We start from the raw sequence: 55,971 nt of genomic DNA on the forward strand, positions 1-55,971 counted from the left end.
ATGCGGGCGGCGTCCTCGTCGGGCCAGTTGAGCAGGACGAAGGAGAGGAGGACGGCGTCGGCGGTGCGGGGGAGCGGGGCGAAGAAGTCGCCCTCGACGACGTCGAACCGCTGCGTCAGGCCCCGTTCGGCGAGGTAGGTGCGGGCGGCCTCCGTGGCGCCGGGCATCTCCAGCAGGGTGCCGCTCGCGTGCGGGGCCCGCTTCGCGACGGCCGCGAGGAAGCCGCCCGTACCGCCGCCGACGTCCAGGACGTGCTGCACGCCGCTCCAGTCGTAGGCGTCCGCAGGGGCGTCGTAGGCGACGTCCTGGTCGCACACCAGCAGCGTGTCGAAGGAGTGGCGCAGCGCGGGGTCGTGGGCGAGGTCGGCGTAGAACGGCCGTCCGTAGAGCGCCTCGTAGGCGGGGCGTCCCGTGCGCACGCTCTGCAGCAGTCGGGTGAAGCCCACGTCGGCGCGGGCGACGATCTGGGTCAGGTCGTGCCAGGCGCGCTGGGCCGCCGGGTGGTCGTCGGCGAGCAGCGCCCCGACCTCGGTCGGGGCGAACTCGCCGGGAGCGGTCTGCTCCAGCAGGCCGATCGCCACCAGGTGCCGCATCAGCCGCAGCAGGGGCCCCGGCGCGGTGCCGGTCCGGCGGGCGAGCTCGTCGATGCCGCGGGCGCCCGCCTGCAGGTGGTCCACGAGCCGCAGCGTCGCGGCGACCCGTACGGCCATCGGCGTGTGCAGGCTGCCCAGGCGGATCAACGTGGTCAGCGCAGCCATGTCGCGGGGCCGGCTCAAGGCCGCCACCCGTCCTCCGAGGGCCACGGCTCGCCCAACTGCCGGTAGGTGCCCAGGTAGTCGGGCCAGTCGCGGTGGTCGCGGACCTTGCCGTCGACCACCTTGACCAGGTGGATCTGCTCGCCGGAGAAGCGCCGCCCGGTGGCCGGCATGCCCACCAGGTCGCCGACGTGCCGGCCGTACAGGGCCAGCCGCGCCCGCACCCAGGAACCGTGCTCCTCGTAGCCGATCTCCTCCAGGTACGCCTCCTCCGAGAAGGCGTACTTGAGCCATTTCACGGCGTTCGCGAACGCCTGCGGACCGCGCAGGTCCGGGTGGTGCTCCAGCGCCCCCGGATTCAGGTACTCGGGATGGATGAATTCCGTGACGTCGTCGGTCCGCCCGGTGTTGTACGCCCGCACCATGCGCCGTACGACGTCGATCTGCTCGCTCATTGCGTATTTCCCCTCGACGAGGTCCTGCAGGGAATTCTCGGCACGTTCGCGGGGCGGCGACAAGCGCCCGGAGCGCCAGGGCCGCAACGGTCCGCCGTTTCACGAGGCACCCTGTTACGGATCTCGAACGCGGCTCCAGCCGTGCTCGAGCCCCGGCCCCCTACGGTGGGAGTCCACCCGGCCCCGAGCACGGCAGGAGCGGCACGTGCAGGACGCGGACTACAAGCAGCAGGTCGCGGACGCCTTCCACCGGTCGGCGGCCTCCTACGACCGGTTGGGCGTGGACTTCTTCACGCCGATGGGGCAGCGGCTGGTGGAGCTGGCGCGCCCGGCCCCCGGCGAGCGGGTGCTCGACGTCGGCTGCGGCCGGGGCGCCTGCGTCTTCCCCGCTGCGGCGCGGGTGGGCCCGCGCGGACTGGTCACCGGCATCGACATCGCCCCCGGAATGATTGCCGAAGCGGCCGCGGAAGCGGCAGAACGGGGGCTGGGAAACGTCGATCTTAAGGTGATGGACGCGGAATCACCGGAATTCCCGCCCGGTTCCTTCGACGTCGTCACTGGAAGCTACAGCCTCATATTCCTGCCCGACGCCGTCGGCGCGCTGGAACGCTACACCGCACTCCTGGCCGCCGGCGGCCGGATCGCCTTCACCAGCCCGGAATTCCGTGCGGGGACCTTTCCCTTCCTGCCCCCGGAGTTCACCCCGCTCATTCCGCGCGAGCTGCTCGGCCACCTGCCCGCGCAGTGGCAGCCGGCCGAGCTGGTCGAGCGCTTCAACAGCTGGCTCGAGCGGGCCGAGGACCTCGTGAGCACCCTCGAGGGCTGCGGCTACCGCGACGTCGTCGTCACGGACGAGACGGTGCGCATGACCGCGCCGTCGGCCGCGACGTGGGTGAAGTGGTCCCACACCCAGGGCATGGCCCTGCTGTGGCGGCACCTGCCGGAGGAGGCCGCCGCCGGGCTGCGCTCCCGTCTGATCGAAGGACTGGAGCAACTCGCCGACGACAGCGGGCGGGTGGTGATCGACGTGCCGGTCCGGTTCGTCACCGCAGCAGTGCGCCGCTGAGCCCGGGGACGTACGCACCGAGCGCTGCGAACGCGGCGGCCAGCGCCTCGCGGTCCGCCTCCGGCGCCCCGGCCCGCGCCGGCAGCAGCGGTACCACCCGGCTCGTACCGCCCCGGACGGCCGGATGCTGCCGGGCGATCGTGCTCAGCCCCTGGCCCGGGCCCGCCTCCACGCACACCGCACCGGTGTGGCGGCGCAGGACCGCGTCGAGCGCGGGCCAGAAGCGCACCGGCTCCACCGGGTGCCCGGCCCAGTACGCGGGGTCGGCGGCCAGCTCGGCGGTGAGCGGCCCGGCCCGGTAGCCCGAGTACAGCCCGATGCGCGGCGCGGCGACGGCGGTTGCGGCGAAGCGTTCGACGGCGCCGGCGGTGGCCGCGGTCAGCGACGGGCTGTGGAAGGCGGTGAGCGAGGGCACCGGCCGGCAGGTCAGGCCCGCCTCCGCGAGCGCCCGCGCGACCTCGGCGAGCGGGCCCTCGGGCCCGGCCAGTATCGTCTGGCGCGGCGCGTTGACGGCCGCCACCACCACCTCGCCGGTCACGAACGGCTCCAGCGCCGCCGCCGTGGCTGCGACCGCCAGCATCCCGCCCGGCGGGGCCGCCGCGAGCCGGTGCACCCGGTCCAGCAGGAGCGCGGCCGCGTCCTCGAGCGTGAACACCCCCGCCAGCACGGCCGCGGCCATCTCCCCGACGCTGTGCCCGAGCAGGGCCGCAGGCTCGACGCCGCGCCGCAGCAGCATCCGCCCCAGCGCATGGCCGACCGCGAACAGCAGCGGCTGCGACCGGGTGACATGGTCCACCGGTACGGCAGGGGAGGCGGCCAGCCAGTCGGTACGCAGCGCCCTCCCGTCCGGGCCGAAGGCCGCGAACGCCTCGTCCATCGCGGCCGTGAACTCCGGCTCGTGCCCGTAGAGTCCCGCCGCCATCCGGGCGTACTGGGACCCCTGCCCCGGGAACAGCAGGACGATCGCACGGGTGTCCATCAGCGACTCCTCACCGGGCGGCCCCCTCGGCCGCCCACGACGGGCGGTGCAGCAGCTCCACCACCGCACACGACCAGCTGAATCCGGCCCCCACGCTCACCAGCAGGCACAGCTCGCCCCGGGCGAGCAGGCCGGAGGCGACCAGATGGTCGAAGCCCGCGATCGGGTCGCCGCCGCCCAGGTGCCCCACCCGCCGGCCCCACTCCCAGGTGGTGCGCTCCACCGCGAGGTCCAGCTTGTTGAAGAAGGCGGCCCGCAGCCGGCGCCACCCCATGTGGGGCAGCACCACACGGGCGATGTCGCCCAGTTCCACGCCGGCCGCGGCCAGCGCCGCCGTCAGCGCCTCGCGCTGGCCGGCACCGACCCGTACGACGGTGAAGGAGGAACCGGCTTCCGCGACGTAGGCGCGCTTGTGCGCGTCGAGGTCGACGACCGGCAGCTCGTCCAGGGACGGGGCGCCGAACGCGGGGCCGCCGCGGTGCATGCCCTCCAGGTCCGGATCGGTGACGGTGACCAGGCTGCGCAGCCGGGCGAAGCCGCCGGTGCGCGAGAGCACCAGCGCGGTGCCGCCGTCGGCGTAGACCGTGCCCGGGTCGCTGCGCCAGCGGTCGAAGCCCGGGGCGCTCATCCGGTCCCCGGTGGTGACCAGCGCGGCCTTGCGGCCGGGCCCGGCCGTGAGATAGGCGCGGGCCAGCTCGAGGGCGGCCATGCCGCCGTTGGAGACCTGGCGCACCTCCATCGCCGGGCACCTGTTGCCCACCGCCACGCGCTGCACGTACGACGCGGGCGCCCACAGGTGGTGGCCCTGGAAGTACAGGCTGGCGTGCAGCACCAGGTCGATGTCCCCCGGGCCCGCCCCGGCCCGGTCCAGGGCGGTGCGGGCGGCCAGCGCGGCCATCTCCGGGGCGGCCTCCTTGTCGGCGACGGTCACCGACAGCATCGCGGTCGACGCCGCCAGCCTCTCGTCGCAGTCCCCGGCCGCCAGGGCCTGCTCGACGGGGACCGCGGGCGGCAGCCAGGTGCCGCAGCCGGCGATGTACAGCTCGGGGGCACCGTCGTTCACCGCGTCCTCCGCACCACGAGCGCGCTGTTGAAACCGCCGTAGCCCCGGGCCACCACCAGCGCCGCACCGCCGCCGACGGGCCGGGGGCGCTCGCGCACCAGGTCCACGGGCAGGTCGTCGTCGAGGTCGGTGACATGGGCGGTCGGCGGAGCCACGCCCTCGCGCAGGGCGAGCAGCGCGGTGACCACGTCCAGCGGGCCTGCCCCCGAGTACAGCCGTCCGGTGAGCGTCTTGGGCGCCGTCACCGGCACCCCGCGCGGCCCGAACACCTCCGCCAGGGCCTCGGCCTCGGCCGCGTCCAGCTCCGGGATCGCCGCCGCGTCGGCGAGGACCACGTCGATGGCGTCCGCCTCCAGCCCGGCGTCGGCGAGCGCCGTGGTGATCGCCCGCGCGAGGGTGGAGCGGCGGCCGGAGCCGGGCGGCGGGTCGAAGCAGGCGCCGTGGCCCGCGATCTCCCCGTACACGGCGGCGCCCCGGGCGGCGGCCCGCCCCGCCTCCTCGACGACGAGGATCGCCCCGCCCTCGCCGGGCACGTGCCCGCCCGCCCGCCGGTCGAAGGGCAGGTACGCGGCGGCGGGGTCGGCCGAGGTGCTGAGCCGGCCCGAGGCGACCTGCGCGGCCATGCCGTACGGGCACAGCGCCGAGTCCACCGCGCCGGTGACCACCACCTCCGCGCCGCCGGCGACCTTGCGCCGGGCGTGCGCCAGGGCGTCCAGGCCGCCCGCCTGCTCGGCGACGACCACCCCCACCGGGCCCCGCAGGTCGTGCCGGATCGCGATCTGGCCGGTGTTGACCGCATAGAACCACGCGAAGGACATGTAGGCGCTGACGTGCCCGGGCCCCTTCGCCCACAGGTGCTGCAGCTCCCGCTGGCCGAAGTGGAAGCCGCCCGAGGCGCTGGCGGTGATCACCCCGCCCGTCAGCGGCGAGCCGGGGGCGGTCCCCGACTCGGCCAGCGCCCAGTCGGCGGCCGCCAGGGCGTACTGCGTCATCGGATCGGTCTGCACCAGCATCCGGCCGGGCAGGTGGTCGCCGGGGACGAAGCCGTCCACCTCCCCCGCGAGGCAGACGGGAAAGCCCGTGGCGTCGAAGCGCGTGAGCGGCCCGATGCCGTTGCTCCCCGCGAGGACGGCCTTCCAGTAGGCGTCGGTGCCCACCCCGTTGGGCGCCACGACCCCGATGCCCGTCACGACCGTACGGACCATCCCCCTCACCCCCCGTACCGGCGCAGCAGCATGGCGCTCTGGAACCCGCCGAACCCGCTGCCGACCGTCAGCGCCCGCTCGACCTTCTGCTCGCGCGCCGTCAGCGGCACGTAGTCCAGGTCGAGTTCGGGGTCGGGGTCGTGCAGATTCGCGGTGGGCGGGATCGCCCCGTGCGCGACGGCCAGCGCGGTCGCGGCGACCTCCAGGGAGCCGACCGCGCCGAGCGAGTGCCCGATCATGGACTTGATGGAGCTGATCGGCACCCGGTGCGCGTGCGGGCCCAGGGCCTTCTTGAACGCGGCCGTCTCGTGCCGGTCGTTCTGCTTGGTGGCGGTGCCGTGCGCGTTGACGTAGCCGACGTCCCCCGGGTCGCAGCGGGCCTCGTCCAGCGCGGCGGTGATCGCCGCAGCCATCTCCGCACCGTCGGCGCGCAGCCCGGTCATGTGGTAGGCGTTGCTGCGCGAGGCGTACCCGGCGATCTCCGCGTAGATGCGGGCGCCCCGGCGGGCCGCCGCCTGCGCCTCCTCCAGCACCACCACGGCACCGCCCTCGCCCAGCACGAAGCCGTTGCGGCTGCGGCTGAAGGGACGGGAGGCGGTGGCAGGGGTGTCGTTGTGGTCGGAGGTGGCCCTGATCGCGTCGAAGCAGGCCACCGTGATCGGGGCGATGGGGGCGTCCACGCCCCCGGTGACCATCGCGTCGGCCGAGCCCTCCCGGATCAGCTCACAGGCGTAGCCGATCGAGTCGATCCCCGAGGTGCACCCCGAGGAGACCATGCTCACCGGCCCCTCCGCGCCCGCCAGCCAGGCCAGTTCGGCGGCGATGGAGCTGGGCACGAAGTGGTCGTAGAGGTGCGCCGACGCCTTGGCGGGCGCGACGACCCAGTGCGCGCCGCCGTCGCTGACCGCCACGTACTCGGACTCGAGCTTCTGCGTGCAGCCCACCGCGGAGCCCACGCACACGCCCACCCGGTGCGCCCGCCCGTCACCGGCCGGCAGCCCGCTGTCGGCGAGCGCCTCCCGGCCCGCGGCCAGGGCGAACTGTGCCGCCCGGTCCAGGCGCTGGACGTCCTCCTCGGACAGCCCCGCCGCCAGCGGGTCGAAGTCGCACTCCGCGGCGATCCGGGACCGGAACGGCGAGGCGTCGAAGGTGCTGATGGGCCGGGTGGCGGTGGCCCCCGACAGCAGGAACTCCCAGAAGCGGCCGGTGCCCGTGGCACCGGGGGCGACCACGCCCAGCCCGGTGACCACCACCCGCCGGCTCACCGCGCTCCCCCCTGCGCGGTGGGCGCCACCCGCACCTGCCGGGGGCGGTAGAGCGCCGGCTCGCTGCTGCTCAGGGCGCGCAGGGCCGCGGCGTGCGCGCCGAAGCCGGGCCGGGCGAGGGCCGCACGGAAGGCGGCCTCGTCGTCCCAGACGGCGACGTTGACGTAGTGCGGCCCCCCGCCGTCCGGGGGACCGGCCGGCACCAGCAGGGTGTGGTGGCGGAAGCCGGGTTGCCGGCAGAGGAACTCCGCCGTCTCGGCGAAGACCTTCTCGAACTCCTCGGCACCACCCGCCGCGTCGTGCAGGGTGAACCGGTTGACGAAGGTGACCCCGGCGCCCTCGGCACCGGGTCCGGGAAGCGGCATTGCTGCTCCAAACCTCGCAGTTGCGCTGGACCTCCGGCATCGAGGCTGGGTGCGCCGCCTCGGGCACCGGTGGAGAGCGGATCGACCAGCGGCCCTCGAGGCGGCGGCGCGATGGTGGTGCTCCGTCGAAGGGAGAGCCATGTCCGAGGCAGCCGACCGCCGGGTCGCACTCGTCACCGGGGGAACCAGCGGCATAGGTCTTGCCGTGACGCGCTCGCTCGCCCGGGGCGGCGCACGGGTGTTCCTGTGCGCCCGGGACGAGGGCGCCGTCGCGCGGACCGTGAAGGAACTGCGGGAAGCGGGGCTGGACGTGGACGGCGCACGGTGCGACGTCCGCAGCACGGAGGACACCGCAAACCTGGTGCGCGCCGCCCGCGAGCGCTTCGGACCGATCGGCATCCTCGTCAACAACGCGGGCCGCGGCGGCGGCGGGGTGACCGCCGAGATTCCCGACGAGGTGTGGCTGGACGTCGTCGACACCAACCTCAACGGCGCCTTCCGCGTCACCCGGGCCGTCCTCGCCGACGGAGGCATGCAGCAGGCCGGCCGGGGACGCATCGTCAACATCGCCTCCACCGGGGGCAAGCAGGGCGTCGTCCTCGGCGCGCCGTACTCCGCCTCCAAACACGGCCTCGTCGGCCTGACCAAGGCCCTCGGCCTGGAACTGGCCAAGAGCGGCATCACCGTCAACGCCGTGTGCCCCGGCTACGTCGAGACCCCCATGGCCGTGGGGGTGCGCCAGCGCTACGCCGCCTTCTGGGGCGTCACCGAGGACGAGGTCCTCGAGAGGTTCCAGGCGAAGATCCCGCTGGGCCGCTACTCCACGCCCGAGGAGGTCGCCGCGATGGTCGACCACCTCGTCTCCGACGCCGCCGCCTCCGTCACCGCGCAGGCGATCAACGTCTGCGGCGGACTCGGCACCTACTGAGGAGAGCCCCATGCCGGAGTCAGCCCTCCAGGAAACCGCACACGAGATCGTCACCGCGGCCGCGCCGGACGCCGTCTTCGCCGCCCTCGCCGACGCCCCGGCCTGGCCGGCCGTCTTCCCGCCCACCGTGCACGTCGAGCGCATCGAACGGACCGGCAGCACCGAGCGCCTGCGCATCTGGGCCACCGCCAACGGCGCCCTGCGCGGCTGGACCTCCCGGCGCGAACTCGACGAGCGCGGCCGCCGGATCCGCTTCCGGCAGGAGGTCTCCGCCCACCCGGTCGCCGCCATGGGCGGGGAGTGGATCGTCGAGGAGGACGGGCCCGGCCGTACCCGGGTACGGCTCACCCACGACTTCCGGGCCGCCGACGACACCACGCAGACCCTCCAGTGGATCCACCGGGCCGTCGACCGCAACAGCCGCGCCGAGCTCGAAGCCCTGCGCACCGCCGTCGAACGGCCCGACGCCGGAGCACCCTTCACCTTCGAGGACACCGTCCGCATCGAGGGGAAGGCCGGGGACGTCTACGACTTCCTTTATCGCAGCAGCCTGTGGGCCGAGCGCCTCGCCCACGTCGCCCGCATCGAGGTCACCGAGGACGAACCCGGCCTGCAGCACATGGAGATGGACACCCGCACCCCGGACGGCTCGGTGCACACCACCGTCTCGGCGCGGGTCTGCTTCCCCGAGGAGCGCATCGTCTACAAGCAGCTGCGCACCCCGCCCCTGCTGTCGCTGCACCTGGGCACCTGGACGCTGCGGGACGAGGGCGGTGCGCTCGCCGTCACCTCGGCGCACACCATCGCCGTCGTGCGCTCCGTGATCCCCGCCGTCCTCGGCGAGGGGGCGGGCGAGCAGGAGGCCCTGGAGTTCGTGCGCGGTGCCCTCGGCCGCAACAGCCTGCTGACGCTGAACGCGGCCAAGGAGTACGCGCAGTCCCGCGTCTGACGCCTGCGCGAGGGCCACCGGCGGGGCACCCGCAGACCACGGGTACCCCGCCGGTGGCGTACGCCTACGTCAGTGACAGGCCGCCGTCGAGGGCCAGCACGGCCCCGCTGACGTAACCCGCCTGCGGCTCGGCCAGCCGCAGCACCCACCAGGCGACCTCCTCCGGCCGCCCCACGCGGCGCAGCGGCACGCGCGGACCGGTTGCGGACAGGAAGCCGGCGTAGTCCTCCTGCGACATCCCCGCCCGCACCCCGGCGCCGGTGTCGACGACGCCGGGCGCGAGGCCGACGACGCGGATGCCCAGCGGGCCCAGCTCCACCGCCCACGAGCGCGTCAGCAGGTCCAGGCCCGCCTTCGTCGCCCCGTACACGGCGTTGCCGGGCCAGGCGCGCCGGCCGAGGGCGCCGGCCGAGGAGACGTTGACCACCACGCCGGCGGCCTCCTCGAGCGGGCCGAGCAGGGCCTGGGTGAGCAGCAGCGGGGCGACGAGGTTGGTGGCGACCTGGTCGCGGACCCGGTCCGCGTCCAGCCGCCCCAGCTCCCCGAAGGCCGCGACGGCCGCGTTGTTCACCAGGACGTCCACCCGGCCGCCCAGGTCCTGCTTCACGGCCCCGGCCAGTACCGCGGGCGCGTCCGGTGCGGTGATGTCCAGGGTCAGCGTACGGATGGCGGGGCGGCCCTCGGCGGTGCCGGCCAGCGCCCCGGCCGTCCGCCCCACGACCAGGACCTCGTCGCCCGCGTCCGCGAAGGCGTGGGCGAGGGCACGGCCGATGCCCGAACCGCCTCCGGTGACGATCACGGATCGCTTGGTGTTCTCCATGGGCCGACGCTAGGAGCCCGCGGTGGAGCTCCGCTTGAGGTTCCCCGCGGCCGTCGGGCCGCAGCGGTGCAGGGCGGTGAGCCGCTCGAGCACGGGCACGATGTCGTTGGGAGCGGGCGTGGAGAGCATCTCCGCCCGCACCCGCCGGGCCCCGGCGGCGAAGGACTCGTCGTCCAGCAGCGCGGTGATCCGGCTGCGCAGCACCCGGGGCGACAGGCCGTCGGGGCCGGCGTGGAGGCCGGCGCCGCTGCGGGCGAGGGAGAGCGACTTCTCCATCGCGTCCCACATCATGTCCGGCACGATCAGCTGCGGCACCGCGTGCGCCAGGGCGGTCATGAAGGTGCCCGACCCGCCGTGGTGCACGATGCCGCTGCAGGTGGGCAGCAGTGCGTCCAGCGGGACGAAGTCCACCGCCCGCACGTTCTTCGGCAGCGTCCCCAGCTCCGCGCGCAGGGCGGGGGAGAGGGTGGCCACCACCTCGGCGTCCAGGCCGTCGACGGCCGCGAGCACGTCGCGGGCGGCGACCGTGCCCGCCCCCGCGGCCTCGCCCAGCGAGACCCCGAGCGTCAGGCACAGCCGCCGGCCCTGGCGCGGCGGCTCGTACAGCCAGTCCGGCAGCCGGGACGGGCCGTTGTACGGCACATACCGCACGGGGACGTACGTCAGGTCCAGCGGGGCCCGCATCGAGGTGGGGGTCGGGTCGATCGTCCACTGGCCGAGGACGAGTTCCTCGCTCACGTCCGCCGCGCTGCCGCCGCAGCGCTCCAGCGTCCAGCCGAGCCACTCGGCCAGCGGGTCGTCGCGCAGCTCCGGCGGCCGTTGCCCGAGCAGGGCCCGGAAGGCCGTGCGGTTGCGGGCCACCTGGTCGGGGCCGAACAGCAGCCGGGCGTGGGCGGCCCCGGTCAGGTGTGCCGCGACGGGCCCGGCCAGGGTGAGCGGGTCCCACACCACCAGGTCCGGGCGCCAGTCGGCGGCGAAGGCGACCAGGTCGTCGACCATGGGCTCGGGGCAGACGTTCTGGAACACCATGGCCGTCATGGCGGTGAACATCCCCAGGGCCTGCTCCCAGGGGTAGGGGTCGTGGCGGGTGTTGCTCATGGCCAGGCCGCCGAGGTTGCGGTCGCCCTCGAAGTCGTCGTTGGCGCGCTGGGTCTCGGGCTCGAGGTCGAGGGCCGGGCCGACCGCCACCGCGGTCAGGCCGGCGCCGGTGACGTCCGCGATCAGGTCGGGCTGGCTGGCGACGACGACGTCGTGGCCCGCGGTGCGCAGCGCCGAGGCCACGGTGACCTGGGCGAAGAAATGGCTGCGGGCGGCCATGGTGGTGAACAGGACGCGCATGAAAGGACTCACCTTCCGCCGGCGGGGAGGGCCGCCGGCACGGCCAGGCCGTGCAGGCAGGCGACGAGCGTGCGGGCCTGGACGTTGACGTAGTGGCTGTGCTGCAGCAGTCCGCCGAGCTGGTGGAGGGTCATCCATCGGTGGTGCTCGCCCTCCGTGACGCCGTCCTCGCCGTCCTCCGTCTCGACGACGAGGTAGCGGTTGACGGCGTGCAGGAAGCGTCCGCCCTCCTCCGACAGGTCGGCGGCGAAGCGCACCTGCCCGGGTGCGGCGTCGAGGACGGCGCTCAGCAGGCGCGGCCGGGCCCCGGGCGGCAGCGCGTCCAGGCTCTGTGGCGTGCACTGGACGGTGGGGGCGAGCTCCACGACGTCGACGTAGCCCGGCTCGACGCGGGCGTGGGCCAGGACGTGCAGCACGCCGTCGATGCGCCGCACCACGAACGCGGCGACGCCCCGCCCCCGCGGCTCGATCATGGGCTGGGTCCAGCCGGCCACCTCGCGGGAGCCGGCGGTCACGTCGACGCCCACGACGTCGAAGAACCGGCCGCTGTCGTGCGAGACGACGCCGTCCCGGCGGTGCCAGTGCGGCAGGCCGTCCAGGGGCGCGCGCCGGGTGTGCACCTCCGTGCGGGCGCGCAGCCCGGTGATCCAGCCGACGAGGTCCGTCGTGGAGTGCGCGCTGCCCTCGGCCGCGCTGAGCGAGCGTACGACCGCCGTGGGGAAGTCGCCGGGGCCGGCCGGGCCGAGCCGGGCGAGCGGGTGCGGCCCGTGCGCGGCGAACGGCAGGCAGGCGAGCACCGTGCGCGCATCCATGTTGACGAGGTTCTCCTGCTCCAGCAGCCGGTGCAGCTGGCCCAGGGTCAGCCAGTGGAAGTCGTCCGCGAGCGGCACCTCGCCGCGCACCTTGACGACCATGTTGCGGTTGCGCTTGCGGTAGAACCAGGCGCCCTGTTCGGACTGCAGGACGTCCGCGATCACCTGGTGCCCGGCGGTGTCGCGGAAGTACTCCACATACCGTACGGACCTGCCGCCGTGCACCCGGGTGTAGTTGCTGCGGGTCGCCTGCACGGTGGGCGACAGCTGCAGGCCGCCCGCGTTGCCGGGCTCGAACTTCGCCTGCATCAGGAAGTGCAGGACGCCGTCGAACTCCTTGGCCAGGATGCCGAGGATGCCCACCTCGGGCTGGCACAGGATCGGCTGGGACCAGCGCTCCACCGGGGCTCCGGGCACGTGCACGTCGAGGCCCTCGACGCTGAAGAAGCGGCCCGTGTCGTGGACGACGTTCCCGGTGCCCGGCTCGGTGTGCCACCCCGCGAGCGCCTCCAGCGGGATCCGCTCGGTGCGGTGGGCGACGTGCCGCAGGCGCTCGGCGAACCAGGACCGGAAGCGCTGCGCACCGCCGCCCGTGCCGTCCGGTGCCAGGGCCGAGCGGGCGAGTTCGGCGGCGACCGTGTCGCCGGCGGGCGGGCGCAGCCGCGGTGCCGGGGTGGCGGGCACCTCAGTCCAGCCCGTCGCGGGTGACGCGGCGGTGGCGCACCTGCCACCGCCCGCCGGTGCGCACGAGCGTGTCGGCGCACACCGTGCTGCGGCGCACCACCGGGTCGCCGCCGGCCGGTGTCTCCAGCACCACCGCGTAGCACCGCGCCGTCACCTCGTCCCCGCCGGCGGTGCCGGAGACGGTCAGCATGCCCGTCCAGTGCCGGCGCTGGATGCCGTCCGCGGCGAACTTGTCGGTCGTACGGCGGGCGGCGACGGCGATGTCCGCGGCGCCGCGCACCGCCTCCCCGCCGACCTCGAAGACCCCGTCGTCGGTGAAGGTGCGCGCCCATTCCTCGGCGTGCCCGTCGTCCAGCAGCTGCATCTGCTGCGCGTAGAAGTGCTGCACTTGCTGGTACAGGGCGGTGCCGGCGGTGTCGGCCACCGCACCGGTCCCCGCGAACGCGTCCGTCATGCCGGTGTCCTTTCGCACGTGTGAGCCCATCGGGTCTCCCACCGTGACCCGTGCGCCTCGAGAAGCAGCGGACCAGGCCACCACCAACGCGCCTCCAGCCCGGCTACAGACCCCCGGCGCACGGTGGTCCGGTGCGGCCGCCACGCCGGCCGCCGACCACTGGCAGGTACGGCACGAAGGGGCGCAGCAATGGCCGAGCTCAGCCTGACCGAACTGGAAGAGATCATGCGGCAGAGCACCGGTGAGGCGGAGGCGGCCGCACCGTCCGCGGACGACTGCGTCACCTTCGAGGAGCTGGGCTTCGACTCCCTGGCCCTGCTGGAGGTCGTCAACCGGATCGAGCGGACCTACGACATCAAGCTGCCCGAGGACGGGCTCGAGGAGATCCGCACGCCGCGCGCCCTGGTCGCGTTCGTCAACGACCGGCTCCGGGAGACCGTATGACGGCCGCCGCCGATCTTGAGGGCCGCACCGTGGTCGTGACCGGGGCCACCTCCGGCATCGGCCGCGCGGCGGCCCTCGCCATGGCGGACCTGGGCGCACGGCTGGTGCTCGTGGGCCGCGACCGGGCCCGCCTGGCGGAGACGGCCCACCGGGCCGCCCGGCCCGGCGGCCCGCAACCGGAGGCCCACGCCGCCGACTTCACCGAACTGCGCCGGGTGCGGGAGCTGGGCGAGGAGCTGCGGGCCCGCTACGGGCGCATCGACGTGCTGGCCGCCAACGCCGGCGCCATGTACGCCTCGCACACGGTGACCGCCGACGGGTTCGAGGCCACCATGCAGGTCAACCACCTGGCGGGCTTCCTGCTCGCCGGGCTGCTGCGCGACCGGCTGGCCGGCGGCCGGCTGATCCTCACCTCCTCCGACGCCCACCGCCAGGGCCGCATCGCCGCCGACGACCTCAGCGGCGACCGCCACCGCTACGGCGCCGGACGCGCCTACGCGACGAGCAAGCAGGCCAACATCCTCACCGCCCGCGAGGCCGCCCGCAGGTGGCCCGACGTCCTGGCGGTCAGCTACCACCCGGGCCAGGTCCGCACCCGCATCGGCCGCGGCACGGTCTCCTCCGCGTACTTCCGCTACAACCCCTTCCTGCGCTCCGCGGCCAAGGGCGCCGACACCCTCGTGTGGCTGGCGAGCGCACCGGCCGGCGACCTCGTGCCCGGCGGCTACTACGCCAACCGCCGGCTGCGCCCCGTCGGCGGCCCGGCCGGCGACGACGCGCTCGCCGCGAAGCTGTGGGACGCGAGCGCGGCAGCCACCGCATGACCCCCTCCCGCGAAAGGAACGACTCGTGACCAGGTATGCCCCCGGAACCCCCGCATGGTTCGACCTCGGCTCCCCGGACGTGGCCGCCTCCGCCGACTTCTACACCCGCCTGCTCGGCTGGAGCGCCGACGTCGTCAGCGATCCGGGTGCCGCCGGCTACACGACCTTCACCTCCGGCGGCGCGCTCGTCGCGGCGGTCGCCCACCACCAGATCGACACCCCCTACCACCGCCCCTACGGGCCCGACGGGCACAAGGGCATGCCCGCCATCTGGACCGTCTACTTCGCCACCGACGACGCCGACGCCCTGACCAAGCGCGTGGAGACGGCCGGTGGCGAGATCATCATGTCCCCGATGGACGTGCTGGGCATGGGCCGCATGGCCGTCTACGCCGACCCTGCAGGAGCCGCCTTCGCCGTCTGGCAGAAGGGCGCCATGGAGGGCGCCGAGGCCACGGGCGTCCCCGGCGCCATCGGCTGGGTCGAACTGGTCACCGACGGCGTGGCCGCCGCCCGCGACTTCTACGCCGCCACACTGGGCCTGACCCCCGTGGACGCCGGCCTGCCCGGCATCACCGACCCCGTCTGGCACCTGAACGGCACGCCCGTGGCCGGCACCCGCCGGCTGGGGGTCACCGGTGCCGTACGGCCGCACTGGGCCGTGGCCGTCGCCGTGCACGACTGCGACGCCACCGCACGGCGCGCCGCCGAACTGGGCGGCAGCATCGAGAACCCGCCCGCGGACACCCCGCGCGGGCGCCGGGCCGACCTGCTCGACCCGCACGGCGCGGGCCTCACCGTCATCGAGCTGGCCGAGGGCTTCCCCGCCGCTGCGGGGCGTACGTCATGAGCAACACCGGCGGCGCGCCCCGCGTGGCGGCCGACCCCTTCACCTGCCCGATGATGCCGATGCGCGAGAAGCCGCCGGTGCACGAGGACCTGCGCGCGGCCGGGCCCGTCGTCGCGGCCCGGGCCCCCGCCGGCGGCACGGCCTGGGTCGTCACCGACGACGAACTGGCCCGCGAGGTGCTCGCCGACCCCCGGTTCGTCAAGGATCCCGGCCTGGCCCCGCAGTCCTGGCACGGCGTGGACGACGGGCTCGACCTGCCGGTGCCGCAGCTGCGGCCGTACACCCTCATCGCCGTCGACGGCGAGGAACACCGGCGGCTGCGCCGCATCCACGCCCCCGCCTTCAACCCGCGCCGCCTCGCCGCCCGGGCCACCCGGATCGAGACGATCGCCCGCGCCCTGTTCACCGCACTCGCCGAGGAATCGGCACGCTCCGGGCGGCCCGCCGAGCTCGTCGGCGGCTTCGCCTTCCACTTCCCGCTGCTGGTCGTCTGCGACCTGCTCGGCGTTCCCGTCACCGACCCGGTCACCGCACGCGAGGCGATCGGCGCCCTCAAGACGGTCGCCCTGGGCACCGCCGACGAGCAGGAGGCCCTGACCGCCGACTCCAGCGCGCTGGAGAACCTGCTGCTGGACGCGGTGCGCGCGGCCCGCCGCGACGGTGCCGAGGACACCATGACCAGGGTCCTGTACGAGCGGTCCGTGGCCGAGTTCGGCTCGGTGACCGACGAGCAGCTCGTGCACATGGTCACGGGACTGATCTTCGCCGGGCACGACACCACCGGCTCCTTCCTCGGCTTCCTGCTCGCCGAAGTGCTCGCCGGACACCTGCCGGCGGACGCCGGCGACGAGGAGGTGGCCGCCTTCGTCGACGAGACCCTGCGCCACCACCCGCCCGTGCCCTACACCCTGTGGCGGTTCGCGGCCACCGACGTGACGCTCGGCGGGCTCGAACTGCCGCGCGGCGCACCGGTCCTCGTGGACATCGAGGGCATCAACACCGACGCCCGCCTGCACCCCGACCCGCACGCGCTGGACCCGCAGCGCCCCTCCCGCCGCCGGATGACCTTCGGCGACGGCCCGCACTACTGCATCGGCGAGCAGCTCGCCCTGCTGGAGTCGCGGACGATGATCGGCGTCCTGCGCCGCGACTTCCCCGCCGCCCGCCTGGCCGTCCCCTTCGACGAGCTGCGCTGGCACCGCGAGGGTTCCCAGACGGCCCGGCTCACGGAGCTGCCCGCCTGGCTGCGCTGAGGTGCCCGGGACCGCTCGCAGGCCACGCGCCGTGAGCGGTCCCCGGCATGCCCGCAGGACCGGTGACCAATGCACGGACCCGCGTGAGGAATTCATGCCGGGAAGTGCCGGACTCACTTTCGCTCCGGTAATTCCCCTGGAAAGATATAGGCGTTGGAGACGCCGTCGGAATATTAGCCTCCGGCGCGCCGGAAGACAATTACTCTCCAGCGGCTGCCCCACCGGGACGCCACAAAGGAGCACCGGCCATGCAGATCGACATGTTGGGCCCGCTCGTCGCCCACGAGAACGGCATACTCGTCACCCCGATCGCCCGGAAACCCCGCCAGGTCTTCTCACTGCTCGCCCTGCACGCAGGGGCCGTCGTCAAAGTGCCCGCCCTCATCGAGGAACTGTGGGGCACCCGCCCCCCGGCGAGCGCGCTGACCACCCTGCAGACCTACATCCTGCAGGTGCGCCGCGGCATCACCGTCGCGCTCGGCGCCAGCCACAACGGCCCCGCCAAGGATGTGCTGCGCACCTGCTACGGCGGCTACGTCCTGGACGTCGACCCGGCCAACACCGACGTCCACGCCTACGAACGGCTCGTCGAGGCCGGCAGGCAGGCCGCCGAGGAGGGCGACCTCGAGGCCGCCTCCGCCCTGCAGGCCCGGGCCCTGGGCCTGTGGCGCGGGGACGCCCTGGTCGACGTGCACGCCGGCATGCGCATCGAGATGGAGGTCGCCCGGCTCGAGGAGAGCCGGCTGGGCGTGCTGGAGGCCCATCTGGAGACCGAGCTGCGGCTCGGCCGGCACGCCGGCCTGCTGCCGGAGCTGTCGGCGCTGACCGCCCGCCATCCCATGCACGAGAACCTCTGGGCCCTGTTCATGGTCGCGCTGCACCGCTCCGGGCGCACCAGCCAGGCCCTGGAGGCGTTCATCAAACTGCGCCGGACCCTCGTGCGGGAGCTCGGCGTCGAGCCCTCCGCGCGGCTGCAGAACCTGCAGCACGCCATTCTGCGCGCGGATCCCGAAATCGATGCCGTCGGCGCCGGAATACCCACGGCCGCCGGCCTGGGCGTATAGGGGAGTCCCATGTCCACGTACGTCTGGCAATACCTCGACGAATATCGTGCGGAACGCGCCGACATCCTCGACGCGGTGGAAACCGTTTTCGACTCCGGCCGGCTCGTCCTCGGCGAGAGCGTCGCCGGATTCGAGCGCGAATTCGCCGCCTACCACGGCCTGCCGTACTGCACCGGCGTCGACAACGGCACCAACGCCCTCGTCCTGGGCCTGCGCGCACTCGGCGTCGGCCCCGGCGACGAGGTCGTCACCGTCTCCAACACGGCAGCTCCCACCGTGGTGGCCATCGACGCCGTCGGTGCCACCCCCGTCTTCGTGGACGTCCGCGAGGACGACCACCTCATGGACACCGCACAACTGCGCTCGGCCATCACCCCGCGCACCCGCTGCCTGCTGCCCGTGCACCTCTACGGGCAGAGCGTGGACATGGCGCCCGTCCTCGAACTCGCCGCCGAGCACGGCCTGAAGGTGCTCGAGGACTGCGCCCAGGCCCACGGCGCCCGCCGGCACGGCCGCCTGGTGGGCACCTTCGGCGGCGCGGCGGCCTTCTCCTTCTACCCCACCAAGGTCCTCGGCGCCTACGGCGACGGCGGCGCCGTCGTCACCGCCGACGAGGAGACCGACGCCCGGCTGCGGCGGCTGCGCTACTACGGCATGCAGGAGCGCTACTACGTCGTCGAGACCCCCGGCCACAACAGCAGGCTCGACGAGGTCCAGGCGGAGATCCTGCGCCGCAAGCTCCGCCGCCTGGACGCCTACATCGCCGGGCGCCGCGCCGTCGCCGAGCGCTACCGGCAGGGCCTGGGCGACGTGCCGGACCTCGTCCTGCCCCGGGTGGCCGAGGGCAACGACCACGTGTACTACGTCCACGTCGTCCGCCACCCCGACCGCGACCGGATCCTCAAGGCCCTGACCGCCTACGACATCCACCTCAACATCAGCTATCCCTGGCCCGTCCACACCATGACCGGCTTCGCCCACCTGGGCGTGGGCAAGGGCGCCCTGCCGGTCACCGAACGGCTGGCCGGCGAGATCTTCTCGCTGCCGATGTACCCCTCGCTGCGCCCCGACGAGCAGGACAGGGTCATCGGCGCGCTGCGCGAGGTGATCGCCGCGGGCTGACGCCCCGGCCCGCCGCGGCCCCCGCGGCGGGCCCGTCGGCCCCGTCAGATCCCGGCGCCGGCCCGCCACATGGCGTGCACCGAATCGCGCAGGTCCACCCGCGGCGCCCAGGACAGCAGCCGGCGGGCCCGGGTGATGTCCAGTCGCGTCCAGTCCCCGCCCTTGCTGTGCACCGGCGCATCACGGCGGTCGATGCGGTCGCGGGGGAACGCGGCGGCCTCGACGAGCCACTCGACCAGGCGGCCCACCGGCACGGCCTCCCCGCGCCCGACGTTGACCACCGTCCCGCCCACCGGCGCCCGCCCGGCCCGCACCACGGCGGCGGCGACGTCGCGGACGTCGACGAAGTCCCGCCGGGCGTCCGCGACGCTCAGCTCGATCCGCCCGCCGTCCGCCAGGGCCGTGCGCAGCCGGGCCGCCAGTGCCGCCAGGAAGCTCTCGGACGCCGGGTACGGGCCGGTCATGTTCGCCCCGCGCAACACCACCGCGTCCACCGCACCCTCCCGCGCCGCATCCAGCACCGCCCGCGACGTCGCCAGCTTCACCCGCGCGTACGCACTGACCGGGTGCGGCTCGGCGTCCTCGCGCAGCAGCGTGCCCGCAGGCACCGGGCCGTACTCGTGCACCGACCCCAGGTGCACCAGCCGTGGCCGGTGCGCCACCAGGGCCAGCGCCTCCAGCAGGCGGTGCACCAGGCGCAGATGGGAGTGGTGCATGGCCTCCTCGGTGTCCCCCCAGCCGCCCGCCGCGTTGACCACCACGTCGGCCGGCGGCCCGGCCAGCAGGGCGGCGATGCGCCAGGCCGGTGCGGTCGCGAGGTCCAGGGCGGTGAAGGACAGGTCCCGGGCGTGCGGGGCCGGGCGGCGGGCCACGCCGTGCACCTGCCAGCCCTGCGCGGCGTAGGCCGCGCACACCTGCCGCCCGACGCTGCCGGTCGCCCCCAGCACCACCACCCGGCCGGGCCCTGCGGCGCTCACGCCCGGCCGCCCTGCGCAGGCCACAGGGCCGCCTCGGCCTCGCAGCTCGCCGCGTACTGCGGCAGGGTGCCCGCGGCGCGGGCCTCCTCCAGGGTGGGCGCCACCCGGTCCCGGTCCGAGAACACCGGCCGGACGCCCGCGGGCAGGCGCAGCCCGAGTGCCGGATCCAGCGCCGAGACGGCGAGTTCGTGCGCCGGGACGTACTCGCCGGAGAGCATGTACGACATCACCGTGTCGTCCTCCAGCGCCAGGAAGGCGTGCCCGACGCCGACGGGGAAGTACATCGCCGGGAACTCCCGCGGATCCAGCACGACGCTGTCCCAGCGCCCGTAGGTGGGCGAGCCCACGCGGACGTCCACCACGAAGTCCAGCGACCTGCCGCGGGCACAGTAGACGTACTTGGCCGTCCCCGGCGGGGTGAGCGTGTAGTGCACGCCCCGCAGCACGCCCCTGCGCGAATGGCTGTGGTTGGTCTGCCGCACGGGGAAGAGCGGGTGGCCCACGGCCGCCTCGAACGCCGAGTGCTGGAACGGCGATACGAACAGGCCGCGGTCGTCGGGATAGGTCTCGGGGACGAACGTGAACGCCCCCGCCACGGCCAGTGCACGCGCCTTCATGCTGTCCCTCCAGGTCAGTGGGGTGTGCCCGGCGCACGGTGGCCTCAGGCCAGTGCGATGTCGCTCAGGTAGTCCACGCCGTCGACGAAGTTGTATGGGTGCATGAACCCGCCCGCCCGTACGTCCCGGTACATCCGCGCCAGCGGGTGGGAGTTGGCGTAGGCGATGCCGCCCACGAGCGTGAGGCAGTCGTCGACGATGCCCACGGCATCCCGGTTCACCAGCATCTTGGCGTACTGGAACGGCGTCATCATGGCCCGCCCGCGCGCCTGAAGGTCGCCGCCGAGGTCGTCGGCGAGCCGGTCCGCCTCCAGCAGCGCGGCCGCCACGGCGTGCCGCAGCCCGTACAGCCGGGCACCGGTCCCGGCCACCAGGGCGCGCACGGCCGCCGGCGCCGGGCCGTCGCGCCGGGCCGCCTGCGCCACGGCCACCTCGCGCGCGGCACCGGCGATGCCGACGTAGATGCCGAGCATGGCGATCGAGCTGACCGTCTGCCCGGCGAGCGCCGCGTCGTTGCGCCGGCCGGCCGGGCCGCGTTGCAGCACCGACTCCTGCGGCACCGGGCACCCGTCGAAGACGACGTCCACGGTGCCGGAGGAGCGCATGCCCATCCCGTCCCAGTCGTCCGTCACGGACAGCCCGGTGGCGGAGCGGGGGACCACGGGAGCGACCAGCCGCTCCGGCTCGCCCTCGGCGCGCCACCGGGCGGAGACCACGAAGTGCGTGGCGATCTGCGCCATGCTGACCAGGGTCTTGCGGCCGTCCAGCCGCAGGCCGCCGGCGTCGTCCGGGCGCAGGACGGTGGTGGTGCCCGTATCCTTGACCGCGCCGCAGATCACCGCCTCGCCCGTGCCCATCGCCCGCAGCAGGCCCTCGGCCAGCGGCCGGGCCCGCTCCGCGCCGTGCCGCCACTCGAAGTCCAGGGTCAGGCCCCGGCTGAACTGCATGTGCAGCGCCAGCGCCACCCCCGCGTCCGCCCGGGCCACCTCGGCCAGGGCCAGCGCGACGTCGTGCATGCTGCTCACCCCGAGCCCGCCCAGCCCGGCGGGCACGGTGGCGCCCAGCACCCCGTCCTTGCGCAGGCCCTCGAAGAGGTGCACGGGGAAGGTGGCCGTGCGGTCGTTGGCCGCGCACTCCGCCGCGATGACCGGGGTGTGGCGCTGCAGCACCTCGAGCAGGCGCCGGCCGGCTTCGGTCACCGGCTTGCTCAGTCCGCCGCCGGCAAAGGTCCTCGATTCCGCGGGGCTGGATTCCTCGGGCATGGGTGCCTCCGTCGCGACCGGTCCGTTCGAACGTCGCTGACCAGGCTGCGCGGGCGGCGTGGAGAGCCGCTGGAGACCGGGTACGACGGCCGTGGACCACCGCCCTTCCGGCCCCCTTCGAGCCGGAGCCGCTGAGCTGTGGGGAACCCTGACCACAGGGATCACGGGCGACCGGAGGGATCATGGAACCCCACGAATCGACGTGCCGCATCTGCGGCGGCCGGGTACGCGAGTTCTTCGACTTCGGCCGCCAGCCGCTGTCCGACTTCTTCCCCTCGCCCGATCAGGTGGACGAGGAGTTCTTCTTCCGGCTCGCGGTCGGCATGTGCGACGCGTGCACGATGGTGCAGCTGCTGGAGGAAGTGCCGCGCGACCGCATGTTCCGCCACGACTACCCGTACCACTCCTCGGGCTCCCAGCGGATGCGCGAGCACTTCGCGGACACCGCGCGCAGCCTGCTCGCCGGCGAGCTGAGCGGCGAGGACCCGTTCTGCGTGGAGATCGGCAGCAACGACGGCGTCATGCTCGACGTCGTCCGGCAGGCGGGCGTGCGGCACCTGGGCGTCGAGCCCTCCGGCGGTGTCGCGGAGCTCTCCCGGGCCAAGGGCATCCAGGTGCGCACCGCCTTCTTCGAGGAGGCCACGGCCCGCGAGATCGCCGGCGAGCACGGCCCCGCCGACGTGATCTACGCCGCCAACACCATCTGCCACATCCCCTACCTGGACTCGGTCTTCCGCGGCGTCGACGCGCTGCTCGCGAAGAACGGGGTGTTCGTCTTCGAGGACCCGTACCTGGGCGACATCGTGGCGCGCAACACCTTCGACCAGATCTACGACGAGCACTTCTACCTCTTCACCGCCCGCTCGGTGCAGGCCGCGGCCCGCCGCTTCGGCTTCGAGCTGGTGGACGTCGAGCGGCTGCCGGTGCACGGCGGCGAGGTCCGCTACACCATCGCCCGCTCCGGCGCCCGCCGCCCCACGGCGCGCGTCGGCGAACTCATCGCCGAGGAGGCCCTCGGCGGTCTGGGCGACCGCGGCACGCTGGAGAAGTTCGGCATCCGGATCCGGCGCGTGTGCGACGACTTGATCGCCCGCCTGCGCGAACTGCACGACCGCGGCTTCTACGTCGTCGGCTACGGGGCCACCGCCAAGAGCGCCACCGTGATCAACTACGCCCGCATCGGCCCGGAGCTGATGCCGTTCGTCCACGACACGACGCCCGCCAAGGTCGGGTGCCTGCTGCCCGGCTCGCACATCCCCATCCGCTCCGCCGACGAGCTCGGGCCCCCGTACCCCGACTACGCGGTGCTCTTCGCCTGGAACCACTTCGAGGAGATCCGGGTGCGGGAGAAGGAGTTCACCGACCGCGGCGGGCGCTGGATCCTGTACGTCCCGGAGTTCCGGGTCGTCTGAATCCGGGTCGTTTGAATCCGGGTCGTCCACAAGGCCGTACGAAGCGCCGACGCCACGGGGCGCGGACCGGGGGAGACCCGGTCCGCGCCCCGCAGGCGTTCAGCGCCCCGCAGCGCCGTCCGGCAGCCGCACCGACAGTGCGTGCCGGAAGACGTCCCGCGGATCCCAGCGGGCCTTCGCCCGCTGCAGCTCCGCGTAGTTGTCCCGGAAGTACAACCGGTGCCACGGCACGTCCGCGCACCCCAGCCGCGGATCGGCCAGGTCGGCGTCGGCGTAGTTGATGAACGCGCCCCCGTAGCCGCGGGCCGGGTCCGGCACACCGCCGGCGTCGGCGAACACCTCCCGGTAGGAACCGCGCACCCACTCCAGGTGAGTCGCGTCCTCGCGCCCGTCCCACCAGAACACCGACCAGTACGCCTTGAGTACCGCGTCCCGGTGCGCCGTCGCCGTCTCCCGTGGCCCGACGCGGTTGATCGCACCGCCGTGCGAGAGCAGGTACACCGCGGCAGCGGGGTTGTGGTAGCCGGAGGTGTCGGTCAGCCGCCGGTGCAGCAGCGCCGCCTGCTCGGCGGACGGACCGGCGCGCAGGAAGGCGGCCTTGGACTTGAACCGTCCCTTCACCCCGTCGTACTCGTCCGGGGTGAGCACCGCGGTCAGCCACGGCGTCGTGGTCGTCTCCACCTCCGGCCGGGCGGCCACGCCCCGGCCGACCTCGGCCAGGAAGGCCTCCGTCAGCTCCTGCGCACCCGGGCGGGTGGCGTCGGTGGCCGTCTCCAGGCTGATCGGCCCGCCCCCTGTGCGGGGCAGCGTCAGGCTGTTGTCGAGCAGGGCGCCCGGCCCGTCGGCACCCGCGTTGCGCTCGTGCCACGCACCGAAGTTCCGCACCAGCCGGATGAACGCCGCCTCGTCCACGTCCGCCCAGTCCCAGCGTGCCGTGCGGCGCAGGACGGCCGCCGGGGGCGCCGGCAGCAGGGTGCCCGGTGCCCCGTCCGCCCCCGGGGTACGGAACAGGTAGCGGGTGACGACCCCGAAGGCGCCGCCCCCGCCGCCGGTGTGCGCCCACCACAGGTCGCGGTGCGGGTCGGACTCCTCGCGCGTCGCCACCACCGACCGCACCCGGCCGAAGTCGTCGGCCACGACGGCCTCGATGCCGTACAGGTGGTCCACCGACAGGCCGTGGCGGCGCGAGAGCGCCCCGCCGCCACCGCCCGCCACGTGCCCGCCGACCCCGACGCCCGGGCAGCGCCCGGCCGGTACGGTCACGCCGTAGCCGAGGAAGAGGGTGCGGTACATCGCGCCGAGCGTCGTGCCGGCGCCGACGGAGAAGGCGCCGAACTCCTGGTCGTAGTACACGGAGTTCATCTCGGAGACGTCCAGTACGGTCTCGATCGCGGGATCGTCGACCAGGGACTCGAAGCAGTGGCCCCCGCTGCGCACGGCGATGCGCTCGCCGCCGTCGACGGCGTCCTGCACCGCCCGCAGGGTCTGCCCGGTCGTGGCCACCACCCGGATGCGCTCCGGGGAGGGGCTGAACCGGGCGTTGATGCCGCGGCCCGCCAGGTCCGCGTAGCGCGGATCGCCGCGGTCCACCACCACCGGGTCCGGCCAGGTCGTTCGCATCGTGCGTATGCTGCCGGTCAAGAGACGACGCCCCTTCCTAGTGCGCGTTCTTGTTGCGGTACAGGTGCATGGTCAGCGGGCCGAAGACGGCCACGATCAGGACGGCGCCGAGCAGGACCTTGCCCACGTCCCAGAACCCGGCGGTGCCGTGCATCAGTTCGCGGGAGGCGGTGGCGGCGTGGCTGATGGGGTTCGCCTTCACCACCGACTGCATCCAGCCCGGCATGGTGTGCGGGTCGACGAAGATGTTGCTGGTGAACAGCAGTGGGTACAGGGCGATCATGCTGGTGCCCGAGACCCGCTCCGGCTCGCTGGCGACCACGCCGAGCGCCGCGAAGATCCAGCTGACGGCGAAGGCGAAGACGATCAGCACGAGCATCGCCAGCAGCACGCCCGGCACGCCGCCCTCCGGCCGGAAGCCCATGGCCAGGCCCAGGGCGATGGTCGTCGTCAGCGCCAGGACGTAGCGCACCACGTCCCCCAGCAGGCTGCCGGCCAGGGTGGCCGGCTGCCAGAAGGGCAGGGTGCGGAAGCGGTCGAAGACCCCCTTGTGGATGTCGGTGTTGATCGAGGTCCCCGTGTAGACCGTCATCATCATCACGCTCTGCACGGCCACGCCCGGCAGGAAGAACTGCAGGTAGTCGCCGGTGGAGCTGGCGAAGGCGCCCCCGAAGAGGTAGGTGAACATCAGCAGGAAGATCAGCGGCATCAGCACGATGTCGATGAGCTGCACGGGGAAGTGCTTGAACGCCATGATCGCCCGCCACAGGTGGGTGACGGTCGCGGCCACCGCCGTGGTGTGGGCGGGACGTTCGCCCGCGGAGAGCACGGCGCGCAGCGCACCGCCGCCTGTGCCCTCCCGGGGGCCGGAGTACTGGGGGGACGTGGTCATGCTGCCTTCTCCTCACCGGGGTTGTGCTCGTCGGAACCGCCCTGACCGGCCGTGTGGCCGGTCAGGGACAGGAAGACCTCGTCGAGGCTGGACTGGCCCAGGGAGAAGTCGCGCACCTCGACCTTCGTGCGGGCCAGGGCGGCCAGCGCCTCCATGACCTGACGGCTGCCGGAGACCCTCGCGGTCAGGTCCAGCGGGTCGGAGCCGCGCAGGACGCCCACCCCCAGCTCCCGGGCGAGCACCTCCTCCGCCTCGGGGCGCCACTTCTCGTCCTCCAGCCGCAGGCGCAGTACGTCCGAGCCGACGGACGCCTTGAGCTCGGCGGTGGTGCCCTCGGCGATGACCCGGCCGTGGTCGACGACCGCGATGCGGTCGGCCAGGTGGTCGGCCTCGTCGAGGTACTGCGTGGTCAGCAGTACGGTCGTGCCCGCCTCCACCAGGGCCCTGACGATCTCCCAGACCTGATTGCGGCTGCGCGGGTCCAGGCCTGTGGTCGGCTCGTCCAGGAACAGCAGGTCCGGGGTGACGACGATGCTCGCGGCGATGTCCAGCCGCCGCCGCATGCCGCCGGAGTACGTGCGCAGCAGGCGGTCACCGGCGTCGCTCAGCCCGAACACCTCGACGAGCTCGGTGGCCCGCTGCCGGGCCCTGTCCCAGGAGTAGCCCTGCAGCCTGCCCATCATCACGAGGTTCTCCACACCCGTCAGGCCCTCGTCCACCGACGCGTACTGGCCGGTGACGCTGATCAGCCGGCGCACCGCGTCGGGCTCGCGCAGCGCGTCGTGACCGAAGATCCGCACGCTGCCGCCGTCGGGGCGCAGCAGGGTCGCCAGCATCCGGATCGTCGTGGACTTGCCGGCGCCGTTGGGCCCCAGCACCCCGTAGACGACTCCGGCCGGGACCCGCAGGTCGAGCCCGTCGACGGCCTTGGTGCCGCCGAACACCTTCTGCAGGCCCGAGGTTTCGATGGCCAATGCCGATCGCGTGTTCACAGCAGTCTCCCCAGGGGTTTCCGTCGGATCGGATCGCTACCGTAGACCCCATTGAGGACACTTCATGGCCGCGATTGCGGCGGCGGGCGGACCGATTCCAGCGGTTCTCGGCGCCTGCTCCAGCAGGGCCCCGGAGGCTGAGGGGCACCGGCCGAACGTCACAGGAGGTGCCCATGAGCGACCCCCGGGAACTGCCCGAGCATCCGGTGCTGGTGACCGGCGGCGGCCTCGGCGGGCTGTCGACCGCGATGTTCCTGGCCCGGCGCGGGGTGCCCGCGCTCGTGGTGGAGCGGCACCGCTCCACCTCCGTCCATCCCAAGGCGGCCGGGCAGAACCCGCGCACCATGGAACTGCTGCGCATCGGTGGCGTCGCCGACGAGGTCATGGCCGCGGCCGACATCCGCGGCGCACGCGGCGACTTCGCCATCAAGGTCGCCGAGACCGTTGGCGGCCGCGTCCTGCACACCTTCGCCGAGAGCTTCGAGGAACTGGTCGCCGCCACCGAGAGCTGCACCCCCATGCCCTGGGCGCTGGCCGCCCAGGACCGCCTCGAGCCGATCCTGCTCGCGCAGGCCCGCCGGCACGGCGCGAGCGTGCGTTTCGGCACCGAACTGACCGACTTCGCCCAGGACCGCGACGGCGTGACCGCCTGGCTGCGCGAGACGCAGACCGGCGCCGAGCACACCGTACGGGCCCGCTACCTGGTGGCCGCCGACGGGCCGCGCAGCCTGGTGCGCGAGAAGCTCGGCATCCCGCGGCAGGGGCTGGGCACCCTGGCCCGTTTCATCGGCGTCATCTTCGAGGCCGACCTGTCCGCCGTCCTGCCGCCCGGCTCCACCGGCTGGTACTACCTGCGGCACCCGGAGTTCACCGGCACCTTCGGTCCCACCGACCGCGAGGACCGGCACACCTTCTACGTCCAGTACGACCCGGACCGGGGCGAGTCGCCGCGGGACTTCACGCCCGAGCGGTGCACGGAACTGATCCGGCTGGCCGTCGGCTCGCCCGGGCTGCGGCCGCACCTGCTGGACGTGCAGTCCTGGGACATGGCCGCCTGGACCGCCGAACGCTGGCGCGAGGGCCGGGTGCTGCTGGTCGGCGACGCCGCCCGGGTCACCCCGCCCACCGGCGGGATGGGCGGCAACACGGCCGTCGGCGACGCCTTCGACGCGGCCTGGAAACTCGCCGCCGTGCTCGGCGGCGAGGCGGGTGAGGGACTCCTGGACAGCTACGGGCAGGAACGCGCCCAGGTGGCCCGGCTGGTGATCGACGAGTCGCTGAGCATCTACGCCCGGCGCATGGCACCCGAGCTCCTCGGCACGGTGCCCGAGGGACGCGGCACCGCCGAGGTGCTCATGGGCTTCCGCTACCGTTCCGGGGCCGTCGCCGCCGAGGACGACGACCCGGCCCCGGTCGAGGACCCGCTGCACCCCACCGGCCGACCCGGCTTCCGCGCGCCGCACGTCCGCATCGAACGGGACGGCGCCGCGCTGTCCACGGTGCACCTCTTCGGCGACGGCTGGGTGCTGCTCACCGGTCCCCGCGGTGCCGGCTGGGCGCGGGCAGGCCGCGCGGCCGCCGCCGGTACGGGCATCGCGCTGCAGGCCCTGACCGCCGGCCGCGAACTGTCCGTGGAGGACGGGGAGTTGTCCAGCGCGTACGGGATCGGGCCGGCCGGTGCGAGCCTCGTGCGCCCGGACGGCGTCGTCGCCTGGCGCACCCCGCACCCGCCCGGCCCCGATGCGGCCGACGCGCTGCAGGCCGTCCTCACCCGGGTGCTGTTCCGGTGACCACGGCCGGTCGGCCCGGTGGGCTCCCGGCCGGCCACGGCCCGTCAGTCCGGCACGGGTGCCTCGGCCGCCGGGTGGGCCGCCACGGAGCGGCCGAGCCGCTCGGACAGCCCGCGGACGTAGGCGATGAGCTCCGGCGGTTCATGGACCTCGAACTCGACGTCGAACAGGCCGATGGTCAGGGCCAGCCACTGCAGCGAGTCGGCGGCCGTGAGCAGCCGGCAGGAGTGCTCGTCCAGCGCCGTCAGCACGCCGTCGCGCGGGCGCACCCGCTCGGCGACGACCTCGAGCGGCGCATGGAAGGTGACCAGGGCGCGGTAGCGGGCGAGGGAGGAGGTGATGGAACGGGCCACATAGGCCGCCGCGTCCTCGGCGGGCAGCTCCCGTGGCCGGAAGCGCACCCCGGTGATCAGCGGCGTGTCCATCCGGTCGACGCGGAAGGTGCGCCAGTCCTCCCGCTCCATGTCCCATGCCAGCAGGTACCACTTGCGGCTGACGTGGACCAGGCGGTACGGCTCGGTCAGCCGGCTGCTGCGGTCCCCGTCGCGCTTGCTGTAGGAGAACCGCAGCCGCTGCCGGTCGCGGCAGGCCTGCGCGACCACGGCCAGGTGCCCGGGATCGGCCATAGGCCCGGCCCCGAACATGGGAACGGTGTAGGTCTGCAGAGCGTTCACCCGGCTGCGCAGCCGCTTGGGCAGCACCTGCTCGAGCTTGGCCAGGGCGCGCACCGACGTCTCCTCGATGCCGGCCACCGAGCCGCCGGCCGCGGTGCGCAGGCCCACCGCGATGGCCACGGCCTCGTCGTCGTCCAGCAGCAGCGGCGGCAGGTCGGCGCCCGCCTCCAGGCGGTAGCCGCCGCCCACGCCCGGGACGGCGTGCACCGGGTATCCCAGCTCGCGCAGCCGCTCGATGTCGCGGCGCAGCGTGCGCGGGCTGACGTCGAGGCGTTCCGCCAGCTTCCGGCCCGGCCAGTCGCGGCTGTTCTGCAACAGCGACAGCAGACGGAGCATGCGCGAGGGGGTCTCGGCCATGAGGCCCAGACTGCCATGAATCGCGGCCAGTTCACGGCCGCATTGAGGCCGGCGGCCGACAGTCGCCCGGTCCGCAAACGGACGTAGCCCTAGGTGGCCGATGCATCTTATAGTCGGGGAAAAAGAAAAAAGGAAAAGAAGTCTCGATCATTGCAATGCCGATTGTTGACAAGGCAACGGGGGAGCGCATGACGAGCACACCGACCGACGACTCTCCGGCCCCGTGGGGGAACGCACAGTGATCAGAGTCGTCATCGCCGAACACCTCGACATGGTCCGCGCCGGGCTCGTGCTGCTGCTGGATCGGGAACCGGACATCAAAGTCGTCGGATCGACGGCGACCGGCAGCGAATTGATTCCGACGGTTCTCGAATACAGCCCCGACGTGGCGCTCATCGACGTGGACGCGCACGAACGCGAAAGCCTGAACGCGGCGGTGGAGATCCAGGAGTACCTCCCGGACTGCCGCACCCTGCTCATGGCCCGGTTCGCGCGCCTGGCCACCGTCCGCCAGTCACTGGCGGCCGGCCTGGGCGGGCTGGTACTGAAGAAGTCCCCGCCGCACAGCCTGGGCGACGCGGTGCGGCGCGTGCACACCGGGCAGCGGGTCTTCGACACCGACATGACGCTGGCCGCGTGGGGCAACACCGCCTACCCGCTCACCGAGAGGGAGATGGAGATCCTGCAACTGGCCGCCGCCGGCGACGGAATCAGCGAGATCGCCCACAAGCTCTCCTTATCCGCCGGCACGGTGCGCAACTACCTGACCACCATCGTGCGCAAGATGGACGCCCGCAACCGGCTGGACGCCGTGCGCATCGCGAGCAGCTCCGGATGGATCTGATGAGACGGATCTGATGAGGACGTGATCAGGACAGCTGCCGGCGCTGCTGGAGCGGCTGCCACCAGGAACGATTCTGCGCGTACCACCGCACCGTCTCCGCGAGCCCGTCGGCGAAGGCCCGGCGCGGCCGCCAGCCGAGCTCCGCGGCGATCCTGCGGTCGTCGACGGAGTACCGGCGGTCGTGCCCCTTGCGGTCGGGGACGAACTCCACGGCGTCCCAGTCGGCCCCGAGGGCGTCCAGCAGCAGGGCGGTCAGCTCCTTGTTGGACAGCTCGGTGCCGCCGCCGACGTTGTAGACCCGGCCCGGCCGGCCCCCGGTGCGCACCGCCTCGATCGCCCGCACGTGGTCGTCCACGTGCAGCCAGGTGCGCACGTTGCCGCCGTCGCCGTACAGCGGCACCCTGCCGCCGTCCAGCAGCGTGGTGACGAACAGCGGGATCACCTTCTCGGGGAACTGGTACGGCCCGTAGGTGTTGGAGCCGCGGGTGATGCGCACGTCCAGCCCGTGCGTGCGGTGGTGGGCGAGCGCGATCAGGTCGGCGGCGGCCTTGCTGGCCGCGTACGGGGAGCTGGGCCGCAGCGGCTCGTCCTCGTCCCAGGACCCCGCGTCGACCGACCCGTACACCTCGTCGGTCGAGACGTGCACGAAGGGCGCCGTGCCGCTGCGCAGGGCGGCGTCCAGCAGGGTCTGGGTGCCCAGCACGTTGGTGCGCACGAAATCCGCCGCGCCGGCGATCGAGCGGTCCACGTGCGACTCCGCGGCGAAGTGCACGACCTGGTCGTGCGCGGCGACGAGCTCACCGGCCAGGGCGGCATCGCAGATGTCGCCGTGGACGAAGGCGTAGCGGTCGCTGCCGGCCACCGGTGCGAGGTTGGCGGGGTTGCCGGCGTAGGTGAGGCTGTCGAGCACCGTGATCCGCACGCGGGGGTCGCCGTGCGGGCCCAGGAGTGTACGCACGTAGTGGGAGCCGATGAATCCGGCGCCGCCCGTCACCAGGAGGGAGGTCATAGCGGGATCTCCACCTTGCTGTCGTCGCCGAGGATGAGGCAGGTGCCGGCCGGGACCCGGGGCGCCGGGGTGACCCGCACGTTGCGGCCGATCAGCGAGCGCTGCACGCGCCGGATCCAGCTCAGGCGGGAGTCGCGCAGCACGATGGAGAACTCGATCTCGCTGGCCTCGATGCGGCAGTTCTCCGCGATGGAGGTGTACGGGCCCACGTACGAGCCGGTGATCACGGTGCCGGAGCCGATGACGGCGGGTCCGACGATCCGCGAGCCGCGCACCCGGGCGCCGGCGTCGATGCGCACCCGGCCGACGATCTCGCTCGCGTCGTCCACCTCGCCCTCGACGCGCGGCTCCAGGCCCTCGAGCACCGAGCGATTGACCTCCAGCATGTCCTGGGGGTTGCCGGTGTCCTTCCAGTATCCGGAGATCGTGGAGAACCGCACGTCGTACGGGTGGTCGATGAGCCACTGGATGGCGTGCGTGATCTCCAGCTCGCCGCGCCACGAGGGGGTCACCGCGCGGACGGCCTCGTGCACGACCGGGGTGAAGAGGTAGATGCCGACCAGCGCCATGTCGCTCCTGGGCTGCTGCGGCTTCTCCTCCAGTCCCGTGATCCGCCCGTCCGGGCCGATCTCGGCGACGCCGAAGCCGCGCGGATCGGCAACCCGGGTGAGCAGCAGGTGCGCGTCGGGCCGCCGGGCGCGGAACTCCTCGACGAGGCCGGAGATGCCGCCCAGGACGAAGTTGTCGCCCAGGTACATCACGAAGTCGTCGTCGCCGAGGTAGTCCCGCGCGATCAGCACCGCGTGGGCCAGGCCCAGCGGGGCCTCCTGCGGCAGGTAGGTGACGTCGAGGCCGAACTTGCCCCCGTCGCCGACCGCTTGCTGGATCTCGTAGGCGGTTTCCCCCACCACGATGCCCACGTCGGTGATGCCGGCGCGGGCGATGTCCTCGAGGACGTAGTAGAGGACCGGCTTGTTGGCCACCGGGACCAGTTGCTTGGGAGAGGTGTGGGTGATGGGTCGCAGACGGGTGCCGGAGCCCCCGGACAGGACGAGAGCCTTCATGTCCGGGAGCCTAGGCGGGCACGCTGGAGACCGACTGGTGAACGAATCTCGCCCGGTCGGGCTCCTTGTGCCGTGACCTCTTGCCGCGTTCTCGTGCGGCGTCAGCCGCGCAGCGGGCCCTCGCAGACGTAGTCCGCCGTGCCCGCGGCGCGGCCGGACCACTGCTCGACCTTGCCGAAGGAGCAGTTCATGTCGGCGAAGTTGTTGCTGCGGGCCTTGGTGCGGTCGAGGATGAAGTAGTCGACCGTCTCGGACATGTCCTTGAAGACCGCATCGGCGTTGCCCGGACTGCTCAGGTTCGCGGTGACCTTGCCGGTGCACACGAACCGGGGGCGGTCGGGGGAGCCGGCGGCGCGGCAGTCCTCGGGCGCCTGGCCCGTGGCGGCCGTGAAGGACGAGCGGACCTGGGAGGCCGAGGCGTCCTGCAGCCGGCTCACCGGAGTGAAGGCGGTGGCCGGCACGTACAGGTCCTTGACCTGGCCGATCTGCTTGTCCAGGAACGCGTTGTAGTCCCGCTGCACGTACCAGTCGCGGCCCATGCGGCTGCGCCAGGAGTCGAAGCCCGCGACGTCGTTCGCCCGCAGGTAGCCGTACATCTCCCGCAGCTGCGAGGGCCGCTCGTTCCACAGGAACTCGAAGAAGGTGCCCGCGTAGTTGTAGAAGCGGAAGCCGTCGCGCTCGTACTCGGCGTGCAGCAGCTGGTCGACGCTCATGCGCGGCCCGCCGTTCGCCGTGTCGTTGATGATGCCCTGCACCAGCGACTTGCGGACCTTGACGCCGTCGTCGCGCGTGGAGCCGGCGAAGAACTCGGCGGTGCCCTCGTCCATCGCCGTCGTCCGGTCACCCTGGTACCACGGGCCCTCGCCGAAGCTGCCGGGCACCGCCCAGCGGCCGTTGAGGTAGTGCGTGTACTCGTGGCGGAAGAGCTCCTCCAGCGTGAGCGTGGAGTCCTGCGGCACGCGGCGCTCGTAGGTGTAGAACGTCGCGCCGTTCTCGATGTAGATGCCGCCGTTCTTGGTGTCCATGCCCGTCAGCAGCGGGTGGTAGATCTCGTAGTCCTGGCGGGAGGCGTACAGCACGATGTTCAGCGTGGAGTTGGTGTCGCCCGCCAGCGGCTGGTCGGTGCCGAGCACTCGGTGGTACTGCGCCTTGACCTGCTTGCTCGCGTAGTACAGCCGGTCCACCGTCTCCCGGGGGAGCGCGGTGCGGACCTTGATGCCGCCGTTGTCGTACGTGTACGTGTACGGGAAGAGCCGGCGCTCGATGTCGGTCTTGCACACGCCGTACTGCTTGCACTGGCCCAGTTCGTTGAGCCAGGTGACGACCTTGCCCCAGGCCTCGCTGCCCTGGCCGAAGGTGCGCACCACGGTGTCGAGCACGCCGCCGAGCGAGGAGCCGATCTCGCTCTTGAGCCCGTCGATCTGGCTGAGCCGGCCGTACTCGTTGACCGCGTCGCGCGCCACCCAGTCGTTGGGCGAGCCCTTGAGGTGGCCGTAGCCGGCGAACGCCTTGAGCGCGGAGCGGTAGCCGGGGTCGGCGGTCGCGGCCGCGACGAAACCGGGGTCGCCGTTGTTGACGCCCAGGTAGCCCACGGACAGCGCACCGAGGGCGGCGTTGCCCCAGGCCGGGTCCTTGGCGGTCTGCTGGTGCGAGGCGTCCAGCATGCCGAGGATCCGCTTCATCAGCGGCAGCTGGTGCTGGCGCAGCTCGGGGGTGCTGGCGGCGTAGAGGGCCTCGCGCAGGGTCGTGCCGTTGGTGGCCGTGGCGTCGAAGGTGTGCTGCCCGATGCCGAAGTAGTAGACGGCGCGGCGCACGGCCTCCACGGTCGTGGCGTCGGAGAGGTCTATCTCGTCGTGCGAGAAGTCGTGGTAGGCCGCGGCGTGGAGATAGGTGAACATCTCCAGCAGGTGGTCGGTGTTCTTCCCGTCGTGCCAGTAGCCGTAGCGCTCGGCGCGCAGGGCGACGGCCCGTACGTTCTCCCGGGAGAAGACGCGGGTCATCCGCGAGTCCCACGTCCACAGGACGTTGCGCAGACAGCCGTCGGCGGTGACGGCCGGGTCCATGAGGAAGTCCGCGAACTGTTCCGGCGTGAGGCCGGCGATGCCGTCGACCGTGCAGGCCACGGTGACGCCGCGCACGGTGATGCGCGGCGCCGCCGCCACGCCCTTGGATGTGCCCTGCTTGGCCTTGTCCGTGGCGGGGCCGGGGATGGCGGCCTTGGTCAGGCCGCGGGGGGCGGTGGGCGTCTCGATCGCCGGGCGCGGCGCATTGGCGAGGCGCTTGACCTCGTCGAACGGGTTGGGTGCGGCCTTGGTGGCGGCGGCCGCGGGCGCCGGGGATGCGGCGGGGGAGGGGGCCGCCCAGCTGGTCTGGCCGGCGGTGGCGCACAGCGTCACGGCGATGGCCGCGGTGAGCAGGGGTCTGCGAACGGTTCTGCGCAGGGTGGAGAGGTGGGACACCGATGACTCCTGGTGGGAGGTGTGCGTGGGAGGTGGAACGGCGCGAGCGCGTCGGGTCCGTGGGGGGTTCGAGGCGGCGCCGTGTGACACGTAACGTAGTAATGTGAAATGGCACTGACAAGCCCTCAGATCATTTCCGTTCACTTCAGCGCTATGACAAGTTGACGAATATTCAGACATTCCACCCCGGAGGAGCCCCTCATGAGCCGACCGTCGACCAATGCCCCCCGTACGGTCAGTCACGATCTGCCCGTCGGCCCCGAGTTGGAGAAGTTCATGGCGGGCGGCTGGGCGGCCACACCGCTCCCGGGCGACATCCGGCTGCCGGTGGCCGGTCTCACCGCGGCCCGCCGGGCGAAGCTCTCCGCCCGCTTCCCCGGCGAGCGGCTGATCGTCCCCGCGGGCGAGCTCAAGGTGCGGTCCAACGACTGCGACTACCGCTTCCGCCCGCACAGCGCGTACGCCTGGCTGACCGGCCTCACCGGGGAGGAGCAGGCCGGCCATGTGCTGGTGCTGGAGCCCGACGGGCCGCACGGGCACGAGGCCGTGCTCCACATACGCCCGCGCTCCCCGCGCGGCGCCGGGTCCGCGGAGTTCTACCGCGACCGCCGCTACGGCGAGTTCTGGGTGGGCCGCCGCCCCGACCTCGCCGAGGCCGAGCGCATGACGGGCATCCGCTGCGTACACCTCGACGCGCAGGACCGGCTGCCGCAGGGCCGCGACGCGGCCACCGACGCCGAACTCGCCGCCGCCCTGAGCGAACTGCGCCTGGTCAAGGACGCCTGGGAGGTCGAGCAGCTCCAACTGGCCGTCGACCACACCACCGCCGGCTTCGAGGACGTCGTACGGGCCCTGCCGCGCGCCCTGGCCCACCCGCGCGGCGAGCGGTGGATCGAGGGCGTCTTCGCCCTGCGCGCCCGCGCCGAGGGCAACGGCACCGGATACGAGACGATCGCCGCCGCCGGGGCGCACGCGTGCGTCCTGCACTGGATCCGCAACGACGGCCGCCTGAACCCCGACGACCTGCTGCTGCTGGACGCGGGCGTGGAGACCGACACCCTCTACACCGCCGACATCACCCGCACCCTGCCGCTGTCCGGGCGCTTCAGCCCCGTCCAGCGCCAGGTCTACGAACTCGTCCTCGCCGCCCAGGAGGCGGGCATCGCCGCCCTGAAGCCCGGCGCGAGCTTCCGCGACTTCCACCGGGCCGGCATGCGCGTCATCGCCGAGGGCCTCGCCGAGTGGGGCGTGCTCAAGAGCGCGGAGGGCGACCTCCACCGCCGCTACACCCTGTGCAGCAGCGGCCACATGCTCGGCCTCGACGTCCACGACTGCGCCCGCGCCCGGGCGGAGACCTACCTGGACGGCGTCCTGGAGGAGGGCCAGGTGCTCACCGTCGAGCCCGGCCTGTACCTGCAGCCCGACGACGAGACCCTGCCGGCGGAACTGCGCGGCATCGGTGTGCGCATCGAGGACGACCTCGTCATCACCGCCGACGGTGCCCGGCTGCTGTCGGGCGCGCTGCCGCGCACGCCGGACGCGATCGAGGCGTGGATGGGCGAACTGACGGAGCGGTAGAAAAATCACCGCCCGGCCGGGTACGGTCCGGCAGACCCTTGGCAGGAGTAGTGCAATGTGAAATATTACTGCCGTGTCCCAGAGCAACTCACCTGACGTCATCGTCGTCGGAGCCGGGGTGGTCGGCGCCGCCTGCGCCTACTACGCCGCCCGCAACGGCCTTTCCGTCACCGTGATCGACCGTGGTCCCGTCGCCGGCGGGACCACGGGCGCCGGCGAGGGCAACCTCCTGGTCTCCGACAAGGAGCCCGGCCCCGAGCTCGAACTCGCCCTGCTCTCCACCCGGCTGTGGCGCGACCTGGCCGACGCACTGCCGCCCGGCACCGAGTACGAGCCCAAGGGCGGCCTCGTCGTCGCCGCGCACGAGGACGGCATGGCCGCCCTGCGCACCTTCGCCGCCGCACAGCGCACCACCGGGGTGAGCGCCGAGGAGATACCCGCCGACCGGCTGCACGACCTCGAACCCCACCTCGCCGCCGGCCTCGCCGGCGGCTTCCACTACCCCCAGGACGCGCAGGTGCAGCCCGCCCTCGCCGCCGCCCACCTGCTGCGCGCCTCCGGCGCCCGGGTGCGCACCGGCGAGCAGGTCACCGCCGTCCTGACCGGCGGCCACGGCGAGGTCCGCGGCGTGCGCACCCCGGCCGGCGACACCCACGCGCCGTACGTCGTCAACGCCACCGGCACCTGGGGCGGCGAACTGGCCCGCCTCGCCGGATCCCACCTGCCCGTCATGCCCCGCCGCGGCTTCGTCCTCGTCACCGAACCGCTGCCGCGCGTCGTGCGGCACAAGGTCTACGCCGCCGACTACGTCGCCGACGTCGCCAGCGGCTCCGCCGCCCTGCAGACCTCCGCCGTCGTCGAGGGCACGCCCTCGGGCCCCGTCCTCATCGGCGCCAGCCGCGAGCGCGTCGGCTTCGACCGCACCCTGTCGACCGAGGCGCTGCGCCGCCTCGCCGACGGCGCCACCGCCCTCTTCCCCGTCCTCGCCGGCGTGCGGGTCATGCGCACCTACGCGGGCTTCCGCCCCTACCTGCCCGACCACCTGCCCGCGCTCGGCGCCGATGCGCACGTGCCCGGACTGCTGCACGCCTGCGGCCACGAGGGCGCCGGCATCGGCCTGGCGCCGGCCACCGGGGCGATCGTCGCCGACCTGATCGCCGGCAAGGAACCCCCGCTGGACATCAGCCCCTTCGACCCCGGCCGTTTCGCCGCGACCACCTGAAGCCACCGCCTGAAGCCCTCACTGCCTGAAGCACCCACTGCCTGAAGCCCCGCCGCCGCCCCAAAGGAGAGCCCGCAGTGCCCCGTACCCCCGCCGGACTGGTCGAGGCGGAGCCCGGCCCGCCCTTCGAGATCACCTTCGACGGCCGTACGGTCACCGCCCTGCCCGGCCAGAGCCTTGCCGCCGCCCTGTGGTCCGCCGGCATCCTCGCCTGGCGCACCACCCGCGACGGCGGTCGCCCGCGCGGCGCGTTCTGCGGCATCGGCCAGTGCTTCGACTGCCTCGCCACCGTCAACGGCCGCCCCAACCGCCGCGCCTGCCTCGTGCCCGCCCGGCCCGGCGACAGCGTCACCACCCAGGAGGGACACGGCCGTGCCGACCTCGCCGTCTGACCCCTACGACTACGACCTCGCCGTCGTCGGCGCCGGGGCCGCCGGCCTCGCCGGAGCCGTCACCGCCGCCGAAGCAGGCCTGACCGTCGCCCTGCTGGACTCCGCCGCCCACACCGGCGGCCAGTACTTCCGCCACCCCGCCCCCGCCCTCGGCGCCGCCCGGCCACAGGCCCTGCACCACGACTGGCCCGCCTACGCCGCCCTGCGCGAACGCCTCGCCGCGAGCAGCGTGAAACACCTGCCCGGCCACCACGTGTGGACCCTCACCCGCCAGGCCGAGGACCGGTGGACCGTACTCGCCCTGACCGGCGACGACGGCGAGGCCGACGAACCGGTGACCCTACGGGCCCGCTCCGTCCTGCTCGCCACCGGCGCGTATGAACGCCAACTGCCCTTCCCCGGCTGGACACTGCCCGGCGTCGTCGGCGCCGGCGGCGTCCAGGCCATGCTCAAGTCCGGGCTCGTCCTGCCCGGCAGGCGCATCGTCGTCGCCGGCAGCGGACCCCTGCTGCTGGCCGTCGCCTCCTCGCTCGCCACCGCCGGCGCCACCGTGCCCGCCGTCGTCGAGGCCGCCGGCTACCTCGGCTACGCCCGCCACCCGCGCGCCCTGGCCGCCAACCCCGGCAAGCTCCGCGAAGCGGTGATCCACGGCTCCGCGCTGCTGCGCCACCGCGTACCGCTGCACACCCGCAGCGTCGTCACCCAGGTGCACGGCACCGACCGCGTGGAGGCCGTCACCGTCGCCCGCACCGACCGCAACTGGCGGCCCGTGCCCGGCACCGGCCGGCGCATCGCGTGCGACGCCCTGGCCACCGGGCACGGGCTCGTCCCCCAGGTCGAACTCGCCACCACCCTCGGCTGCGCCACCCGGCGCACCCCCGACGGCACCACGGCACTGGTCCTCGACGACCTCCAGCGCACCTCCCTGCCCGGCCTGTGGGCCGCCGGCGAACCCGGCGGCATCGGCGGCTGGGAACTCGCCCGCACCGAGGGCGAACTCGCCGGCCTCGCCGTCGCCGCCCGCCTCGGCGGCCGCCCGCTGCTCACCGGCGGCACCCGGCTGCGCACGCTGCGCCGCGACCGCGCCCGGCTGCGCGCCTTCGCCGAGGCCATGGCCACGGCCCACGCGCCCGGCACCGGCTGGACGCGGTGGCTCACCGACGACACCGACGTCTGCCGCTGCGAGGAGGTCACCGCGGGCCGCGTCCGCGAGGCCGCCCGCGACCTCGGCGCCCACGACGCCCGCACCGTCAAGCTCCTCACCCGCGCCGGCATGGGCTGGTGCCAGGGGCGGATGTGCGGGCAGGCGGTGGCCTGCCTGGCGGCGGAGGGCACGGCGGAGGGGACCGTGCCACCGTCCGCCGAGCGCAGGCCGCTCGCCGTACCCGTACCCCTCGGAGCCCTCGGCTCCGTACCCACCGAACCCGCCGATCCCACCCATCACGACGCACCGGCCGAACGGCCGACCACAGAAAGGCCCACCGCACCATGACCGTCAACTCCTGGAGCCCCGAGCGCCCCTGGCGCGGCATCATGGTCGCCACCGCACTGCCGCTGCGCGACGACCTGTCCGTCGACCACGACGCCTACGCCGAGCACGTGCGCTGGCTGCTCGACAACGGCTGCGACGGCGTCGTGCCCAACGGCTCCCTCGGCGAGTACCAGACCCTCACCCCCGACGAGCGCGCCCGCGTCGTGCGCACCGCCGTCGAGGCGGCCGGCGACGGCGCCCGCGTCATGCCCGGCGTCGCGTCCTACGGCGCCGCCGAGGCCCGCCGCTGGGCCGACCAGGCCGCCGAGGCCGGCTGCGGCTCCGTCCTGCTGCTGCCGCCCAACGCCTACCGCGCCGACCAGGAGGCCGTGCGCGCCCACTACGCCGAGGCCGCCCGCGCCGGCATACCCGTCGTCGCCTACAACAACCCCATCGACACCAAGGTCGACCTCACCCCCGCCCTGCTCGCCCGGCTGCACGCCGACGGCCACATCGTGGCGGTCAAGGAGTTCTCCGGCGACGTCCGGCGCGCCTACGAGCTCGCCGAGCTCGCCCCCGACCTCGACCTGCTCATCGGCGCCGACGACGTCCTGCTCGAACTCGCCGTCGCCGGCGCCGTCGGCTGGATCGCCGGCTACCCCAACGCCTTCCCCGCCACCTGCGCCGCCCTCTACCACGCCGCCGTCGCCGGCGACCTGACCACGGCCCTGCCGCTGTACCGGTCGCTGCACCCGCTGCTGCGCTGGGACTCCAAGACCGAGTTCGTCCAGGCCATCAAGCTGTCCATGGACCTCGCCGGCCGCCGCGGCGGACCCACCCGGCACCCGCGCCTGCCGCTGACCGGCGAGATCGAGGCCGCGGTGCGCGCCGCCACCGAGAAGGCGATCGCCGACGGACACCACTGAGCCGCCCGCTTCCGCCTCCCGAAAGGACGTCCGTGCGCACCCGCCACGTCTTCCACGCCGTCGACTCCCACACCGAGGGCATGCCCACCCGCGTCATCACCGGCGGCGTCGGCGTGATCCCCGGCGCCACCATGGCCGAACGCCGCCTGCACTTCATCGAGCACCTGGACCACCTGCGCACCCTGCTGATGTACGAGCCGCGCGGCCACGCCGCGATGAGCGGCGCGATCCTGCAGCCGCCCACCCGGCCCGACGCCGACTACGGCGTGCTCTACATCGAGGTCTCCGGCCTGCTGCCGATGTGCGGGCACGGCACCATCGGTGTGGCCACCGTCCTCGTCGAGACGGGCATGGTGCCGGTCAGCGAGCCCGTCACCACCGTACGGCTCGACACCCCGGCCGGCCTGATCGCCGTCGACGTCACGGTCGAGGACGGCGCGGCCACCTCGGCCACGCTCACCAACGTGCCCGCCTTCTGCGTCGGCCTCGACCGCAAGGTCGAGGTGCCCGGGTACGGCACGGTGACCTACGACCTCGCCTTCGGCGGCAACTTCTACGCCTTCGTCGAACTCGACGCCCTCGGCCTGCCCTTCGACCGGGCCCGCAAGGACGACCTGCTCGCCGCAGGCCTGGCGATCATGGAGGCCGTCAATGCCTCCGACGACCGGCCCGTCCACCCCGAACGCCCCGAGATCGGCGGCCTCAAGCACGTCTACCTCGCCGCGCCCGGCTCCGACGCCCACCACTCGCGGCACGCCATGGCCATCCACCCCGGCTGGTTCGACCGCTCGCCCTGCGGCACCGGCACCTCCGCCCGCATGGCCCAGCTCCACGCCCGCGGCGCACTGCCGCTGGAGCGCGACTTCGTCAACGAGTCCTTCATCGGCACCCGCTTCACCGGCCGCCTGGTCGGCGAGACCGAGGTCGGCGGGCTGCCGGCGGTCGTGCCCACCATCACCGGACGCGCCTGGATCACCGGCACCGCCCAGTACTTCCTCGACCCGGCCGACCCCTTCCCCGGAGGCTTCCTGCTGTGACGACCCTCGTCTCCCGCAACCCGGCCGACCCCTCCGACGTCGTCGCCGAGTTCGCGGCCCCCGGCGCGTTCGCCGTCGCCGACGCCGTCGAACGCGCCCGCACCGCCCAGCCCGGCTGGGCCGCGGCCGGCGCCGCCGCCCGCTCCGCGGCGCTGTCCGCCATCGCCTCGGCCGTCGAGGCCGCCGCCGGCGAGCTCGCCGACCTCGCCGTCCGGGAAGTGGGCAAGCCGCTGGCCGAGGCCCGCGCCGAAGTGGCCCGTACGGTGGCCATCTGGCGCTACTACGCCCAGGCCCCCTACGAGCCCACCGGCGCCGTCCACGAACCCGCCGCCGGCGCCGGGCTGCTGCTCACCCGCCGCCGCCCGCACGGCGTCGCCGGCCTGATCACCCCCTGGAACTTCCCCCTCGCCATCCCCACCTGGAAGGCCGCCCCGGCCCTCGCGACCGGCAACACCGTCGTCCTCAAGCCGGCCCCCGAGGCCACCGCGAGCGCCCTGCGCCTCGCCGAGATCGTGCGCGGGGCACTGCCGGACGACGTGTTCACGCTCGTCCCCGGCGGCAGCGTCGAAGGCAGCGCGCTGGTCTCCGCCGCCGACGTCGTCTCCTTCACCGGCTCCTCCACCGCCGGCCGGCAGGTGGTGCGCGCCGCCACCGACCGCGGCGTCCCCGTCCAGGCCGAGATGGGCGGCCTGAACGCCGCCGTCGTCCTGCCCGACGCCGACATGGAGCGGGCCGCCGCGCACATCGCCGCGGCGATCGCCGGGTACGCCGGCCAGAAGTGCACCGCCACCAGCAGGGTGATCGCCGTCGGCACCGCCCTCGACCCCCTGCGCGAGGCCCTCGCCGAGGCCCTGCGCGCCGTCCCCGTCGGCGACCCCGCCGACGCGGCCACCGTGTGCGGTCCGCTGATCTCGCCGGAGGCGCGTGAGCGCGTGACCGCCGCCCAGGAAGGCGCCACGGTCCTCGCCGAGGGCGCCCGCATCGACGGACCGGGCTGGTACGCCCCGCCGGTCCTGCTCGAAAAGGTCCAGCCGGGCCACCAACTGCTGTGCGAGGAGGTCTTCGGCCCCATCGCCGCCCTGCTGCCCGCCGAGGACCTCGACCAGGCGGTGCGCATCACCAACGCGGTGCCGTACGGGCTGGTGACGTCGGTGCACACGGCGGACCTGGACGCGGCACTGCACGGCCTGGACCGGCTGGACACCGGCATGATCCGCCTCAACGCGCCCTCCACCGGAGTGGACTTCCACCTCCCCTTCGGCGGCGCCAAGTCCTCCGCCCACGGCCCCCGCGAACAGGGCAGGGCAGCCCTGGACTTCTACACGGCGGGCCGCACCTACACCCTGACCCCGCACGGAGGCTGACCCACCCCTGCCCCCACCCGCTACACGCCGCTACGCGACAAGGAGCGACATGCCAACCCGGTTACGCCTGCTCGCCACCGTCCTCGCGCTCACCGCAACCCTCACCGCCCCCGCCCCCGCCGCCACCGCGGCCGGGCGGGCTGCGGCCCACCCGGCCGCGGCGGACTGCGCCCTTGCGGGCCGCACCGGCTGGACCGACGAGGGGCACGACACCGACCCCGTACAGTTCCAGCCCGCCACCGGCACCCGCCGCGTCCTGACGATCTTCGTCGACTTCCCCGACGCCCCCGCCACCGAGCCCACCGCACCGTACGCCGCCCACCTCGCCCCCGCGGCCGGCTGGCTGCGCACCGCCTCCTACGGAGGGCTGCGCCTGGACGTCACCGCCTCCCGCCGCTGGGCGCGCATGCCGCAGGCGTCCACGGCCTACGGCTTCCAGCGGGGGCTGAGCTTCGAGGCCCACGAGCGCTACCTGCGCGACGCGATCGCCGCCGCCGACCCGTACGAGGACTTCTCCTCCGCCGACATGGTGTACGTCGTCCCCGTCCGCACGGCCACCGCGATCCCCTTCTCACCGACCTACCTCTTCGACCCCGCCACGGCCGGCGTCACCGCCGACGGCCGCCGCATCAAGTGGGCCGTCACCTTCGGGCAGGACATGTGGCGCTGGGGCCACAAGGTCGCGGCCCACGAGACCGGCCACACCTTCGGCCTGCCCGACCTGTACGCCTTCACCGGCGAGACGCACGGCTTCGTCGGCGGCTGGGACGTCATGGGCCACATCGCCGGTGCCGCCCCGCAGTACCTGGGCTGGCACTCCTGGAAGCTCGGCTGGACCCGCGACGACCAGGTCGCCTGCCTCGCCGGGCCCCGCGCCGGCAGCCGCACCGTCCGCCTCACCCCCGTGGAACGCCCCGGCGGCACCAAGATCGCCGTGGTGCGCACCGGCCCCACGACCGCGTACGTCGCCGAGTCCCGCCGGGCCGCGGGCAACGACCCCGCCCCGTGCTCGACCGGAGTCCTGATCTACAAGGTCGACTCGGCCGTGGCCACCGGCGAGGGGCCGGTGCGGGTCATCGGCGGCCGGCCGCCCGGCGCCCCGCCCTGCGGCCCCCTGGACCTGGCCGCCCGGGCCCCGGGCGACACCTTCACCGACCCGGCCACCGGCACCCGCATCGAGATGCTCGCCGGCGGCCGCACCGGCGACGTCGTACGCGTCACGCGCCTTGCTACGCTGCCGCGGTGAGGCTCCCCACCGACGACCAGATCCGCGCCCTGCACGAGAAGCACGCCCCCACGCCACAGACGCTGGAGGTCGTGTACTCCCACTGCACCATCGTCGCCGCCCTCGCCGAACAGCTCGTCTCCCGCTCCCGGCACCCCGTCGACGCCGCTCTCGTACGGGCCGGCGCCCTGCTGCACGACATCGGTGTCTACCGGCTGTTCGACGGCGACGGCCGGCTCGACCACGCCTCCTACATCCGGCACGGGATCCTCGGCCACGACCTGCTGCGGGCCGAGGGCCTGCCCGAGGCGCTGTGCCGGTTCTGCTCCTGCCACACGGGCGTGGGCGTGACGCGCGCCGACATCCGTCGCCAGAACCTCGACCTGCCCGAGGCCGACTACGTGGCCACGACGCCGGAGGAGGAACTGGTGATGTACGCCGACAAGTTCCACACCAAGTCCACGCCTCCGTCGTTCGTCACCGCCGATGCCTACGCCGCGCACGTGGCCCGCTTCGGCGAGGAGAAGGTCACCGCCTTCCAGGCCCTGCGGGCCCGCTACGGCGAGCCGGACCTCGCCGCGCTGCAGAGCGCAGGATCCCCCTCAACGGCGCCGGCCGCCGCCCCGGGCGCGTAGCTCGCCGCCGAGAACCTCGGCGGCGCCCGGACGGCGCTGACGCGCAGGGCGTAGCCCTGGCCCCGCCGTACGCGCACGCCCTGGTCGAGCGCGTACGGCGGGGCGGAGGAAGCCGGCGACCTTGCCCGGCATGTCGAGGTGATCGGCAGCTCCGGAGCCGGGACCTCTTCCTTGGTGGCGGTGTGGTCGGGCAGGAGGTCGGCGATGGCCGTGCGGATCGCGCCGCGGCGCGCAGTCCGTCGTAGGGCTGGTTGCGATGGAGGACGTCGAGCACGTCGAGGATGTGCCCGGTGCCGCGTCGCCCGGCCGCGCGTGGGTCAGCAGTTCGCCGAACTACGCTCGTTCCAGAGAGCGGAGGCGGCTGGAGGCGCCGGCCTGCGTTTGACGACAGGCAGCCGACGCGTCGGGGTGATGCAGTCGGGACAGACTGCTGTCTGCCATCGGTGAACACCACCCCGAGTGGGCGCAACGGTCATTACCGTCCAGTCACATGACGACGGTCACAACCCGTACGGTCGCATACTCGGCCGACAACCTGACGATGATCGGACACCTCGCGCTCCCGGCCGGTGTCGAGCGCCGGCCCGCAGTCCTGATCGGACCCGAGGGGATGGGGCTCAGCGATGTCGAGCGCCGGCGGGCCGAGGCTCTGGCCGAGCTGGGGTACGTGGCGCTGGCCTTCGACCTCCACGGCGGACGCTATTTGGAAGACCCGCAGGAAATGTTGGCCCGTTGCATGCCGCTGCTCGCCGATCCCGACCGCATGCGAGGAATCGGTCACGCCGCGCTCAACGTGCTGCGTGCCGAACCACGGGCCGACCCCGACCGGACCGCCGCCATCGGCTACGGCACCGGGGGCGCAGTCGCACTGGAACTCGGTCGCGATGGCGTCGACCTGCGCGCGATCGGGACAGTCAACGCACTGACCACGGGCCGACCGGGCGAGGCGGCACGCATTCGCTGCCCGGTATGGGCCGGGGTCGGGTCGGAAGACCCGATCATGCCGCCCGCGCAACGGGAGGCGTTCACCGCGGAGATGCAGGCCGCGGGCGTCGACTGGCGCCTCGTGGTCTACGGAGGAGCCCTTCACGCCTTCCACCACCCAACGGTCGACCACGCCACGCCCCGCGGCGTCGGCTACCACCCACGGCACGCACAGCGAGCCTGGCGTGACATCGTCGCCCTGCTCGCCGAGTGCCTGCCCGTCACGGATTGATCCGATCGGCTCCTGATACCCACTCCTGCCCGTCGTCGTCGTCTTCGTCCAGCTCTCGGGCATCGGGGTCGCGCAGCGGGCGCAGGGCGCCGGCGGCCGGGCAGGGCGAGGGTGCAGTCGTACCACCACCTGCCGGACGGGTCCCCCCGGCGGCGCACGACCTCGGCTTCCATCACCTGCTGGTTACGGGGCACGGTGACCAGGACGACCGGGCGCTGGCCCTGACGTGGTGCTTCGTCGTCCATGCCCTGAGGGTGAGCGGCCTGGTCAGGCGCCGTTCTCCAGGTACCGGGCCATCTGGGCGGCGACCTCGCCCGCGAGGGTGCGGGTGCCCTCGTCCAGCGGCTCGGGGTTCGAGGCGGCTTCCAGGATCACGATTGCCGCCTGGGCCAGACCGGCGGGGAGCTGCACCGTCCGCGCTCTCTCGGCAAAGGCGTCGGGGTGCTCATCCGCTCCACGGCCACCTCGCCGGCGGACCAGGCGGCCGCGCTCCTGGCCACCGTCCAGCACCTGCAGGGTGGCGTTGTCTTCAGCTGCCTCTACGTACACGAGGAGCCCCTCTGGGGACTCGTTGCTGGCGAAACACCGCCCCCAGGCGTACCCCGGTCATGAGCTGCTGCGGGCCGAGGGCCTGCCCGAGGTGCCCTGTGCCGGTTCTGCTCCTGCCACACGCAAGTCCACGCCCCCAGCGTTCGTCACCGCCGACGCCGCGCACGTGGCCCGCTTCGGCGAGGAAAAGGTCAGCGCCCTCCAAGCTCTGCGGGCTCGCCGCAGCGAGCTCGATCCCGCGGCGCCGGGCGGCGCGGGAACATCCGGGAGGCCGTGAGGGCCGTGGCGCCGAGAAGGGCGGCGGCCGGCCACAGGGCGGGACGGGCGGCGTACGGGCCGGAGGTCGTGGCGCTCAGGAACGCGGTGCCGAGGACGGCCGTGCCCAGGGTCGCGCCGAGTTGCTGGACGGCGTTGAGCAGGCCGGCGGCCGATCCCGTCTCGTGTGCCCGCACACGCGCGAGCGCGGCGGTGAAGAACGCCGTGGTGAACAGCCCGTTGCCGGTGCCGACGGCCACCAGTGCCACCAGCAGCGGCCACGGCAGTGCGCCGGGCCGCAGCGCGGGCAGCGAGGCGAGGGCGGCGGCCACTCCGGCGAGCATCAGGACCACCCCTGCGTACACCGTCCGCGGCCCCGATCGCCGCGCGAGCCGGCCGCCGGCCGCCCACGAGGCGAGGGCCATGGTGGCGGACCACGGCAGCAGGCACAGTCCGCAGGCCAGGACGCCGAGACCGAGCCCCAGTTGGAGTTCGAGGGCGACCACCGTCATCAGCCCGGTCTGGGCGGCGAAGAACAGCGTGGAGGTCACCAGGGCGGCGGGGAAGCCGCGGCCGTGGAACAGGCTCGGTTCGACCAGCGGACTGCGCCCGGCCCGGGCCCGCCGGCGCTGGTGGACGGCGAAGAGGACGAGTACGAGGCAGCCGCCCGCCAGGGCGTACGGACTCCACGGCGGCCGGTGCCCGCCGCCGTCGACCAGGGGCCGTACGACCAGGGCGGTGCCCAGCACGACCAGTGCCGTGCCGGGCAGGTCCAGACGCCGGGACCGGCCCGGTTCCGGTGCACGGCGCCCGGGCAGCAACGGGGTCAGGGCGAGCACGACGACGGCCAGGGGCAGGTTGACGAGGAAGACCGCGCGCCAGGAGCAACCGAAGAAGTCGGCGTGGGTGAGCACCGATCCCAGCACCGGCCCCGCGACGGCGGCCAGTCCCATCACCGGGCCGATGCTGCCCAGGGCCCGGCCCAGTGCGGGGCCGTCGAACATGGCGCGGATCAGGCCGAAGGTCTGCGGTACGACCAGGGCCGCCGCCGCTCCCTGCACGGCCCGGGCGCCGATCAGCACGGTTGCCGTCGGCGCCAGTGCGCACACCGCCGAGGCGAGCGCGAAGGCCGCGACGCCGATGCCGAAGACCCGCCGCCGTCCGGCGAGGTCGCCCAGGCGTCCGCCCGGGACGAGCAGGACGGCGAACGCCAGGGTGTAGGCGGCGTTGAACCACTGGATGTCCGCGGCCGCACCGTCGAGACCGGCGTGGATCACCGGGGCCGCGACGGTGACGATCGTGGTGTCGAGCAGGTTCATCGCCTCGGCGATCAGCAGGGCGGCCAGCGCGGGCCGGCGCCATCGGTGGGCCTCGGCATTCGTCGCGGCATTCGTCGCGGCGTTCGTCGCGGTCTTCATCGCATCCCCCATGGGTCCGTGTGATGTCCGGATCACAGTGGTGCGAGGGCGCCGGTGCCTCCATCCCTGGCCGCAAAACCGAGGATTTCTTCCGTACAGCGGATCATCCTGAAAGAATCCGACCATGCTGGACGACCTCGAACGCGGGATCGTGCACGCCCTGCACCTCGACGGGCGGGCCCCCTTCAGCCGGATCGCCGAGGTCCTGGGTGTGTCCACCCAGACCGTGGCGCGCCGCTACCGGCGCCTGCGCGCCGAGGCGGGCCTGCGCGTGGTCGGCCTCGCCGACCGCGACCGCTCCGGCGACACCCAGTGGGTGGTGCGCATCGGTACCACCCCCGGCTCCTCCCAGGCGCTCGCGCACGCCCTCGCCCGGCGCCCGGACACCTCCTGGGTCAAGCTGACCTCCGCCGGCACGGAGGTCTTCGCCGTCGTGCACGCGCCTCACGCCGAGCAGCCCGTCCTCCTCGGTGAGGTGCTGCGCAGGAGCGGCGTCACCGCGGTCTCCGCGCAATGCGTGCTGCACACCTACCTGGGCGGTCCGACGGCATGGCACGGCCGGCTGGCGGCGCTCGACGACCGGCAGCAGCAGAAGTTGCGACCGGTCCTGCCCGAGCCGTCCGGTCGGTCGGCGGCCGGTCGGTCGGCGGCCTTCACCCCGGCCGACCGGGCCCTCGTCGACGCCCTGGGGCACGACGGGCGGGCCTCGTACGCGCAGCTCGCCACCGCCACCGGCTGGTCCCAGGCCACGGTGGCACGACGGCTGGCCGAGCTACGGGCCCGCAAAGCGGTCTTCTTCGACGTCGAGGTCGACACCGCCGCGTACGGCGTGACCACCCGGGCGCTGCTGTGGATGGCCGTGCCTCCGGCCCACCTGGACCGTGTGGGCAGCGCGCTGGCCGGCCACGAGGAACTGGCCGTGGTCGTGGCGACCACCGGGACGACCAATCTGCTCGCGCAGGCCCTGTGCCCCGACCCCACCGCCCTGCACCACTACCTCACCCGCCGGCTGGGAGCCCTGGGGGAGATCCGCGCCCTGGAGTCCGCGCCGGTGCTGCGCACGCTCAAGGCCGCCGGCCACCTCGGCCGCCCCGTGCGCGCACCTCGGCCTTGAGGACCTCCGCGGCGCTGATGGCGGGGTCCTTGGTGGCCGTCAGCAGCGTCAGCGGGCCCTCGTGGGCCAGGTCGCGCAGGTGGTGCAGGGCCTCGGTGTGGTCGGCGTCGCGCAGTTCGGTGCGGTAGCGGCGGGCGAATTCCTCGAACTTCGCCGCGTCGTGGCCGTACCAGGTGCGCAGCTCGGGCGAGGGGGCGGCGTCCTTGCACCACTCGTCGAGGGCGGCCGCGTCCTTGGCCAGGCCCCGCGGCCAGAGCCGGTCGACCAGCACCCGGCTGCCGTCGGCCTCCGAAGGAGGGTCGTAGACCCTGCGCACGCGCACGGTCGGCGCCATGTCGTCACCTCCTGGGCAACCGGCTCCATCGTCCACCCCCCGGCCCGCGCCCGCATCCCCCGGCCCGCGCCCGCGCCCGCACCCGTACCGCCGGCGCGGTACGACCATGGAAGGGGAGGGACGTACGAGGCGGGAGGCGAGCCATGACGCCGGTCACCGTGGCGCTGGCGGGCGACACCATGCTGGGACGCGGCGTCGGCGAGCGGCTGGCGCGCTCCCCGCAGCCGGACACGGTCCTGGCCCCCGAGGTGCGGGACGTGATCGCCGGGGCCGACCTGTGCGTGCTCAACCTGGAGTGCTGCGTCTCGGCGCGGGGCGAGCCGTGGCCGCAGCCGGGCAAGCCGTTCTTCTTCCGGGCCCCGCCGGCCGCCGCCGACGTCCTGGCGGAGCTGGGCGTCGACTGCGTGACGCTGGCCAACAATCACGCCCTCGACTACGGCTTCGACGCCCTTGCCGACACGCTCCGCCTGCTGCACGGGGCCGGGGTACGGACGGTGGGCGCCGGCCCGGACGTCGCGGCGGCCCGCACCGGCGCCGTCCTGGAGGCGGGCGGGCTGCGCCTGGCCGTCGTCGGCGCCACCGACCACCCGGAGGACTTCGCCGCCGGCACCGACCGGCCCGGAGTGGCCCTGGCCGAGCTGCACCGGGGCGTCCCGGCGTGGCTGCGCGAGGAGGTGGCCCGGGCGGCGGGGCGGGCCGACGCGGTGCTGGTCACCCCGCACTGGGGGCCGAACATGACGTCGGCGCCCCCGCACTACGTACGCGGGGCCGCGGTGGAGCTGCGGGAGTGCGGTGCCACCCTGGTCGCCGGGCACTCGGCGCACGTCTTCCACGGGGCCGGCGAGCGCCTCGTGCACGACATGGGGGACTTCGTCGACGACTACGCCGTGGACGCGGTGCTCCGCAACGATCTGGGGCTGCTCTTCCTGGTGACCTTCGAGGCGGCCGCCACCGCCACCGGCAGCATGGGGGCGTGGCGGCCGGTGCGGCTGGAGGCGGTGCCGCTGCTGCTCGACTACTGCCGTACCGAGCTCGCGCGCGGCGCCGAGTGGGAGTGGGTCCGTGACCGCTTCACCCGGGCGAGCGCGGCCTTCGGCACCCGGGTGACGGCGCACGGGGACCGGCTCGTGGTGCACTGGGACAGGGAGGAGACGGACACCGCGGACAGCAGGGACACAGGGTCGGGCCAAGCGGAGTGATGCCTGTCACAACGGTCTCCGGGTAACCCCCTCACCACCCGCCCGCGCGCCCGGAGCAGCCGCGCAGCGCGTGTAGCTTTTGTTCGTGAGCCGTGCCGATGACATCTGTACGGCATGTACCCGTCACCCGAAGGACGCCTCCGCATGCCCTACGTGCGCCACTGGTTGCGCAACTCCATCCTGCTGTTCGCCGTCGCGATCGCGCTCGGGCTGGTCGCCGCGCACACCTCGCTGATCCAGCCCCACGACCTGGACCTGGACCGCACGATCCAGACCAACACGCGCACCGGCTGGCTGAACACCACGATGAAGCTGGTCAGCTACTGCGCCTCGCCGGTCGCAGGCGTGATCATCCTCGCCGTGTGGGCCGGGTGGCTGCTCTTCGTCCGCCGCCGGCCGATCGCCGCCGTCTCCACCTTCCTCGTGGTCGCGGTCGGCTGGAACAGCACCCAGATCGCCAAGGCCATCGTGGCCCGCAACCGGCCGCCGCGGCAGTTCTCCCTCGACCCGGAGATCGGCTCCAACAGCTTCCCCAGCGGTCACACGGCCTTCACGGTGGCCGCGGCGGTCGCCGCGTACTTCCTCTTCCGCAACTCCAAGCACCGCCGCACCGTCGCGGTCCTCGGCGTCCTCGCGGTCCTGCTCGTGGCCTTCTCCCGGATGTACATCGGCGCCCACTACCCGACCGACACCTTCGGCTCGGTGCTGATCGCCGGCTCCGCGATCCTGTTCATGACCGGCATCTGGCACGCCTGGCTGCTGCCGCGCCTGGACCGCATCCCGCTGCTGGACCGCTTCGGCCTGGCGCAGGAGCGGGCGGAGCTCGCCGCCGCCGAGGGCGGATACGCCGACCACGCCGACCCGTACGGCGCCTACGGCAGCCCCGTACCCGGCTCCCGTGGCGGCGGACGCCACCGGCGGCACGCCGGCCGCTGAGACGGCCGCCGAGGCGCGATCCACTCAATCGAGGGCGGACTTCCCGAGGGGAAGCCCGCCCTCGACGCATACCGGCACACGCCTTCCCTCTTCCTGGAACAGGTTCTACCGTGTGCGCCACCGCACCGCCGGTGACGCCACCAGGGAGGGGCCGTGGACCTGACCTACACCCCCGAGCAGCAGCGGTTACGGGCCGAGCTGCGCGAGTACTTCGCGCAGCTGGTGCCGGAGGAGGCGGCCGCCCGCCACACCGACGCCGCCGAGCGCAAACGGTTCTACCGGCGCATCATCCGCCGCCTCGGCGCGGACGGCCGCCTGGGCGTGGGCTGGCCGAAGGAGTACGGCGGGGGCGGGATGAGCCCCATGGAACAGTTCATCTTCTTCGACGAGGCCGCCCAGGCCGGCGTCCCCCTGCCGCTCATGGCCCTCAACACCGTCGGCCCCACCCTCATGCGCTACGGCACCGAGGAACAGAAGGCCGCCTTCCTGCCCCGCATCCTCTCCGGCGAGATCGACTTCGCCATCGGCTACAGCGAACCGGGCGCCGGCACCGACCTGGCCTCCCTCACCACCCGCGCCGTGCGCGCCGGGGACCACTACGTCGTCAACGGACAGAAGATCTGGACCACCAACGGCGACACCGCCGACTGGGTCTGGCTCGCCGTGCGCACCACCCCCGTCGAGCAGGGCGTCCCCCCGCACAAGGGCATCAGCATCCTCCTGGTGCCCACCAGCGACCCCGGCTACTCGTGCACCCTCATCAACACCCTCGCCTCGCACGACACCACCGCCAGCTACTACGAGAACGTCCGCGTCCCCCTCACCCACCGGGTCGGCGCCGAGAACGAGGGCTGGCGCCTGATCACCAACCAGCTCAACCACGAACGCGTCACCCTCGCCGCCCACGGCGCCACCGCCGTACGCGCCCTGCGCGACGTCCGCGACTGGGCCGCGGCCACCAAGCTCGCCGACGGCCGCCGGGTGATCGACCTGGGCTGGGTACGCGGCCGGCTCGCCCGCACCCATGTGCGCCTGGAGGCGATGAAGCTGCTCAACTGGCGCATGGTCGACGCCCTCCAGCGCGGCACCCTCACCCCCCAGGACGCCTCCGCCGTCAAGGTCTACGGCTCCGAGGCCCGCCGCGACGCCTACGCCTGGCTGATGGAGATCCTCGCCGCCGCCGGCCCCCTCAAGGACGGCTCCACCGGCGCCGCCCTCCACGGCGAACTCGAACGCGGCTACCGCAGCGCCGTCATCTTCACCTTCGGCGGCGGCAACAACGAGATCCAGCGCGAGATCATCTCCTGGATCGGCCTGGGCATGCCCCGGGTACGGCGGTGACCGCGTCAGCGCAGGTACGCCTCGTACCGGGGGAGCAGGCGCTCCGTGTTCACGGTGGTGAGGGTGTCCGCGGCCAGGCCGACGACGAGGAAGAGGGCCTCGCCGCCGTAGGGGAGTTTGTGCTCGGCGCCCAGCAGGACCGAGACGCCGGTCACCGCGAGGGTCACGGCGACGAGGTACAGGGCTCCCACGGTGGTCAGGCGCAGGTTGACGTAGGAGAGGTACTCGGCCGTGGGGCGGCCGGGGCGGATGCCCGGCACGAACGCCCCCTCCCGCCGTAGCCGGTCGGCCACGGCCTCGGCGTCGAGGCGGGTGGCGGCGTGGAAGAGAGCGAAGAGGACGACGAGCGCGGCCAGCACCGACAGGCGCCACGGGTCGGCCGGTGCGCTCACATGCGTGCGCAGCGCCCGCAGCCAGCCGGTGTCCGGCCAGGCGCCGGCGACCAGCGCCACCAGGAACAGCAGGGTCGCGGCCGGTGCGGTCACCGACCGGTCGGGGCCGACGGGCAGTTCGACGACCGTGCTCGTACCGCCGTGGGACCTGCGGCCGATCATCCGCTTGGCGTACTGGACGGGGATGGCGCGCCGCCCGCCTTCCATGAAGGCGATGCCGGCCACCATGGCCACCACGACCAGGAGCAGGGCCACGAGGACGGCGGTGCCCCGGGAGGCGAGGACGGCCCGGAACTCACCGGGCAGCACGGCGAGGAGCTGCGTGGCGAGCAGTACGCCGTACCCGTCGCCGATGCCCCGCTCCGTCACCAGCTCCGCCAGCCACATGGTCACCAGGCCGCCGGCCGTCAACGTCACGACCAGCACGGCGAGGGACAGCGCACCGGACGAACGCAGCACCTGCGGCAGTCGCGTCAGGCCGAACGTCACGACGACGGCCAGCCCCGCGGACGTCACGACGGCGAGCCCTCGCGTGGCCCGCCTGAGGACCGCGACTCCCTCCGGCCCGGCCTCCGACAGCGCGGCGAACCGGGGGACCACCGCGGTCAGGGCGTACATCACCCCGGCGGCGGCGAACCAGGGGTACGGGCCCAGGCCCAGGACGGCGAGCCTGGGCAGCGCGTGCCCGGTCAGGAGTCTGACGGGCCCGGGGAACAGGTCGTACTCCCGCACCGCCCGCACGTCCACGCCGGGCAGCGGCAGGTTCTGCCCCAGCCGGAACACCACCACGACGAGCAGGGTCAGCAGGATCTTTCGGGCGAGCCGATGGCGCATGTCCCGTCCTCGCGTGTGTGCGCTCGACAAGGCGCCCACATCGTCACACGCCGGCCGACTGCGTGTTCGGGGAACGTCTGTGCGTGGGGTGAGATCCGGGCCACAGCCCGGGCCCGCTGCCGGCCTCGCGCGGGCTACGACCGGCGGCGCGGCTTGCCGCGGCGGGCGGTGCCCTTCGGGGGCTGCGTGCCGCCGGAGGCGCCGCGGCGGCCGGGGGCCGGCTTGCGGCGGGGGGCGGCCGCGGCGCGCTTGGCCGGCTGCTCGGCCGGCGCGGCCGGGGCCTGGCGGCGGCCGCGGCTGCTGTTGACGGTGCGGCCGCGGACGATGCCGATGAAGTCCTCGACCATGTCGGTCGTGCGCTCCTCGGGCCACGCCAGCGCGACGCTCGACTGCGGCACGTCGGTGACCGGCCGGTAGGTCAGGTCCCGGCGGTGGTACAGCCGGGCCAGGGACTGCGGCACGGCCAGCACGCCCACCCCGGCCGCGACCAGCTCCAGGGCGTCCTCCGTCGTCGCCGGCCGCTCGATCGCGGGCCGGCCAGGCGGCTGCTCCCAGCCCAGGGTGTCGTCGAGCGGGTGGAAGACGATCTCGTCGGCCAGGTCGGCCACGGCCACCTCGTCGGCGGCCACGAACAGGTGGTCCTTGGGCACCACGACCACCGACGTCTCGGTGTACAGGGGGATGGCGCTGAAATACGGACGGTCGACCGGCAGCCGCACCAGACCCGCGTCGGCCTCCCCGCGCCGCAGCACCTCGGGCGCCTCGGTGGCGGAGACCTGCAGGAGCTCCAGGGGGACGTCCGGCAGGCGCTCCTGCCAGATCCGCGCCCACTTGGCGGGGGTCGCGCCCGGGACGTACGCGAGCCGGAACGAGGAAGGTACTGCCGAGCCTGTCACCCGGCCAGGTTACCGGGCGTGGTCTTCGCTCGTGCACACGCTCGATATCCTTGTGCGCATGACGTCGCACAAGAACACCCAGACCATGAAGCCCGCGACCGCGGCCAAGAAGCTGGGTGTGTACCTCGAGGCCACCCCCGCAGCGTTCCGTGAGGGTGTCGTCTCGCGCGACGAACTCGACGCGCTGCAGGCCGACCCGCCCCAGTGGCTGCGCGAGCTGCGCCGCAACGGCCCGCACCCGCGCCAGGTGGTCGCCGCCAAGCTCGGCGTGTCCATCTCCGGCCTGGCCCGCGGCGGGATCACCGAGGCGCTCACCACCGAGCAGATCGAGGCCCTGAAGCAGGAGTCCCCCGAGTGGCTGCTCAAGGAGCGCGCCACCCAGGCCGAGGTGCGCAAGGAGACCGTGCGCATCAAGGAGAAGCAGGCCAAGGAGGCCGAGGAGAAGTCCGCTCGGGCCGGGCAGGACGCCCGGGACGAGCGCCCGCGCCGCCCGCGTTCCTGACACCTGCCGGCGCGCCCCCGCCCCGACGCCCCCCGGCCCCTTCCCCGGCCGTACCCGCCGCACCACCGGCCGACGTCGCCGCCCTACAAGCCGCCCTGCCTGGCCGCCATACTTGAGGTGCCGGGGAGGGCATGGCGAGTCGACGGGGGCGGCGGCGGAGGATGGCGGACACCAGGCTGATCCAGGGCCGGTACCTGCTGCTCGACCTGATCGGGCGGGGCGGGATGGGCGAGGTCTGGCGCGCCCGCGACGAGTCCCTGGGCCGGCACGTGGCCGTCAAGTGCCTCAAGCCCATGGGACGCCAGCACGAGCCGTCGTACCTGAGGGTGCTGCGCGAGCGGTTCCGGCGCGAGGCGCGCGTCGCGGCCTCGCTGCAGCACCGGGGCATCACCGTCGTCCACGACTTCGGCGAGTCCGAGGGCGTGCTCTATCTCGTGATGGAGCTCCTCGACGGCCGCAACCTCAGCCAGC

The 55,971-nt window shown here is 73.8% G+C and carries 54 protein-coding genes (2 of these 54 only partly in view); 28 read left to right on the forward strand and 26 right to left on the reverse strand.

Annotated elements, in window-relative coordinates:
• Both AB0K17_RS07135 and AB0K17_RS07140 read right to left on the reverse strand, forming a co-directional pair.
• Positions 1-776, reverse strand: the 5' portion of a protein-coding gene (locus tag AB0K17_RS07135) for a methyltransferase (protein ID WP_365964579.1). Its footprint begins 274 nt before the window's first position; only the first 776 of its 1,050 coding nucleotides appear in the window; its start codon is at positions 774-776; its stop codon lies beyond the left edge, outside the window.
• Positions 773-1,210, reverse strand: a complete 438-nt coding sequence (locus tag AB0K17_RS07140; RefSeq protein ID WP_365964578.1) for an ester cyclase — start codon at positions 1,208-1,210, stop codon at positions 773-775. Before AB0K17_RS07140 ends, AB0K17_RS07135 begins: the two co-directional genes overlap by 4 nt.
• A 205-nt stretch (positions 1,211-1,415) precedes the next feature.
• Between AB0K17_RS07140 and AB0K17_RS07145 the strand changes: the two genes are divergently transcribed.
• A complete protein-coding gene (locus AB0K17_RS07145; protein ID WP_365982383.1) occupies positions 1,416-2,276 on the forward strand; it encodes a class I SAM-dependent methyltransferase in 861 nt (286 codons plus the stop codon).
• Here the strand turns inward: AB0K17_RS07145 and AB0K17_RS07150 are convergent.
• From AB0K17_RS07150 to AB0K17_RS07170, 5 genes are read right to left on the reverse strand one after another with little or no spacing between them, the layout of a single operon-like run.
• A complete protein-coding gene (locus AB0K17_RS07150) occupies positions 2,254-3,255 on the reverse strand; it encodes an acyltransferase domain-containing protein (RefSeq protein WP_365982384.1) in 1,002 nt (333 codons plus the stop codon). The genes AB0K17_RS07145 and AB0K17_RS07150 overlap by 23 nt on opposite strands.
• 10 nt (positions 3,256-3,265) lie before the next feature.
• Positions 3,266-4,318, reverse strand: coding sequence for a ketoacyl-ACP synthase III family protein (locus tag AB0K17_RS07155; protein WP_365982385.1), 1,053 nt, complete (start codon positions 4,316-4,318; stop codon positions 3,266-3,268).
• Positions 4,315-5,523 (reverse strand): ketosynthase chain-length factor, encoded by a 1,209-nt coding sequence (locus tag AB0K17_RS07160; protein WP_365982386.1) that lies wholly within the window; start codon positions 5,521-5,523, stop codon positions 4,315-4,317. Before AB0K17_RS07160 ends, AB0K17_RS07155 begins: the two co-directional genes overlap by 4 nt.
• A 5-nt stretch (positions 5,524-5,528) precedes the next feature.
• Positions 5,529-6,788 carry a beta-ketoacyl-[acyl-carrier-protein] synthase family protein gene (locus AB0K17_RS07165; RefSeq protein WP_365982387.1) on the reverse strand — a complete coding sequence of 420 codons (1,260 nt, stop codon included), beginning with the start codon at positions 6,786-6,788 and terminating at the stop codon, positions 5,529-5,531.
• Positions 6,785-7,153, reverse strand: coding sequence for an antibiotic biosynthesis monooxygenase family protein (locus tag AB0K17_RS07170; protein ID WP_365964572.1), 369 nt, complete (start codon positions 7,151-7,153; stop codon positions 6,785-6,787). The genes AB0K17_RS07165 and AB0K17_RS07170 overlap by 4 nt, the downstream gene beginning before the upstream one ends.
• A 139-nt stretch (positions 7,154-7,292) precedes the next feature.
• Here AB0K17_RS07170 and AB0K17_RS07175 point away from each other — a divergent pair, with 139 nt between their 5' ends.
• Both AB0K17_RS07175 and AB0K17_RS07180 read left to right on the forward strand, forming a co-directional pair.
• Entirely contained in the window at positions 7,293-8,081 is a 789-nt protein-coding gene (locus AB0K17_RS07175) for an SDR family NAD(P)-dependent oxidoreductase (RefSeq protein WP_365982388.1), read from the forward strand.
• A 10-nt stretch (positions 8,082-8,091) separates the two neighbouring features.
• A complete protein-coding gene (locus AB0K17_RS07180; RefSeq protein ID WP_365982389.1) occupies positions 8,092-9,030 on the forward strand; it encodes an aromatase/cyclase in 939 nt (312 codons plus the stop codon).
• A gap of 64 nt (positions 9,031-9,094) precedes the next feature.
• Here AB0K17_RS07180 and AB0K17_RS07185 read toward each other — a convergent pair whose 3' ends face one another.
• From AB0K17_RS07185 to AB0K17_RS07200, 4 genes are read right to left on the reverse strand one after another with little or no spacing between them, the layout of a single operon-like run.
• Positions 9,095-9,850 carry an SDR family oxidoreductase gene (locus tag AB0K17_RS07185; protein ID WP_365982390.1) on the reverse strand — a complete coding sequence of 252 codons (756 nt, stop codon included), beginning with the start codon at positions 9,848-9,850 and terminating at the stop codon, positions 9,095-9,097.
• Positions 9,851-9,859: 9 nt separating this feature from the next.
• Positions 9,860-11,188, reverse strand: coding sequence for an activator-dependent family glycosyltransferase (locus AB0K17_RS07190; protein ID WP_365982391.1), 1,329 nt, complete (start codon positions 11,186-11,188; stop codon positions 9,860-9,862).
• 8 nt (positions 11,189-11,196) lie between these two features.
• Positions 11,197-12,684 (reverse strand): NDP-hexose 2,3-dehydratase family protein, encoded by a 1,488-nt coding sequence (locus tag AB0K17_RS07195; protein ID WP_365982392.1) that lies wholly within the window; start codon positions 12,682-12,684, stop codon positions 11,197-11,199.
• A gap of 1 nt (position 12,685) precedes the next feature.
• Positions 12,686-13,138: a nuclear transport factor 2 family protein gene (locus AB0K17_RS07200; protein ID WP_365982393.1), complete on the reverse strand. Its 453-nt coding sequence runs from the start codon at positions 13,136-13,138 to the stop codon at positions 12,686-12,688.
• Positions 13,139-13,327: 189 nt separating this feature from the next.
• Here AB0K17_RS07200 and AB0K17_RS07205 point away from each other — a divergent pair, with 189 nt between their 5' ends.
• From AB0K17_RS07205 to AB0K17_RS07230, 6 genes are all read left to right on the forward strand, one after another.
• Positions 13,328-13,582 (forward strand): acyl carrier protein, encoded by a 255-nt coding sequence (locus AB0K17_RS07205; protein WP_365964565.1) that lies wholly within the window; start codon positions 13,328-13,330, stop codon positions 13,580-13,582.
• Positions 13,579-14,406, forward strand: coding sequence for an SDR family NAD(P)-dependent oxidoreductase (locus AB0K17_RS07210; protein ID WP_365982394.1), 828 nt, complete (start codon positions 13,579-13,581; stop codon positions 14,404-14,406). Before AB0K17_RS07205 ends, AB0K17_RS07210 begins: the two co-directional genes overlap by 4 nt.
• 25 nt (positions 14,407-14,431) lie before the next feature.
• The gene (locus AB0K17_RS07215; RefSeq protein ID WP_365982396.1) at positions 14,432-15,256 is read left to right on the forward strand and encodes a VOC family protein; all 825 of its coding nucleotides are present in this window, start codon (positions 14,432-14,434) and stop codon (positions 15,254-15,256) included.
• Entirely contained in the window at positions 15,253-16,509 is a 1,257-nt protein-coding gene (locus AB0K17_RS07220; RefSeq protein WP_365982397.1) for a cytochrome P450, read from the forward strand. The genes AB0K17_RS07215 and AB0K17_RS07220 overlap by 4 nt, the downstream gene beginning before the upstream one ends.
• A gap of 248 nt (positions 16,510-16,757) precedes the next feature.
• Positions 16,758-17,573, forward strand: a complete 816-nt coding sequence (locus AB0K17_RS07225) for an AfsR/SARP family transcriptional regulator (protein ID WP_365982398.1) — start codon at positions 16,758-16,760, stop codon at positions 17,571-17,573.
• A gap of 9 nt (positions 17,574-17,582) precedes the next feature.
• Positions 17,583-18,695: a DegT/DnrJ/EryC1/StrS family aminotransferase gene (locus tag AB0K17_RS07230; protein WP_365982399.1), complete on the forward strand. Its 1,113-nt coding sequence runs from the start codon at positions 17,583-17,585 to the stop codon at positions 18,693-18,695.
• 44 nt (positions 18,696-18,739) lie between these two features.
• Here AB0K17_RS07230 and AB0K17_RS07235 read toward each other — a convergent pair whose 3' ends face one another.
• Genes AB0K17_RS07235 through AB0K17_RS07245 form a run of 3 tightly spaced genes read right to left on the reverse strand, consistent with a single transcriptional unit; the run spans position 18,740 to position 21,551 of the window.
• On the reverse strand, positions 18,740-19,672 hold the full coding sequence (locus AB0K17_RS07235) for an NAD(P)-dependent oxidoreductase (protein WP_365982400.1): 933 nt from the start codon (positions 19,670-19,672) through the stop codon (positions 18,740-18,742).
• The gene (locus AB0K17_RS07240; RefSeq protein ID WP_365982401.1) at positions 19,669-20,289 is read right to left on the reverse strand and encodes a dTDP-4-dehydrorhamnose 3,5-epimerase family protein; all 621 of its coding nucleotides are present in this window, start codon (positions 20,287-20,289) and stop codon (positions 19,669-19,671) included. Before AB0K17_RS07240 ends, AB0K17_RS07235 begins: the two co-directional genes overlap by 4 nt.
• 44 nt (positions 20,290-20,333) lie before the next feature.
• Positions 20,334-21,551, reverse strand: a complete 1,218-nt coding sequence (locus AB0K17_RS07245) for an acyl-CoA dehydrogenase family protein (RefSeq protein ID WP_365982402.1) — start codon at positions 21,549-21,551, stop codon at positions 20,334-20,336.
• Between the two features lie 182 nt (positions 21,552-21,733).
• On the opposite strand from AB0K17_RS07245, the gene AB0K17_RS07250 reads away from it, so the two are divergent.
• On the forward strand, positions 21,734-22,963 hold the full coding sequence (locus AB0K17_RS07250; RefSeq protein ID WP_365982403.1) for a class I SAM-dependent methyltransferase: 1,230 nt from the start codon (positions 21,734-21,736) through the stop codon (positions 22,961-22,963).
• Positions 22,964-23,062: 99 nt separating this feature from the next.
• Here AB0K17_RS07250 and AB0K17_RS07255 read toward each other — a convergent pair whose 3' ends face one another.
• Genes AB0K17_RS07255 through AB0K17_RS07265 form a run of 3 tightly spaced genes read right to left on the reverse strand, consistent with a single transcriptional unit; the run spans position 23,063 to position 26,467 of the window.
• Positions 23,063-24,583, reverse strand: coding sequence for an FAD-binding protein (locus AB0K17_RS07255; RefSeq protein ID WP_365982404.1), 1,521 nt, complete (start codon positions 24,581-24,583; stop codon positions 23,063-23,065).
• Between the two features lie 37 nt (positions 24,584-24,620).
• Positions 24,621-25,475, reverse strand: a complete 855-nt coding sequence (locus AB0K17_RS07260; RefSeq protein WP_365982405.1) for an ABC transporter permease — start codon at positions 25,473-25,475, stop codon at positions 24,621-24,623.
• Positions 25,472-26,467 (reverse strand): ATP-binding cassette domain-containing protein, encoded by a 996-nt coding sequence (locus AB0K17_RS07265; protein WP_365982406.1) that lies wholly within the window; start codon positions 26,465-26,467, stop codon positions 25,472-25,474. Before AB0K17_RS07265 ends, AB0K17_RS07260 begins: the two co-directional genes overlap by 4 nt.
• 173 nt (positions 26,468-26,640) lie before the next feature.
• On the opposite strand from AB0K17_RS07265, the gene rdmE reads away from it, so the two are divergent.
• Positions 26,641-28,257 carry an aklavinone 12-hydroxylase RdmE gene (gene rdmE / locus AB0K17_RS07270; protein WP_365982407.1) on the forward strand — a complete coding sequence of 539 codons (1,617 nt, stop codon included), beginning with the start codon at positions 26,641-26,643 and terminating at the stop codon, positions 28,255-28,257.
• Between the two features lie 44 nt (positions 28,258-28,301).
• Here the strand turns inward: rdmE and AB0K17_RS07275 are convergent, their stop codons facing one another.
• Positions 28,302-29,288: a WYL domain-containing protein gene (locus AB0K17_RS07275; protein WP_365982408.1), complete on the reverse strand. Its 987-nt coding sequence runs from the start codon at positions 29,286-29,288 to the stop codon at positions 28,302-28,304.
• A 238-nt stretch (positions 29,289-29,526) separates the two neighbouring features.
• Between AB0K17_RS07275 and AB0K17_RS07280 the strand changes: the two genes are divergently transcribed.
• Positions 29,527-30,132, forward strand: a complete 606-nt coding sequence (locus AB0K17_RS07280; protein ID WP_365982409.1) for a response regulator transcription factor — start codon at positions 29,527-29,529, stop codon at positions 30,130-30,132.
• A gap of 25 nt (positions 30,133-30,157) precedes the next feature.
• Here the strand turns inward: AB0K17_RS07280 and rfbB are convergent, their stop codons facing one another.
• The 3 genes from rfbB to AB0K17_RS07295 all read right to left on the reverse strand — a co-directional run bounded on the left by rfbB (position 30,158) and on the right by AB0K17_RS07295 (position 34,664).
• Positions 30,158-31,141, reverse strand: coding sequence for a dTDP-glucose 4,6-dehydratase (gene rfbB / locus AB0K17_RS07285; RefSeq protein ID WP_365982410.1), 984 nt, complete (start codon positions 31,139-31,141; stop codon positions 30,158-30,160).
• Positions 31,138-32,205 carry a glucose-1-phosphate thymidylyltransferase gene (locus tag AB0K17_RS07290; protein ID WP_365982411.1) on the reverse strand — a complete coding sequence of 356 codons (1,068 nt, stop codon included), beginning with the start codon at positions 32,203-32,205 and terminating at the stop codon, positions 31,138-31,140. Before AB0K17_RS07290 ends, rfbB begins: the two co-directional genes overlap by 4 nt.
• A 101-nt stretch (positions 32,206-32,306) precedes the next feature.
• Entirely contained in the window at positions 32,307-34,664 is a 2,358-nt protein-coding gene (locus tag AB0K17_RS07295; RefSeq protein WP_365982412.1) for a collagenase, read from the reverse strand.
• A gap of 201 nt (positions 34,665-34,865) precedes the next feature.
• On the opposite strand from AB0K17_RS07295, the gene AB0K17_RS07300 reads away from it, so the two are divergent.
• The 10 genes from AB0K17_RS07300 (at position 34,866) to AB0K17_RS07345 (ending at position 45,730) form a co-directional block, all read left to right on the forward strand.
• Positions 34,866-36,242: an aminopeptidase P family protein gene (locus AB0K17_RS07300; protein ID WP_365982414.1), complete on the forward strand. Its 1,377-nt coding sequence runs from the start codon at positions 34,866-34,868 to the stop codon at positions 36,240-36,242.
• A 73-nt stretch (positions 36,243-36,315) separates the two neighbouring features.
• Positions 36,316-37,464, forward strand: a complete 1,149-nt coding sequence (locus AB0K17_RS07305; RefSeq protein ID WP_365982415.1) for an FAD-dependent oxidoreductase — start codon at positions 36,316-36,318, stop codon at positions 37,462-37,464.
• A gap of 77 nt (positions 37,465-37,541) precedes the next feature.
• On the forward strand, positions 37,542-37,856 hold the full coding sequence (locus tag AB0K17_RS07310) for a (2Fe-2S)-binding protein (RefSeq protein ID WP_365982416.1): 315 nt from the start codon (positions 37,542-37,544) through the stop codon (positions 37,854-37,856).
• A complete protein-coding gene (locus AB0K17_RS07315) occupies positions 37,837-39,348 on the forward strand; it encodes an NAD(P)/FAD-dependent oxidoreductase (RefSeq protein ID WP_365982417.1) in 1,512 nt (503 codons plus the stop codon). The genes AB0K17_RS07310 and AB0K17_RS07315 overlap by 20 nt, the downstream gene beginning before the upstream one ends.
• Entirely contained in the window at positions 39,345-40,253 is a 909-nt protein-coding gene (locus AB0K17_RS07320) for a dihydrodipicolinate synthase family protein (protein WP_365982418.1), read from the forward strand. The genes AB0K17_RS07315 and AB0K17_RS07320 overlap by 4 nt, the downstream gene beginning before the upstream one ends.
• A 32-nt stretch (positions 40,254-40,285) precedes the next feature.
• Entirely contained in the window at positions 40,286-41,290 is a 1,005-nt protein-coding gene (locus AB0K17_RS07325; protein WP_365982419.1) for a proline racemase family protein, read from the forward strand.
• Positions 41,287-42,654: an aldehyde dehydrogenase family protein gene (locus tag AB0K17_RS07330; RefSeq protein ID WP_365982420.1), complete on the forward strand. Its 1,368-nt coding sequence runs from the start codon at positions 41,287-41,289 to the stop codon at positions 42,652-42,654. The genes AB0K17_RS07325 and AB0K17_RS07330 overlap by 4 nt, the downstream gene beginning before the upstream one ends.
• Positions 42,655-42,703: 49 nt before the next feature.
• Positions 42,704-43,900, forward strand: coding sequence for a peptidase M6 (locus AB0K17_RS07335; RefSeq protein WP_365982421.1), 1,197 nt, complete (start codon positions 42,704-42,706; stop codon positions 43,898-43,900).
• On the forward strand, positions 43,897-44,514 hold the full coding sequence (locus AB0K17_RS07340; RefSeq protein WP_365982422.1) for an HD domain-containing protein: 618 nt from the start codon (positions 43,897-43,899) through the stop codon (positions 44,512-44,514). Before AB0K17_RS07335 ends, AB0K17_RS07340 begins: the two co-directional genes overlap by 4 nt.
• Positions 44,515-45,004: 490 nt before the next feature.
• A complete protein-coding gene (locus AB0K17_RS07345; protein ID WP_365982423.1) occupies positions 45,005-45,730 on the forward strand; it encodes a dienelactone hydrolase family protein in 726 nt (241 codons plus the stop codon).
• Between the two features lie 267 nt (positions 45,731-45,997).
• Here the strand turns inward: AB0K17_RS07345 and AB0K17_RS07350 are convergent, their stop codons facing one another.
• Entirely contained in the window at positions 45,998-46,279 is a 282-nt protein-coding gene (locus tag AB0K17_RS07350; RefSeq protein WP_365982424.1) for a hypothetical protein, read from the reverse strand.
• 191 nt (positions 46,280-46,470) lie between these two features.
• Complete coding sequence (locus AB0K17_RS07355; protein WP_365982425.1) at positions 46,471-47,952, reverse strand: MFS transporter; 1,482 nt, start codon at positions 47,950-47,952, stop codon at positions 46,471-46,473.
• Between the two features lie 124 nt (positions 47,953-48,076).
• Here AB0K17_RS07355 and AB0K17_RS07360 point away from each other — a divergent pair, with 124 nt between their 5' ends.
• Entirely contained in the window at positions 48,077-49,066 is a 990-nt protein-coding gene (locus AB0K17_RS07360; RefSeq protein WP_365982426.1) for an AsnC family transcriptional regulator, read from the forward strand.
• Here AB0K17_RS07360 and AB0K17_RS07365 read toward each other — a convergent pair.
• Complete coding sequence (locus AB0K17_RS07365) at positions 49,017-49,400, reverse strand: DUF488 family protein (RefSeq protein WP_365982427.1); 384 nt, start codon at positions 49,398-49,400, stop codon at positions 49,017-49,019. The two genes, AB0K17_RS07360 and AB0K17_RS07365, sit on opposite strands and share 50 nt — an antisense overlap.
• A gap of 143 nt (positions 49,401-49,543) precedes the next feature.
• Between AB0K17_RS07365 and AB0K17_RS07370 the strand changes: the two genes are divergently transcribed.
• The 3 genes from AB0K17_RS07370 to AB0K17_RS07380 all read left to right on the forward strand — a co-directional run bounded on the left by AB0K17_RS07370 (position 49,544) and on the right by AB0K17_RS07380 (position 52,876).
• Positions 49,544-50,599, forward strand: a complete 1,056-nt coding sequence (locus AB0K17_RS07370; protein ID WP_365982428.1) for a CapA family protein — start codon at positions 49,544-49,546, stop codon at positions 50,597-50,599.
• Between the two features lie 144 nt (positions 50,600-50,743).
• Positions 50,744-51,535 (forward strand): phosphatase PAP2 family protein, encoded by a 792-nt coding sequence (locus AB0K17_RS07375; RefSeq protein WP_365964531.1) that lies wholly within the window; start codon positions 50,744-50,746, stop codon positions 51,533-51,535.
• Between the two features lie 153 nt (positions 51,536-51,688).
• Positions 51,689-52,876, forward strand: a complete 1,188-nt coding sequence (locus AB0K17_RS07380; protein WP_365982429.1) for an acyl-CoA dehydrogenase family protein — start codon at positions 51,689-51,691, stop codon at positions 52,874-52,876.
• A gap of 5 nt (positions 52,877-52,881) precedes the next feature.
• Here the strand turns inward: AB0K17_RS07380 and AB0K17_RS07385 are convergent, their stop codons facing one another.
• Complete coding sequence (locus AB0K17_RS07385) at positions 52,882-54,102, reverse strand: hypothetical protein (protein WP_365982430.1); 1,221 nt, start codon at positions 54,100-54,102, stop codon at positions 52,882-52,884.
• Between the two features lie 134 nt (positions 54,103-54,236).
• Positions 54,237-54,998 (reverse strand): LysR family transcriptional regulator substrate-binding protein, encoded by a 762-nt coding sequence (locus AB0K17_RS07390; RefSeq protein ID WP_365982431.1) that lies wholly within the window; start codon positions 54,996-54,998, stop codon positions 54,237-54,239.
• 58 nt (positions 54,999-55,056) lie between these two features.
• Between AB0K17_RS07390 and AB0K17_RS07395 the strand changes: the two genes are divergently transcribed.
• Both AB0K17_RS07395 and AB0K17_RS07400 read left to right on the forward strand, forming a co-directional pair.
• Entirely contained in the window at positions 55,057-55,500 is a 444-nt protein-coding gene (locus AB0K17_RS07395; protein WP_365964527.1) for a DUF5997 family protein, read from the forward strand.
• Between the two features lie 161 nt (positions 55,501-55,661).
• Positions 55,662-55,971 carry the 5' end (the start) of a serine/threonine-protein kinase gene (locus tag AB0K17_RS07400; RefSeq protein ID WP_365982432.1) on the forward strand. It continues 1,961 nt past the right edge of the window, so 310 of the gene's 2,271 nt are visible here — the first part of the coding sequence; its start codon is at positions 55,662-55,664; its stop codon lies beyond the right edge, outside the window.

The sequence above is a fragment of the Streptomyces sp. NPDC049585 genome (genome assembly GCF_040675615.1).
GTDB classification, from domain to species: Bacteria; Actinomycetota; Actinomycetes; order Streptomycetales; family Streptomycetaceae; genus Streptomyces; species Streptomyces luteosporeus.

Excerpts from the sequence above, each read along its gene's own strand:
- AB0K17_RS07190 (WP_365982391.1), bottom strand. The coding sequence starts at position 11,188 with ATGCGCGTCCTGTTCACCACCATGGCCGCCCGCAGCCATTTCTTCGCC.
- AB0K17_RS07170 (WP_365964572.1), bottom strand. The coding sequence starts at position 7,153 with ATGCCGCTTCCCGGACCCGGTGCCGAGGGCGCCGGGGTCACCTTCGTC.
- AB0K17_RS07355 (WP_365982425.1), bottom strand. The coding sequence starts at position 47,952 with ATGAAGACCGCGACGAACGCCGCGACGAATGCCGCGACGAATGCCGAG.
- rdmE (WP_365982407.1), top strand. The coding sequence starts at position 26,641 with ATGAGCGACCCCCGGGAACTGCCCGAGCATCCGGTGCTGGTGACCGGC.
- rfbB (WP_365982410.1), bottom strand. The coding sequence starts at position 31,141 with ATGACCTCCCTCCTGGTGACGGGCGGCGCCGGATTCATCGGCTCCCAC.
- AB0K17_RS07250 (WP_365982403.1), top strand. The coding sequence starts at position 21,734 with ATGGAACCCCACGAATCGACGTGCCGCATCTGCGGCGGCCGGGTACGC.
- AB0K17_RS07185 (WP_365982390.1), bottom strand. The coding sequence starts at position 9,850 with ATGGAGAACACCAAGCGATCCGTGATCGTCACCGGAGGCGGTTCGGGC.
- AB0K17_RS07365 (WP_365982427.1), bottom strand. The coding sequence starts at position 49,400 with ATGGCGCCGACCGTGCGCGTGCGCAGGGTCTACGACCCTCCTTCGGAG.
- AB0K17_RS07360 (WP_365982426.1), top strand. The coding sequence starts at position 48,077 with ATGCTGGACGACCTCGAACGCGGGATCGTGCACGCCCTGCACCTCGAC.
- AB0K17_RS07220 (WP_365982397.1), top strand. The coding sequence starts at position 15,253 with ATGAGCAACACCGGCGGCGCGCCCCGCGTGGCGGCCGACCCCTTCACC.
- AB0K17_RS07205 (WP_365964565.1), top strand. The coding sequence starts at position 13,328 with ATGGCCGAGCTCAGCCTGACCGAACTGGAAGAGATCATGCGGCAGAGC.
- AB0K17_RS07175 (WP_365982388.1), top strand. The coding sequence starts at position 7,293 with ATGTCCGAGGCAGCCGACCGCCGGGTCGCACTCGTCACCGGGGGAACC.
- AB0K17_RS07255 (WP_365982404.1), bottom strand. The coding sequence starts at position 24,583 with ATGCGAACGACCTGGCCGGACCCGGTGGTGGTGGACCGCGGCGATCCG.
- AB0K17_RS07260 (WP_365982405.1), bottom strand. The coding sequence starts at position 25,475 with ATGACCACGTCCCCCCAGTACTCCGGCCCCCGGGAGGGCACAGGCGGC.
- AB0K17_RS07160 (WP_365982386.1), bottom strand. The coding sequence starts at position 5,523 with ATGGTCCGTACGGTCGTGACGGGCATCGGGGTCGTGGCGCCCAACGGG.
- AB0K17_RS07225 (WP_365982398.1), top strand. The coding sequence starts at position 16,758 with ATGCAGATCGACATGTTGGGCCCGCTCGTCGCCCACGAGAACGGCATA.
- AB0K17_RS07345 (WP_365982423.1), top strand. The coding sequence starts at position 45,005 with ATGACGACGGTCACAACCCGTACGGTCGCATACTCGGCCGACAACCTG.
- AB0K17_RS07375 (WP_365964531.1), top strand. The coding sequence starts at position 50,744 with ATGCCCTACGTGCGCCACTGGTTGCGCAACTCCATCCTGCTGTTCGCC.
- AB0K17_RS07240 (WP_365982401.1), bottom strand. The coding sequence starts at position 20,289 with ATGAAGGCGCGTGCACTGGCCGTGGCGGGGGCGTTCACGTTCGTCCCC.
- AB0K17_RS07335 (WP_365982421.1), top strand. The coding sequence starts at position 42,704 with ATGCCAACCCGGTTACGCCTGCTCGCCACCGTCCTCGCGCTCACCGCA.
- AB0K17_RS07395 (WP_365964527.1), top strand. The coding sequence starts at position 55,057 with ATGACGTCGCACAAGAACACCCAGACCATGAAGCCCGCGACCGCGGCC.
- AB0K17_RS07290 (WP_365982411.1), bottom strand. The coding sequence starts at position 32,205 with ATGAAGGCTCTCGTCCTGTCCGGGGGCTCCGGCACCCGTCTGCGACCC.
- AB0K17_RS07245 (WP_365982402.1), bottom strand. The coding sequence starts at position 21,551 with ATGCCCGAGGAATCCAGCCCCGCGGAATCGAGGACCTTTGCCGGCGGC.
- AB0K17_RS07300 (WP_365982414.1), top strand. The coding sequence starts at position 34,866 with ATGAGCCGACCGTCGACCAATGCCCCCCGTACGGTCAGTCACGATCTG.
- AB0K17_RS07275 (WP_365982408.1), bottom strand. The coding sequence starts at position 29,288 with ATGGCCGAGACCCCCTCGCGCATGCTCCGTCTGCTGTCGCTGTTGCAG.
- AB0K17_RS07230 (WP_365982399.1), top strand. The coding sequence starts at position 17,583 with ATGTCCACGTACGTCTGGCAATACCTCGACGAATATCGTGCGGAACGC.
- AB0K17_RS07385 (WP_365982430.1), bottom strand. The coding sequence starts at position 54,102 with ATGCGCCATCGGCTCGCCCGAAAGATCCTGCTGACCCTGCTCGTCGTG.
- AB0K17_RS07140 (WP_365964578.1), bottom strand. The coding sequence starts at position 1,210 with ATGAGCGAGCAGATCGACGTCGTACGGCGCATGGTGCGGGCGTACAAC.
- AB0K17_RS07370 (WP_365982428.1), top strand. The coding sequence starts at position 49,544 with ATGACGCCGGTCACCGTGGCGCTGGCGGGCGACACCATGCTGGGACGC.
- AB0K17_RS07320 (WP_365982418.1), top strand. The coding sequence starts at position 39,345 with ATGACCGTCAACTCCTGGAGCCCCGAGCGCCCCTGGCGCGGCATCATG.
- AB0K17_RS07200 (WP_365982393.1), bottom strand. The coding sequence starts at position 13,138 with ATGACGGACGCGTTCGCGGGGACCGGTGCGGTGGCCGACACCGCCGGC.
- AB0K17_RS07180 (WP_365982389.1), top strand. The coding sequence starts at position 8,092 with ATGCCGGAGTCAGCCCTCCAGGAAACCGCACACGAGATCGTCACCGCG.
- AB0K17_RS07150 (WP_365982384.1), bottom strand. The coding sequence starts at position 3,255 with ATGGACACCCGTGCGATCGTCCTGCTGTTCCCGGGGCAGGGGTCCCAG.
- AB0K17_RS07210 (WP_365982394.1), top strand. The coding sequence starts at position 13,579 with ATGACGGCCGCCGCCGATCTTGAGGGCCGCACCGTGGTCGTGACCGGG.